This is a genomic window from Pseudoxanthomonas sp. PXM02 (genome assembly GCF_014851805.1).
Lineage (GTDB): Bacteria > Pseudomonadota > Gammaproteobacteria > Xanthomonadales > Xanthomonadaceae > Pseudoxanthomonas_A.
The window spans coordinates 1-57138 of sequence record NZ_JACVAK010000004.1 but is presented as its reverse complement, the minus strand read 5'-3'; the positions used below and the strand labels follow the sequence as shown (position 1 = coordinate 57138).

Here is a 57138-nt window from a genome sequence, read left to right as displayed (position 1 = left end):
TCCACTATCCGCTGGGCGAGCGCGAGATCGATACCGTGGTCAGCCTGACCCGGCGCGACGGCCAGTGGTATCTCACCGACTACCTCAGGCACGCCGACGACGTGCTGGCCGCCGCGCTGCCCGCGCCGGACACGCTGCCGGCGCCGCCGCCCGAAGAAGAGACGCCATCGCCGCCGTGACGAACCGGCGACCCTGCGCGATCACGGTCTTCGCACTGGCAACACTGCTGGCGAGCGCCTCCACCACGCACGCGCACTCGGGCGGCCTCGACAAACACGGTTGTCATACGAACCGGAAGACCGGCGAGTACCACTGCCATCGCGGCGGCGACGCGGCCCGCACGACGCTGGCCGCACCCGGGCCCGACCAACGACCCGCATCCTCCAGGCCCTCGCGCCTCGACGGCCCGACGCCCGGCCGCGCCTTCCGCAACTGCGACGAGGCCCGCGCGCACGGCGCAGCGCCGGTACGGCGGGGCGATCCCGGCTATGGGCCGCACCTGGACCGCGACAACGACGGCGTGGGCTGCGAGCCGTATCGCGGGCGCTGAACCCTTTCGTTTCAGTCACTTGCGGCTCACCCGGCGATGTCCATCGGCACCGGGGTGCCGGCGGAAGTCCGGCATGACGCCCTGTAACCGCTTTCCAGCCAGCCATGGGCGTGGGCCATAATGCCGCCGATGCCTGAACAGAATTCCCTGCCGTTCCCCGACGGCCCCAAGCCGACGCCTCCGGAGAAGAAACCCGAGGCGACGGGTGCGCCTGCCTCCGAGACGGCGCAGGACCCGGCAGGCCGCGACGAGGCACCGGTGACGGCCGGCGTGCCGATGGCACCTCCCGCCGCCGCCCGCCAGGCCAAGCGTCCGCTGTGGGCGCGCCTGCTCGGCCGCCTGGCCGATCCGTGGCTGGCCTTGAACATCGAACCCGGCGTACCGGCCGACCTGCTGGACGGCCGCCCGGTCTGTTACGTGCTGGAAGACTACGGCCTGTCGAACGCATTGATCCTCGACCGCGCCTGCCGCGATGCCGGCCTGCCCTCGCCGCTGGTGCCGCTGCCGGTCGGTGGCAATCCGCTGGGCCGCAATCGCGCCTACGTGGCGCTGTCGCGCCGCAATGCCAGCACCCTGATCCCCGACCAGGTCAGTGCCAAGACGCATTCCGGTTCGCTCGCCAAGCTGCTGCAGGCGCATCGCGCCAGCCCCGGCCTGGACGTGCAACTGGTGCCGGTGTCGATCTTCGTCGGCCGCGCGCCGGACAAGCAGAGCGGCTGGTTCTCGGTGCTGTTCTCCGAAAACTGGGCGATCGTCGGCCGCTTCCGCCGCCTGCTGGCCATCCTGCTCAACGGCCGCGGCACCATCGTGCGCTTCGCGCCGCCGGTGTCGCTGCGCACGACGGTTGACGAGGGCCTGGAGCCCGAGCGCACCGTCCGCAAGCTGTCGCGCGTACTGCGCACGCACTTCCACCGCATCCGCGAAGCCGTCATCGGCCCCGACCTGTCGACGCGTCGCCTGCTGGTCGACCAGGTGCTGGCCGCCGAGCCGGTGAAGGAAGCGATCGCCGAACAGGCCCGGCGCGACAAGTCAAAGCCGGAAGATGCGTGGAAGAAAGCGCACGCCTACGCCTGGGAAATCGCCGCCGACTATTCCAATCCGGTGGTGCGTTCGGCCAGCTTCCTGCTGAGCCATGTATGGAACCAGATCTACGACGGCGTGCTGGTCCATCACCTGGACAAGTTCAAGGAAGCCGCACCCGGTCATGAAGTCGTCTACGTGCCCTGCCACCGCAGCCACATGGACTACCTGCTGCTGTCGTACCTGCTGTACGAACGCGGCATCGTGCCGCCGCACATCGCGGCCGGCATCAATCTCAACCTGCCGGTGGTGGGTACGCTGCTGCGCAAGGGCGGCGCGTTCTTCATGCGCCGCAGCTTCCGCGGCAACCCGCTGTACTCGGCGGTGTTCACCGAATACGTGGCGCAGCTGGTCTCCGGCGGCTACTCGCTGGAGTACTTCATCGAAGGCGGACGCTCGCGCACCGGCCGCCTGCTGCCACCGAAGGGCGGCATGATCTCGATGACGCTGCGCGCGTTCCTGCGCCAGCCGCGCAAGCCGGTGCTGTTCCAGCCGGTCTACATCGGCTACGAAAAGCTGCTGGAAGGCACCAGCTACCTGGACGAACTCAGCGGCCGGCCGAAAGAGAAGGAATCCATCTGGGCTGTGCTGTGGGGCATCCCGAAGGTGCTGCGGCAGAACTACGGCCAGGTGGTGGTGAATTTCGGCGAGCCGATTCCGCTCAACGACGCGTTGACGAAGTACGCGCCCGAGTGGGACGGCACGCCGGTCGGCGAAGAGGAAAAGCCCGCGTGGCTGTCCGACATCGTCGACGCCCTGGCGCAGCAGATCCAGGTCAACATCAACCGCGCCGCCGACGTGAACCCGATCAACCTGCTGGCGCTGGCGCTGCTGTCCACGCCCAAGCACGCGATGGGCGAAGCCGACCTGATCGCGCAGATCGAACTGTCGAAGACGCTGCTGGCCGAACTGCCCTACTCCGACCGCGTCACCGTCACCCCACATTCGCCGGACCGCATCATCTCCCACGCCGAGGAGATCAACATGCTGCAGCGGATCAAGCATCCGCTGGGCGACGTGCTGAGCGTGGACGACGACACCGCGGTGCTGCTGAGCTACTACCGCAACAACGTGCTGCACTTGTTCACGGCATCGTCGTGGATCGCGTGCTGCTTCCAGAACAACCGCCGCATGAGCCGCGCCGGCGTGCTGCGCCTGGGCCGCACGCTGTACCCGTTCCTGCAGGCCGAGCTGTTCCTGCCGTGGAGCGAGGACGAGTTCGCCGAACGCATGGAACGCACCATCGAGGTGTTCGTCCGCGAAGGCCTGCTGCAACAGGTCAACGACGACGACGGCGGCATCCTGGCGCGCAGCGCCGGACAGACCGACGAGGTGTTCCGTCTGCGCGCGATCGGCCACTCGCTGCAGCAGGCGTTCGAGCGCTACTACATCGCCATCTCGGTGCTGGTGAAGAACGGCCCGGGCACGCTGGGCGCCGCCGAACTGGAAAGCCTGTGCCAGCAGGCCGCGCAGCGCCTGAGCCTGCTGTACGCGCCGGCCGCGCCGGAGTTCTTCGACAAGACGCTGTTCCGCGGCTTCATCCAGAAGCTGCGCGAACTGAAGCTGGTCTGGCCGGACGAGAACAGCAAGCTGCTGTTCGACGAACGCCTGGATGCGTGGGCGCGCGACGCCAAGGCCATCCTCGGCCGCGAACTGCGCCACACCATCGAGAAGGTCAGCCCCGAAGCCGCTCGGCCAGCCGAGCCAGCGGTCGCGCCGCAGGACTGATCCTGCGGCATCCGGCCTCAGAAGATCGCGCGCGGCAGCTCCGGCTCTTTTCCGACTGAGCACGCGCCGCGGAATGTCTCGTTCAGTTCGGGATGGAGCTTGTAGGTCGTGCTGATCACCACGCTTCCGTCTGACCGGTCGATGCGGATGTTCGTGATGACATCTCCCCACACTTGGAGCCACTGGAAGTACAGCGGCAGATAATCACAGCTGTCGCTGCGATCGCCGCGTACCAAGGGCTGCCGATCGCAGACCTTGCCGCCCCAACCGTACTTGTCGCGCCATTCGTGCCAGGTTCCCGCGACCGGATCGATCTTGAACACCTGTGGATCGCGATCTCCCGCTTTGCAGTGCAGGACTATCGGCTCGGCATGCACCAGGCCGGAGAATGCGATGCCGATGCAGACCGCAATGGCCCGCGCCCCCCGGAGCGCATGAGCAGGTGATCGCATGAAAGGACGCGTCTTCGTCAGCAGACCACGCATCGCTCAGTATCCCGGCTCGCTTCTCGGCAGGTAGCTGACCTGCATGGCCGGCATGCCCTCCCTCGCGTTGACGACCATCACCCGCTGGCGGTAGTTGTACGCTTCCTCATAAATCCTGCGCCTGCTGCAGCTCGTGTACAGGGCTTCCTTCGGAATAGTGGACATCGAACTCACCATCTCGCGGAACTTGTCACTGTTCCAGTTCTCCACGTGCGTCGTCACGTAGCGGACCTCGGCGATATCCGACACGAACGACTTGCCGGCCGGGCGGTTCTGCGAGACGCAGACCATGTAGCCGGTGTCGACCGTCTGCGAGCGTGCCGCGGGCGCTGCGGCCAGCATGGAAGTCGCCAGCGCGAAGGCCATGGCCAATGTCAGGCTCAAATGCTTCATGGATCACTCCTTGTAAGGACGCTTCGTCGAGGGGAGCGCCGGCGCGCGACGTCAGAAGCCATACTTGCTGGTGGTATCGCACGCGTCCTTCAGTACCTTCATGGCATTCAGCACACGATCGGAGAGCGTCTTCGACTCGAGATGGAGGTTGATGCTGCTGCCGGTTCCCTGGTACTGCGGCTCGCAACCCATCTGCGCGTTGGTGGAGCAGGTACCTTGATAGGGCATGGCGCCCTTGATGGTGATCGAGGATCCGTTCTGCGCGAACTCAGTCACCTTGCTCCAGTCGATGTCGAGGGTATAGGCCACGCTCCAGTACGCCTTGCCGCGTTCGGTCGGGAAATGCGCCCTTCCCCCGGTGAACTTGCTGGCGCAGGCGCTGCTCTGCAACGAGGCGATCTTGCCCGTGAGCACATGGTTGATCTCGAACGACGAGGACCCCTTCGTCAGCACCTCGCGCAGGAAGCCGTGCGCGTTCTCGGGAGTCGGCTGCGCTGTCTGGGCTGCGACGGGAGCGACCAGCGCAAGCGCGATGAAGCCGATGGCAAGCGGAACACTTTTTTGCACGGTGATGACTCCGGTGAGGATTTCTGTACGGGTAAAGCGTCGGGCGAGCAGCGGGATACCGGGCTCTGCCTTCATGATCGTTTCGACCAGGTACGAATGCCGAACTCCCCGGAGCACTCGACTTCGGTCGGTGTCTTCAGGGTGCAGATCGCCGTCTTGCCATTGAACTCCGCATTGCCGCATCCCTCTGTGCGGAACAGGATCTTGCCGCCATCCTTCGACAGCGTGCTCCTGGTGCACTGGTCGCCCAAGAGCCATGCATAGTTCACGGATGGCCCCTTCCATGCGAACTTCGCACCCGCGCCGGTGAAGACCAGCGTGCCGTCAAAGTCATCGATCGAGAAATCGGCACCCTCTTCGCCTTTCCACGTCCCGAGCCAGTCCGCGCGCGCGTAGGCATGAGCAGCGGTCGAGGCGACGGTCGCCGCGGACAGCATGAGCGCGCAAGTGAATGTCTTCACTGTCGGGCTCTCCTTAGAAGCGCGCTTTGGGCGCGGCGGGTTCGACTCCCTGGCGACAGGTGCCCTGCCTCGGCGGGCCATCGATGTGGCCCTGCTTCTCCGAGTAGGTCCGCATGCTTTCCTCATAGTTCCCGCTGACGCGGTTGATCTTCGGCAGCCAGCGCAGAATCACGACGCCGGGCTTGAGGGCCGACGTCACTTCGATGTCCCTTGCGTACCATACGGGTGAAAAGCGGCAGGTGTTGACGAAGGTGTAGTCCGTGCCTTCGCTGATACCGCAGATATTGGGGCCCCAGCGCATTTCCTGGTGCAACCAGTACTGCCACGAAGGCTTCTCGTCCGTGCCGGAGATCCGGAAGAGCGACGTCTTGCCGGTCTGGGGAACGTTGCACTCCAGGATCGCCGAGTACGTCTGTGCATCGACGCGCGGTGCGCAGGCGACACTCAGGAACAGCAGCGCGGCAGTGAAGATGGGATGTCTCATGTGCTGTGGTCTCTTGAGCGGGAATGACTGCGTTCCATGAAGCGGGCTCGGCATGGGCATGGCTTAGTCGCCGTGATAGGCCCAGCGCACGGTGTGGACACTCCAGCCGTCGCGGCGGTAGTCGGCGATCGCGTCGTTGCGGTCGTCCTCCGCTTCCTGCCAGCTGCCGATGGTCGTCTGGCAGATCGGCGTATCCGAGCGCCGGCTGAAGTTGGCATCCACGTACGAACGGAAGCTGTTCTGCACGCCGACGGAGTACACGTTGCCGTTGATGCGGTACGTCGTGGACACGACGACCTCGAGGTTGCCCGCCTGTCCCAGGCGGGCCACGCAGTAGCCGTACGACGCGTCGTCGGCGACCGCCTCCATCGGCGTGCCGATCTGCAGGGCACCGAACAAGACCAGTGCCGCCAGTGGAATGCTCTTCTTCATATAGTTCTCTCTCGGGTGGGGAGGCAGACGCAGATCGGGCGGATCGCACCCGGTCGGCGTCAACTCAGAACAGGTCTTCGCTGACCAGCGTGGCGCCCTTGAGCTGCGCCATGTGGCGTATCGCGCGGATGTACTTCTTGCGCAGGGCTTCATCCCCAATCCAGAGATGGATGTAGCCGCTCTTGCCTTCGTACTGCTTGTTGAAGACGATCTTCGCCGAGGCATAGCAACCCCTCGCGCCCATGCCGTCGGTGACATCTGCAACCTGGCTCCAGTCGTAGCGGGTCCAGTTGCCGTCTTCGGTGTATGCCTTGATCTGCTGGTCCGTGATCTCGACCTTGCCAAGGTTGACCGTGTTGGAGCACGCGCCGGAGATCTCGTTCTTCTTGGCCAGCATCCAGTCCACTGTTTCCTGCGCGGACTGCGCCTGCGCCTGGAGACAGGCCGAGGCGAGTAGGCAGGCGAGAAGTGTCGCGATGCGCGGACGGAGGCGACGAAGATCGGCGCTGCGGGTGCATGTATGTTTCATTGGGCTCTCGGATCGACGCGTCATGGGATTCAGGGCTCGGCCGGATCGGGTACGGCATCGAGCGGGAACCTGTTGGTGTTGTTCCAGGTGCCACAGATGTAGCTGGTGGTCTTCGCGCGCGCGGCGGCCTGGTTGGCCTGCGCACGGGATTCGGTGATCGCGTCGGCCGACGTGGCACGCCCCTCGACCACGAAGAACTCGGTGGCCGGGGCGTTCTTCGGCCGAATGCAGAACATCGCGCCATGGCCCGGCAGCGTGCTGCGCAACAGCGGCGTCCACCCGCCGGCAGGCTGCTTCCTCCGTGCCTCCTGCAGGGCCCAGCGCATCGGCTCCTTGCGGCTGCTCGACACGACATAGGCGCCGGACTCGGGATGCGCCAGCACCACCACCTGCGCATGCGCCGAGGGCAGTCCCATGACCAGGCATGCAGGAAGGATGAAGAAGCGAAGCAGCGACATGTTCGAATTCCGGAGTTGACCGATGGGATGCCAGCGCGCGACGCGGTGCCAAAGCGCGCTCCTTCGCGGCTCTGCCGGCACCTCGTGGTCGTCCTTGAGCCTGCGCCTCCCCGGCCGCCATCTCCCCATGGCCCCGAGCGGCCCGCTGCATACGGCGGATCGCACCCCTGCACGGACGATAACGACGTGCGGCAGATGCGCGCACTCCCGCCCGGGACTTGACGCGACCGATGAAATTCGGCTTGTGCGCGAGCGCGTTTCGTAATTAACTGCGATCAGGATGGCGCCGGACGCGCTCCGCGCATCGCCACAGGGGAAAACCGATGAACGACGACCACGCTCTCGCGCGCGTGCTCGAACCGCTGTACGAGTCGATCCTGGACCCGGACCGGCTGGACGACTTCAACGTCCTGCTCGGCCAGGCCACGCACAGCCACATCACCGGCATCCTGGGCCACGACGTGCACTGCGGCCGCGGCAGCGTGGCGCGCGTGAGCGGCGCCGATCCGCAGCGCGTCGCAGTGGAAATACAGTCGCTCGACCTGCACGTGGATCCATGGATCAGCCGCGCGACACCGCTCCTGGCCACGGGCAGGGTATTCAACACGGAAGACCTGCTGCCGAACGCGCAGATGCGCCGCACCGATGTCTACAACGCCTATTACCGCCAGTTCGGCGTGGAACAGCAGGTCGCGGCCGTGGGCCACTACGACGGGATGAATTCGATCACCCTGTCGATCTGCCGCGACGATCGCCATCGCCTGTTCGACGAGGACGAGCTCGGCCTGTTCCAGCGCGTGGTGCCGCACTGGGTGAACGCCTACGCCATCATGCGCCGGCTCGATCTGTTGCAGCAGCGCGTCGATTCGCTGCAGACGGCGCTGGACCAGGCGCCGATGGCGATGTTCACCCTGTCCGCCAACCGGCAGCTGCTGCGCGCCAACGCAGCGGGCGAACACCTGCTGGGTCAGGGCGTGCTGCAGCGCGCGTCAGGCCGGCTGTCGGTGCCGGGCCGGCAGGATGTCGCCCTTCAGCAGTTGCTCGCGCGCGCCACGCTCGCGCGGCCGGACGGACGCGTGGGCGATGTGGAGAAACTTGTCGTGCGCGCCTCCGGCGTCGGCGCCGTGGCGATCACCGCGCATCCACTGGCTTCGCCGCTGCTGGCGGGCGACGCGGCGTTGCTGGTGTTCGCGCAGCCCGTCGCAACGGCAGCGCCTGCACGCTTGGAGCACGCCCTGCAGCAGCTGTTCGGCCTGACCGATGCCGAAGGCCGCCTCGCGGTGGCCCTGCTGCAGCACGCCGACCTCGCACTGGCAGCGCAAGCCAGCAGCGTGGCGCTGTCCACCGCGCAGACGCGGTTGAAAGTGGTGTTCGACAAGACCGGCGAGCGCAGCCAGCCGGCGTTGATCCGCTTGCTCGGCGCACTCAACGCCGTCTGCTGAGCGCGAAGCGGGTCAGGACATCGCGTGGAAGGAGCGCGTCAGCCACGCCTTCGCGGGCAGCGCGCGCGCGGGTTCCCGGATCAGTCGATGCAACGGTGAGCCGCATTCGGACAGATACGGCTCGTCTTCCATCACCAGCACCATCCGCAACAGGTCCACGCCGCCGGGCAGGATCGCCGGCGGCAGGTATTCGCGGAATCCGTAGTGCTCGAACACGCCGTGCAGGAACGGTTCGCAGGCCAGCAGGCAGAACTGGACGCGCGTCTCCTGCGCCCAGCGGTAGGCCTCTTCCATCAGGCGGTCGACCACGGGCTTGCTGCGCTGGTCCGCCTGGACCGCGAAGCGCGTACCCACGGCCACCTGCGACAGCGGCCACGTGCGCGCGAACTCGTCGATCCGGAACAGGCTGCCGTATTCCACCTGCACCGCCAGCGGCGAGAAATCGTGCAGGCGCATCGTGGCGATCGCCTGCGAGCCCTTCTCCACCGCCAGCGTGGTGCCGCAATCGTCCAGGCCGTCGGTGACCCGCTTGCTGCGGTCGCCGAACTGGCCCTGCTCGTGGAAGTACACCTCGCGGCGCAGGCGCGGCACGTCGCCGAGGGATTCCCCCGGCAGGACGCGGTGCATCCGCAACCCGATGCCGGCCAGCGCGGCCTCGGCCGAGGCCGACGCGATCCGCGCCTCGCGGGCGGATGACGGCATGCGGTGGTTGAACGGTTTGTCCTGCTCCATGCCACTCCCTCGCCACGGCGCGACAGCGCACGGGGCCTGATCATCGGGAACCGCGGCGCCGGCAGGACGGCAGACGGTCAATCGGTAGGGGAAATCCCCACGCCGGGCTATCAAGCAAGCATCGGGCCAACTGGGCGCATGTTTCGCCCGGACCCGCCAACAGTGCGCCGCGGGCCGCCTGTCGCCTCCATCCGCCGGGAAATGACCTGCGCTGGAGTGACGCACCGCGTCAGATTGCGTCGCCGGTGAAGGGCGCGGGGCGCCCGCGAGTCAGCCGCATGATCATGGCTATACTCGCCAGCGGCGTCCGGTGGGGACCGGTCGCCACAAGGAACGTCACACCACACGGGGATCTCAATGCACGTACGTCATCTCGCCCGCATGGCCGCATGCGCAGTCGCGCTCGCCCTGCTCGCAGGCTGCGCTCCCAAGTCGTATTCCGTCCGCCATCCGGCGCCCTCCGACAATCTGGTCTTCGGCACCGCCGTGCCCGCCACCACGCTCACCCTGGTCGATGCGCGACCCGGTGCGGGCCGCGCCTTCTCCAGCGGCGTGCTGCCGGCGGCGCTGACAGTGGACGGTGCACCCCTCGATGCCGCCGGCTACCTGGCGAAGAACCTGCAGGCGGAGCTGGTGGCCCGCGGCCTGCCGGCCCAGGTCGTCACCAGCGGCGATGCGCTGCCCAAACTCGAGCTGACGGCGTTCCGCATGCAGAACCACCGCGCCAACGGCTTCAGTCCGTTCGTCACGCTGACCTTCCTCGGTGGCGACCTGGTGACGCCGGAAGGCAAACAGCGCCTCGGCGTGTTCGTGAAGCGCGGCAAGGTGCCCGTGTGGAGCTTCGACGAGGTCGTCGAGCCCACCTTCAACCAGCCGCTGTCGCTGGCGATCAAGGAACTGGCGGCGAAGATCGCAGCGCGCCTGCATGGCGCGCGCAGCAGCGATGCCGATGTCGATCGCCTGGTGAAGGCGATCGCCACGCGGAGCGACGACAGTTACCTGGACGTCTACGCACTCGGCTTCACCAACAACCCGAAGGCGATCGGCCCCATCGCCGGTCTGGCACGCGATCCGGACGAATACGTCCGACTGGCCGCCATCTCGTCGCTGGGCACGCTGGGTGCCACCGACCAGCTTGGCCTGCTGACCTCGATCTACCGCGAAGGCAATCTCTGGCAGGACCGCGCCATGGCACTCAAGGCCATCGGCGATCTGGAATCGCCCGACGCCGATGCCTTCCTGCAGGCCGAACACGCCGCGCTGGAAGCCAAGGCGGGCGACAAGGAAGTCGACTGGACGCTGCAGGTCATTCGCCTCTACCGGTAAGCAGGCGGCATGACGGACGATGGCCCGCCTTGCGGGCCATCGTCGTTCAGGGAATCACGATCAGGCCGGCTCGTCGGGGATCAGCGCGCTTTCCAGCCGCGCGATGCAGTCTTTCAGCCACAGCTTGCGCTTCTTCAGTCGCTTGATCGCGACCTCGTCGGCGTCGGCGTCATCGACCAGGCGTGCGATGGCCTCGTCCAGGTCACGATGCTCGGTCCGGAGCGCGGCGATCTTCTCAGGGATGTCGGCGGGGTTGTCGGTTTCCACGCGACGAGCGTACACCGGCGACAGCGAGGGCGTCACCGCGCCCCGGTACAATGGCGCCATGAGTACCGTCCTACCCCTGCCCGACCCCGTCCTGCGCCGCCCGGCCGCCGATCCACGCCGCGCCGCGCACGAGCAGGGCAAGCTGGCCAAGCGCCTGCGCCGCCAGGTGGGCCAGGCGATCGCCGATTTCGGCATGATCGAGGAAGGCGACAAGGTGATGGTGTGCCTGTCCGGCGGCAAGGACAGCTACACGATGCTGGACATCCTGCTGCAGCTGCAGAAGAAGGCGCCGGTACGCTTCGAGCTGGTGGCGGTGAACCTGGACCAGAAACAGCCCGGTTTCCCCGAACACGTGCTGCCCGAATACCTGGAGCGCATGGGCGTGCCGTTCCACATCATCGAGCAGGACACCTATTCGGTGGTCAGCCGGGTGATTCCGGAAGGCAAGACCATGTGCTCGCTGTGCTCGCGCCTGCGCCGCGGCTCGCTGTACAGCTACGCCGAGGAGAACGGCTTCACCAAGATCGCGCTGGGCCACCACCGCGACGACCTCGTGGCGACGTTCTTCCTGAACATGTTCTTCCACGCCAAGCTCTCGGGCATGCCGCCCAAGCTGCTGTCGGACAACGGCAAGCACGTGGTGATCCGCCCGCTGGCCTATGTGCGCGAGGACGATATCGCCGAGTACGCCGACGCCAAGGCGTTCCCGATCATCCCGTGCAACCTGTGCGGCAGCCAGGAGAACCTGCAGCGCAAGCAGGTCAAGAAGATGATGGATGCCTGGGAACGCGAAACGCCCGGCCGCATCGAGACCATCTCGCGCGCGCTGGGCGATATCCGCCCCTCCCAGCTGAGTGACCCGAACCTGTTCGATTTCCTTTCACTGGGCCACCGCGACGGCGCCACACTGCCGGATGCCCGCGCCTGGCTGGCGGGCGAACCGCACGCCGACGGCGAAACGCAGCAGTAACCCCCACCCGTTCCGATCCCTTCGCCCCGCGTGGGCGGAGCGCTCTTTCTTCCTCCTGGATGGTCGATGTTCTTCCGCAACCTCACGCTGTTCCGCTTCCCCACCTCCCTCGATTTCTCCCAGCTCGATGAGCTGCTTCCGGAAGCCGCACTCAAGCCGGTCGGCCCGCTGGAGCTGTCCTCGCGCGGCTTCATCTCGCCGTTCGGCCGCGGTGAGGAAGCGCTGTCCCATCGCATCAACGACGCCATCTGGCTGAGCGTCGGCGGTGAGGACAAGATCCTCCCCGGCGCGGTGGTCAACGACCTGCTGCAGAAGAAGCTGCTGGAGATCGAAGCGAAGGAAGGCCGCAAGCCCGGCGGCAAGACTCGCAAGCGGCTGAAGGACGACCTGCTGCACGAACTGCTGCCGCGCGCGTTTGTGAAGCCCTCTCGCACCGATGCGCTGATCGACCTGGAGCTCGGCTTCATCGCCGTCGATGCGTCCTCGCGCAAGACCGGCGAGAACGTGGTCTCGGAAGTGCGCCGCGCGTTGGGCAGCTTTCCCGCCCTGCCGCTCAACGCCGAAGTGGCGCCGCGCAACGTGCTGACCGGCTGGATCGCAGGCGAGCCGCTGCCGGAAGGCCTGTCGCTGGGCGAGGAGTGCGAACTCAAGGACGCGATGGAAGGCGGCGCGGTGGTGAAGTGCCAGAACCAGGAGCTGCAGAGCGACGAGATCGCCAAGCACCTGGAAGCCGGCAAGCAGGTCACCAAGCTGGCGCTGGTACTCGACGACCACGTGTCGTTCGTCCTCGGCGAAGACCTGATCGTGCGCAAGCTGAAGTTCCTCGATGGTGCGGTCGACCAGCTGGAAAACACCGAGCACGACGACCTTCGCGCCGAACTCGATGCCCGCTTCGCCTTGATGGCGGGCGAACTGAAGCGGTTGTTCCTGGTGCTGGAGCACGCGCTGAAACTCAGCAAGGCAGAGTGAGCACACGCGACTGCGGCGGCCCATCCGCTAACATCGCCCCATGCCGTCCCTGCTCCAGCGCCTGACCACCCGCATGCCCCGCAGCGTGGAGCGCGACACGGTCACGCTGCAGCTGGAAGACGGGCGCGACCTGGAAGTGCAGCGCGTCCGCGACCCGCGCGCAAAACGTCTGAAGCTGAGCGTGGACGAACGCGGCGCCCGTCTGACGCTGCCGTGGCGCGCCAGCCTGGTCTCCGGCGAACGCTTCCTGCTCCAGCATCGCGACTGGCTGGCCGAGCAGCTCGCGCGCCACGCGCCGGACGACGAGGCGCCTGCATTCGTCCCCGGCGCGACGACGCACCTGCCGCTGCGCGGCGAAGACATTCCCCTGCATTGGCACGAAGGACGCTTCGCCCGCATCGAGCGGCAGGACGACGGCATCCACGTCCATCTGCCCGCGCGCGCCAGCGATGCCACCCTTCGACGCACCCTGCGTGCGTTCTACGAAGCCGAGGCACGTGCCGACGTCGGCCGCTGGCTGCCGGCCTACCTCTCCGGCCTGCCTCGCGCGCCCCGGCAGATCCGCCTGAAAGTGATGTCCTCGCAATGGGGTTCGCTGGCGCCCGACGGCACGCTGACGCTCGACCTGGCCCTGGTACTGGGCCGGCCGTCGGCCTTCGAATACGTGCTCGTCCACGAGCTGTGCCACCTGCTGCAGGCCAACCACTCGCCCGCCTTCTGGCGGGAGGTCGAAGCGCGCTTCCCCTCCTGGCGGGACGAGCGGACGTGGTTCCACGCCGAAGGGCGCCGCCTCAAGGCCCGCCTGCACCGCCTGTTGGCGACGGACTGATATCTAGCGGCGGCGGTGCCGCCACGCTGATTCGTGTCCGGAATGAGACTTTCGTCACGATTTTAGAGGCAAGCCGGAGTCGGCGGGCCGGCAAGCAGTGCGGGACCGTCCTCCGGTCCCGTCCCCTTCGCGATGCCCCCCATGGTTCCCCCGAACGTTCCCCCAGTCGCCCTCTCGTCCGCTACGCGCCCACCTCAACAGGCGGGGCGAAGTGCCCCGGGACGCGCGTTTGCGCCCAATGCCGTTCTGCCGCCGAAAAGCGCGGCCAGCCTCAATGCCCACCGCGCGCTGATGAGCCGCAAGAGCCTTTCGGTGGAGGAAGCCACCGCGCGCGCCCGGCAGCGGCGGCGTGCCGCCGGCAAGATCCAGCGGTTCGATCGCCTCGCGCGCCTGCTGGTCGTGTTGATAGCCGCAGCTGGCGGGATCGCCTGGATGGGCAGCAGCCAATCATCGATCCCGACCCTGCTCACCGGCTATCTCGTGATGGGACTGGCGACTGCCGCGCTCATCGCACGCCTGACGCGCATCCCGGCCGCGGCACGCCTGCCGCTGGAGCGCTATTACCTGCCCGACGAGCAACTCGCCAGCGCGGAAGACATCAGGCAACTGCGTTGCCTGGCGCAGGAAAACCAAGAACTGGAAGGGGTCACCAGCGCCTGGTGGCGAAGCAGCGCGCCGATCCGCAAGGGCGACGTGCGCCTGGCCGTGGAGTTCTCCCACGCCATGCGCAGGGACTCAGTCGCCGCGCAGGAACGCTGAGACGAGCGCCGCCACGGCGGCGGGCTCTTCCATGTGCAGATGGTGCGTACCGGCCACGACGTGCAGGCGCCCGTCGGGCAGCAGCGCGGCACGTCGGGAACGCAGCGGTTCTGGGAAGTAGGGTTGCGGCGGATCCGCGTAGACCACGCGCGTCGGACAGGCGATGCCGGCGACCAGCGCCGCCAGCTGTGCTTCGTCGAGGCGCTGCGGCGTGGGCAGGGTCAGTCGCGGGTCGCTGCTCCAGACAAAACCGCCTTCCACTGGCCGCACGCCACGCTCGACCAGCAGGCGCGCCGCAGGTTCGCTCAACTGGTTGGCCAGCATGCGCGCCCGTACCGGCGCCACGAGATCGGCGAACACGCGCAGCTGCTTGCCTGGTAGCGCGCGCGCTGCCGCGATCGCCTCGCGCCAGCGATCGGCGGTGCGCTCGACCGTTTCGGCCAGACCACCCAGGGCTTCGATCACCACCAGCCGCTGTATGCGCTGCGGTACCGCGGCCGCCATCAGGCTGGCGATGCCGGCCCCCATCGAATGGCCAAGCAGCGAAAACGTCTCCCAGCCCAGCGCGTCGGCGATGTCGAGCACGGCATTGACCGCCACGCCACTGGTGTACTCCGCACCGGGCGCGAGGTGTGCGCTGCGGCCATGACCCGGCAGGTCGGGCGCCACGACTTGCACGCCCGGCAGATGGGCGGACAACGGGACGAAGCTGGCGGCGTTGTCCAGCCAGCCGTGCAACGCCAACACGCGGGGTCCTTCGTCGCCGACACGCAATCCGGTGATGCGCCCCAGCGGAATGTCGACGGCGAACTCGCGCAGCGTCATGCGTCCGTACCGGCGGCACGCCGCGCCAGCGCGACCAGCGCATCGGCATGCAGCGCGTCATCGTTGAGGCAGGGCAGATAGCGCAGTTCACCGCCGCCTGACGCGTGGAAGAGCTCGGCGTTCTGCATCGCGATCTCTTCCAGCGTCTCCAGGCAGTCCACCGCGAAGCCGGGGCAGACCACATCGACCCGGCGCACGCCACGGGCGGCGAGAGCCTGCAGCGTGACGTCGGTGGCGGGCTCCAGCCAGCGCTCCTTGCCGAAGCGGGACTGGTAGGTCAGCGTCCATTCGTCATCGCGCAGGCCCAGCGCCTGCACGATGGCGCGCGTGCTCGCTTCGCACTGCTGCGGATAGGGATCGCCATTGCGCGCCAGCCGTTGCGGCAGGCCGTGGTACGAAAACAGCAGGTGTTCGCCCGCACCCTGGGTTTTCCGCCATTGCCGGACCGACGCCACCACGGCCGCCACCCAGCCTGGATCGACCGAATAGTCGTCAATGAACCGGATATCGAGATCCCCGGCCTCACGCAGCACCACATCGCGTACCGACTCCGTGGTCGTCGTGGAGTACTGCGGATACAGCGGCAGCACCACCACGCGGCGGATGCCTTCGGCCCGCAACGCGCGCAGGCGCTCGGCCAGCGCCGGGCGCCCATAACGCATCGCATCGAACACGCGCCATGCCGGCAATCGCGCCTGCACGGCCTCCGCCAAGCGACGCGTGTACACGGCGAGCGGGGAGCCTTCCGGCAGCCAGATGCTGGCGTACTTCTCCGCCGCCTTCGGGCCGCGCAGCGGCAAAATGACGCCCCTCAGCAGCGGTTGCCACAGTAGCCAGGGGATCTGCACCACGCGGCGATCGCTGAGGAACTCGGCCAGATAGCGGCGGACCGCGGGCGCCGTGGGCGCCTCGGGCGTTCCGAGATTGACGAGGAGCAGTGCGGTGGCGGGCGTGGTCGCTGGCATCCGCGTATTGTGTCAGAGCGTCGCAGTCGCGCCGACGCCGTGCGACCTTTGGCCGCAGCGAAGACGGGACGGCACGCGTCAGCACCGATTCATCACGGCCCGCCTACTTTCAGGCAGTTGCAGCATCCTGCTGCGAAACCCCCTTATGGAGCCGCCATGAACCGCACCTCCCGCCGCCTGCTGCCGCCCACTGCGCTCGCACTGGCCGCCGCCCTGTTCGCCGGGCACGCCATCGCGGGACCGAAGGAAGACGAGCGCGCCACCAATGCGGTACGCGTGCTCAACGAAATCCAGCGCATCCCCGAGAACGGCATCCCCGACAAGCTGCTCGACGAAGGCCGGGCGATTGTCGTCATCCCCGACACGTTGAAGGCCGGCCTGGTGATCGGCGGTCGTCGCGGCCACGGCCTGATGTCGGTGAAGAATCCCGACGGCAGCTGGTCGCAGCCGGTCTTCATCAAGCTCACCGGCGGCAGCATCGGCTTCCAGGCCGGCGTGCAGTCGTCGGACGTGGTGCTGGTGTTCCGCAACGACCGCTCGCTGGACTCGATCGTCAACGGCAAGTTCACCCTCGGCGCCGATGCGGGCGTGGCCGCCGGCCCGGTCGGTCGCAATGCCAGCGCGTCCACCGATGGCCAGCTAAAGGCCGAGATCTGGTCCTGGTCGCGCGCACGCGGCCTGTTCGCCGGTGTGGCGCTTGATGGCGCCGTGCTGCAGATCGACGACGAAGCCAACACCTCGGTCTACGGCAGCGCCGCCACGCCGCGCGCCATCTTCGAGAGTCGCGCGGGCCAGCCGTCGGATGCCGTGGTCGGCTTCCGCGATGAACTGGAAGAAGTCACCGAGCTTGCCCGTGGCAACCGCGGTACGAGCGGTACCCCCGCGCAGACGACGGCGCGCGCGCCTGCACCGGCCGTTGCGCCGGTGGTCGTCGAAGCGCCGGTCCAGACGCAGGGCTTCGAGCCCGTGCAGGAAGGTGAAGTGCGCACCGAGCCGCTGGACGGCACCCCGTAACGGAAGTAATGGGCGATGGGTCGCCATCCCGGCGGCCCGCCTGCGCTATCCTGAGCGCCCCAACTTTCCTGCGAGCACACCATGGGCGGTTTGAGCATCTGGCATTGGATCATCGTGCTGGTGGTCGTATTGCTCGTCTTCGGCACCAAGCGCCTGCGCAACGCGGGCCAGGACCTGGGCGAAGCGGTCAAGGGCTTCAAGAAGGGCATGAAGGACGACGACAAGCCGGCCGGTCAGCTCAACGACCAGTCGCGCACCGACGAGTCCAGCGCCGCCAAAGAGCGCGACCGCGACGCCACCTGATCCGGCGGGACGTCCGCCGCGACCATGTTCGATATCGGTTTCAGTGAGCTGCTGGTCATCGCGGTCGTCGCGTTGATCGTGCTGGGTCCCGAACGCCTGCCCAAGGCGGCGCGCTTCGCCGGCCTGTGGGTACGCCGTGCACGCGCGCAGTGGTATTCGGTGAAGGACGAACTGGAGCGCGAACTCGCCTCCGAGGAACTGAAGCGCAACCTCAAGGACGCGCAGGATGCGTTGCGCGATACCGAGCAGCGCATCCGCGACAGCGCAAAAGAGACCGAACAGCAATTCGAGGAACTCCGCCAGGCCGCACGCGATGACGCGAAGGCGCTGCACGATGACGTCGAATCGGCCATTACGCCGCCGGCGCTGGCAAAGCCGCCCATCACGGCGCCCGATGCCGAACCGGTGATCGAAGAGGAAGGACGACTCGCCTCGACGACCGACACGCACGAAGACGCCGCGCCGGATCGCACGCATGAAGCCGAGGCCGGCACCACGGCCGATCTGTTTCCGCCGAAGGACGCGCGATGAACCGCGAATCGTCGGAACAGGAAGCCGAAAGCAGCCTGATGGAACACCTGCTGGAACTGCGCACACGACTGATGCGCGGGCTGGCGGGTACCGGCATCATCCTGCTGGCGCTGCTGCCATTCGTACGCCAGCTCTACGACCGCCTCGCACAGCCGCTGATTTCGCAGCTGCCCGCGGGACAAGCCACCCAGATGATCGCCAGTGACCCGACCTCCGGGTTCTTCGCGCCGATCAAGCTGGCGTTCTTCCTCGCCCTGTTCCTGTCGTCACCGTGGTTGCTGTTCCAGGCCTGGAGCTTTGTCGCGCCCGGCCTGTACAAGCACGAGAAGCGGCTGGCGATGCCGCTGCTGGTCTCGGCCATCCTGCTGTTCTATGCCGGCTGCGCGTTCGCGTATTTCCTGGTGCTGCCCAGCGTGTTCCATGCGCTGACGGTGTTCACGCCCGATATCGTGACGCTGGCACCGGACCCGGCGAAGTATCTGGATTTCGTGATGGTGATCTTTCTGGCCTTCGGGGTCAGCTTCGAGCTGCCGGTGGCGCTGGTGATCATGGTGCTGCTGGGCTGGGTAACGCCGCAGCAGCTGCGCGAAGGACGCGGCTACGCGATTGTCGGTGTGTTCGTCATCGCCGCGCTGATCACGCCGCCCGACGTGGTGTCGCAGCTGATGCTCGCCATCCCGATGTGCCTGCTGTACGAGCTGGGCATCATCGCGGCCGGTTGGTTGAAGCCGAAGGAAGCGCCGACCGCGTGATCCCCCGCTTCGGGCGGGATCACACTTCGATGTGGGTCCGCGCGTCGACGGCGATGTCATCGCCGTTGTCAGGCGTCGCGAGCACCATCTGGCGCCACGCGTAATAGGTTGAAGCCACGTAGATCGGCAGCAGGAAAGCCATCACCAGTTGAACGAGCGGCCCCGCAAGGACGCCTGCGCCGATCAACTGCACCGTCGCGATCAGGAGCGTCGCACAGATCGCCACCACCATGCCCCCGATGATGGCCAACAGGTAGAACACCAGCATCGCCGTCCAGTTGCGCGCGCACGCAAGAAAGCTGTTCCGCAGTGCGTCCACCGTGCGTCGCCCGGAGAACACGATCTCGGGCACCACCAGGAAGATCAGCCACAGCATGGCCACGAACAACGCGGGCAACACGACCAGCGTCCAGAACGTCAGTCGGAACACAGGCAGTCCTTGGAGCAGGGTCGGATCGGCCTGCTGGCCCGCTTGCGCGAGCACCGACATCTTCTGTGTCACCGCCATCAGCTCTTCGAGTCCCGAAGGTCCGATCAACAGCGCCAGCGAAAGAAACATGGCGGCGAAAGCACCCAACTGGGGGGCAAGGCTGCTCAGCAGCAGCGCCGGGCCACGACCGTCACGAGCGGGCTGAAGCAGCATCGAGGGCGTCACCGCCCGTCCCTCGTCCAGCTCCCGGATCACCCACATCAGTCCACCCAGGAACAAAGGCTGCGCGACGATCAACACCACCTGCAGAGCAACGCCCAAGGATGGGGCGGCCATGGCGACGAGCCCGGCGATCAGCGCGAGGAACTGCCAGAGCAGCGCCATGCCAATCAGCGGCACCGGCGCCCGCTTCAGCAGCGCAAAGCCCGCCAGCAGCCATTCCGCGCCGGCACTTGCCGGCACCTTGTTGATCGTCGACATCAGGGGTCTCTAGAGGTGTATCGCGGGGGATCAGCGCGCGTGCAGGCCACGCGCATGGCGGACGAACCGCCGCAACAGTTTGCGGGCTTGCGGCGCCGCCGTCACGCTGCGGGCGATGGTGCCCGGGCAGCGGCCTTCGCTGCGCAGGTGGTCGGCGCGGGCATGCACGTAGCCGCGCATGTGGTGGGTGGCGAATTCGGGATGGAACTGGACGCCCCAGGCCCGGTCGCGCCAGCGGAACGCGTGGCAGTCGTCCTGCTCGGAACGCGCCAGCACGGTGGCGCCTTCGGGGGGGCGCGCCACGGTCTGCACGTGGGTGGCGTGCGCGGTGAACTTCAGCGGCAACGCGGAGAACAACGGATCGTCCTGCGCATGCGGATGCAGATCGATGTGGACGGTGCCGGATTCGCGCCCGGCCGGGTTGTAGGCAACTTCGCCCCCCAGGGCGTGCGCCAGCAACTGGTGGCCGTAACAGATGCCCAGCAGCGGCAGCCCTTCGTGGGCGGCGTCGCGCAGCCAGTCGGCGCTGCGCTCGCTCCAGTCGGCGCGGTCAGTGACCATCGCGGCGGAGCCGCTGACGATGACGCCGGCGAAACCTTCGCGCGGCGGCAGCGCATCGCCGCGCTCGACATTGGCCACCACGGTCTCGTCCGCTTCCAGTCCGGCGGCCACGCGGATCCAGTGCGGGAAGCCGCCATAGCGCCGCATCGAGCGCACCGGCTGGCCGGTTTCGACGATGAGGAAAGGGGCTTTCACGGACATATCCACGACGGCGGCGAACGGGCGAAAAGCGGCGGAAGGACAAGGGCTTGCCCGTATACTAGCCCGCTTTTCCGCAGTGCACGATAACGCGATGGCCGGACAAACCATTTCATCGGCAACCACCTTCCAGGGCCTCAGTTTCCAGGCCCTGATCCAGACCCTGAACCAGTACTGGGCCGAACAGGGCTGCGTACTGATCCAGCCGCTGGACCTGGAAGTCGGCGCCGGCACCTTCCACCCGGCCACCTTCCTGCGCGCGCTAGGGCCGGAGCCGTGGAATGCCGCCTACGTGCAGCCCAGCCGCCGTCCCACCGACGGCCGCTACGGCGAAAACCCCAACCGCCTGCAGCGTTACTACCAGTACCAGGTGGTGATGAAGCCCAACCCCGACAACCTGCAGGAGCTGTATCTGGGCTCGCTGAAGGCGCTGGGCATCGATCCGCGCGTGCACGACCTGCGCTTCGTCGAGGACAACTGGGAATCGCCGACCCTCGGCGCCTGGGGCCTGGGCTGGGAAGTCTGGTTGAACGGCATGGAAGTCACCCAGTTCACCTACTTCCAGCAGGCCGGCGGCCTGGAATGCCGCCCGGTGCTGGGCGAGATCACCTATGGCCTCGAGCGCCTCTGCATGTACCTGCAGAACGTCGACAACGTCTACGACCTGGTGTGGACCGTCGGTCCGCAGGGCGTCGTGACCTACGGCGACGTCTACCACCAGAACGAAGTCGAACAGAGCACGTACAACTTCGAACACGCGGACGTCGCCGAGCTGTTCCACCGCTTCGACGCCTGCGAGAAGGAAGCGCTGAAGCTGGTCGAAGCCGGCCTGCCACTGCCCGCTTACGAGCAGGTGACCAAGGCCAGCCACAGTTTCAACCTGCTGGACGCGCGCCGCGCGATCTCTGTCACCGAGCGCCAGCGCTACATCCTGCGCGTGCGCAAGTTGGCGCAGGCCGTCGCCGAGGCGTACCACGCGCAGCGCGAGAAGCTGGGCTTCCCGGGCCTGAAGCGGGACAGCGCCGCGTGATCCTGATCGGCATGTTCGATTCGCCGTTCGTACGGCGCGTCGCCGTGGCGATGGAGCTGCACGGCGTGCCGTTCGAACACCGCGACTGGTCCGTGGGCCGCGACTTCGACCGCATCCGCGAGTACAGCCCGCTAGGTCGCGTGCCGGTGCTGGTGCTGGACGATGGCGAGGCGCTGACCGAATCGGCGGTGATCCTCGACTGGCTGGATGGCCAGGCAACCGATGGTTCGTCACTGCTCCCGCCGCACGGCGCTCAGCGCCGGCAGGCGCTGAAGCTGGTCGGCTATGCGACCGGCGCGGTCGAGAAGGCTTTGCTGCAGGTCATGGAACGCGTGTTCCGCCCCGCCGAAAAAAGCCACCAGCCGTGGCTGGACCGTTGCAACACGCAGATGCGTGGCGCATTGCAGGTACTCGAAGCCGCTTGCGTGGATGCCGGTGACGCCGAATGGCTGATCGGTGATCGCATCGGGCTGGCCGACATCACCCTGGCCTGCTACTGCACGTATGTGCGGGACGCGGTGCCGTTCGAACTCGATGAATTCCCGGCATTGTCCGCGCGCCTGGCGCGCTACGAGACGCTGCCGGTGCTGAAGAAATACTACGTGCCGTTCGATGCGCCGGTGACCGGTGCCGCGGCCCCCGCGAAGGATTGAAGATGAGCCAGACCTCCTCCCTGCTGATCGAACTCGGCACCGAAGAATTGCCGGTCAAGGCGCTGCCCGGCCTGGCACAGGCCTTCTTCGACGGCGTGACCAGCGCGCTGGAAAAGCGCGGCATCGGCTTCGAGCGTGGCGACGCCAAGCCGCTGTACACGCCGCGCCGCCTGGCGGTGCTGCTGCCGGCGGTGGACGTGGAGCAGCCGGAACAGAAGTCCGAAGTGCTGGGCCCGTACCTCAACATCGCGCTGGACGCGAACGGCGCGCCGACCAAGGCGCTGGAAGGCTTCGCCGCCAAGGCCGGCATCGACTGGACGCAGTTGGAGCGCACCACCGACGGCAAGGGCGAGCGCTTCGTCCACCGCGCGGTAAAGCCGGGCGCGAAGACGGCCGACCTGCTGGCCGACATCGTGCGCGAGGCGCTCGCCGGCATGCCGATTCCCAAGCCGATGCGCTGGGGCGACCACGACTATGCGTTCGCGCGTCCGGTGCACTGGCTGGTGCTGTTGCTCGGCAAGGACGTGGTGCCGGCCGAGGTGCTGGGCGTGAGCTCTGACCGCATGAGCCGCGGCCATCGTTTCGAACACGACAAGCCGGTGTGGATCAACAATCCCGACGAGTACGTCATCGCGCTGGAAGGCGCGAAGGTGCTGGTCGATCCCGATGCCCGCCGCGCGCGCATCGTCGATGAAGTGCAGAAGGCCGCAGCGCAGGCCGGCGGCAGCGCGCGCGTCACCGACGACAACCTGGAACAGGTGGTCTGCCTGACCGAATGGCCGGCCGCGGTGCTGTGCAGTTTCGAGTCCGCGTTCCTGGCCGTGCCGCAGGAAGCGCTGATCGAGACCATGGAGATCAATCAGAAGTTCTTCCCGGTGCTGAGCGACGGCGGCAAGCTGACCGAGCACTTCATCGGCATCGCCAACATCCAGTCGCAAGATGTGGCGGAAGTGCGCAAGGGCTACGAGCGCGTGATCCGTCCGCGCTTCGCCGATGCGAAGTTCTTCTTCGACGAGGACCTGAAGCAGGGTCTCGCCTCGATGGGCGACGGTCTGAAGACCGTCACCTACCAGGCCAAGCTGGGCAGCGTGGCCGACAAGGTCGCGCGCGTGGCCGCGCTAGCCGAGACCATCGCCACGCAGGTCGGCGCCGATCCGGCACAGGCGCGCCGCGCCGCGGAACTGGCGAAGAACGACCTGCAGTCGCGCATGGTCAACGAGTTCCCGGAACTGCAGGGCATCGCCGGCCGTCACTACGCCATCGCGGCGGGCGAGCCGAAAGAGATCGCGCTGGCCATCGACGAGGCCTACCAGCCGCGCTTCGCCGGCGACGACATCGCGCTGTCGCCACTGGGCAAGGTGCTCGCGATCGCCGAACGCCTCGATACGCTTGCTGGCGGTTTCGCCGCAGGGCTGAAGCCGACGGGCAACAAGGATCCGTTCGCGTTGCGTCGCAATGCGCTGGGGTTGGCCAGGACGGTGATCGAGAGTGGCTTTAACCTTAGTTTGAAGAGTCTGCTCGATCAGGCATATGAGGCTGTCGCATTTGCCAAGACTCTGGAGAAGAACAAGCAAGCAGAGAAGGCGTCAGAAGACGCTCGTGCGGCAGGTGCCAGCGTGGCCGTCTCGCCGATTGCTGGCAGCACTTCTCACGCCGACGCTCTGGAGATCTACGACTTCATCCTCGACCGCCTGCGCAGCTACTATGCCGACAAGGGTGTGCCGGCCGCACATTTCAACGCGGTCGCGGAACTGAAGCCTGCATCGCTGTACGACTTCGACACGCGCCTGGATGCCATCGGCACGTTCGCGACGCTGCCTGAAGCCGAAGCGCTGGCCGCGGCCAACAAGCGCATCGGCAACATCCTGAAGAAGGCCGACATCGCCATTCCGCATGCGATCGATCGATCGCTGCTGAACGACCCCGCCGAAAGCGCGCTGGCCGAAGCGGTGGAGGCGGTGCTCGGCGAGACCGACGAAGCCCTGCATCACCACGACTACGTGACCGTGCTGAACCACCTCGCGCGCCTGCGCCCGCAGGTCGACGCGTTCTTCGACAGCGTGATGGTCAATGCGGAAGATCCGGCCGTGCGCGCCAACCGACTGGCCCTGCTGAAGCGCCTGGCCGACCGCTTCCGCGCGGTGGCGGCGATCGAGCACCTGTCGAGCTGAGTGAACTGCGTTCCCTTCTTCCCGCGAGCGGGGAGAAGGCGCCCGGAGGGCGGATGAGGGACCGCGCGCTGCACGCCACAGCACGCGGAAATGCCCTGTCTTCGTTCGCCCGTCACCCGCCTTCGGCACCCTCTCCCCGCACGCGGGGCGAGGGACCTTGCTCGCTGCAGTGATCGCTCGTTCTCGTGAACCATCACTCGCTCGAACGGCGCATCCCTTCACCCTGCTTAACCTGCACCGGGTATCCTGCGCGCATGCGTCGAATCCCCCGCCTCGCCACCGCTGTCGTCCTGTTCGCTGCCACCGGCACTGCCTGGGCTGCGGCCATCGTCGACAAGGTGCAGATCGAAGGGCTGGACGACGAGTTGATGGTCGAGAACATCAACGCCGCCCTGTCGTTGAACGACTCGCTGGGCAAGCGGTTGGGCGAATCGCGGCTGGAGTACCTGCTCGGCGAAGCCGTCGCCGAGACGCGCGAAGCGCTGGAACCGTTCGGCTACTACTCACCCACCGTCACCCTGGACGCGCCCCGCAGCGAAGGCGCCGAGGATGAACGGCTGACGGTGACCGTACGCGTCGATCTCGGCGAGCCGGTGCGCGTGCGCCGGCGCGACCTCTCGATCGACGGCGAGGGCGGCGAGGACCGCTACCTGAAGGAAGACCTGGACGCCTTCGCGCCCAAGGTCGGCGACGTGTTCGACCACACCACCTACGAAGCGAGCAAGCTGGCCATCGTGCGGCGCCTCGCGGACCGTGGCTACTTCGACGCCGACTTCACCCATCGCCGCGTCGAGGTCACGCGCGCCGACCACGCCGCCGACATCGCGCTGGGCTGGGTCAGCGGCATCCGCTACGACATGGGGCCGACCACGTTCCACCAGGACAAGTTCGACGCGGGCCTGCTGGACAAGCTGGTGTACTGGGAAGAAGGCAGCTATTTCCACCAGGGCAAGCTGGATCGCCTGCGCGAATCGCTGGTGGGCCTGGACTACTTCTCGAGCATCGACATCCAGGCCAACCCGGACAAGGCCGAGGAAGGCCGTGTGCCGATCGACGTGAAGCTGGAACTGGCCAAGCGCGACATCTACACCGCCGGCCTCAGCTACGGCACCGAGAGCGGCCCGGGTATCCGTTTGGGACTGGACCGCCGCTACGTCAATTCGCGCGGACACAAGCTGTCCACGCACCTGGACTACGCGCAGAAGCGCAAGACGCTGCTGACGCAATACCGCATCCCCGCGTTCAAGTGGCTGGATGGCTGGTTCACCGTCGGCCTGCAGGCCAGCGACGAACAGACCGACTACATCGACCTGCGCCATGTCGAGTTCACCGGCAGCCGCAGCGGCCAGGTCAGCGAGGACTGGACCGCCATCGCGTCGATCCACACGCTGCGCGAGCGCTGGCGCTACGTGGAGAACGACCCGCTGACCGGCCTGCCCGATACCACCGTGCAGTACGCCACCTTCACCTACCCGTCGTTGCGCGCGGACTACACCAACTCGCCGGTCGGCTCGAACCGCCCCGACCAGCTGGCCGGGTCCATCCTGCTGCGTGGCGGCGTGGAAGGCGCGGGCTCGGATGCCAACTTCATGCAGTTCCACATGCGCGCGCGGTGGTCGCAGCAGTACAAGACCAACAGTGCGCTGATCGTGCGCGGCGAGTACGGCCATACGTTCACCAGTTCGCTGGTCGCGATGCCGCCGTCGCTGCGCTTCTTCGCCGGTGGCGACCGCAGCATCCGCGGCTACGCATGGCGCGAAGTCGGCCCGCGTCGCGGCGACTACGCATTGGGCGCGAAGAACGTGCTGACCGGCAGCGTCGAGTACGAGTTCTATCCGAAAGGCGGGCCTTACGGTGGCGCGGTGTTCGTCGACACCGGCAGCGCGTTCGATAGCAGGACGCCTGACCTGAGCACGGGTATCGGCATCGGCCTGCGCTGGCGCTCGCCGGTCGGTCCGGTGCGCCTGGACGTGGCGCACGGCCTGAACGATCCGGATTCCAGTTTCCAGATCTACCTCAACATCGGGACGGATCTGTGAGAAAGCAGAAACTGCCCGACAACCTGACGCCCGAAGAGCGCGACGCCCGCATCGCCGAGTTGCGCGCGCGTCGCAAGGCGCGCATGCGCACGCTGGCGATCCGCAGCGCGATCGGCACCGGTGTGCTGACGGTGCTGTTGTGCATCGGCCTGTACTGGCTGCTGCAGACCGTCGCGGGTCGCGACGTGCTCCTCGCGCAGATCAAGGCACGCCTGCCGGCGGATGCCTCGTTGAGTTACCGCGAGGCGGAAGGTCCCATCGCCGGCCCGCTGACGTTGCGTGGCGTGGACTTCCGCTGGGACAAGATCCACTTCACCGCCGACGAGGTCTACCTGGAGCCGGACCTGCGGCCGCTGCTCGGCAAGCGCCTGCGGCTGGACGTGCTGAAGCTGCGCGGCGCGATGCTCGACGTGCCCGAGAGCGACGAACCGTTCGAACTGCCGCACTGGCCCGACCTGTTGCCACAGATCGAGATGCCGCTCGCCATCCAGGCCGACAAGCTGGAAATCGATCGCTTCCTGGTCCGCCAGAGCGGCCAACCGGTGATCGACATCGCTCGCGCCAGCGGCGGCATCGACATCGGCAATGGCTACGTGATCGCCGAGAAGCTGGCCATCGCCAGCGATCGCGGCGCATTCGGCGTGCACGGCACCTATACGCCCAGCGACAACTACAAGACCGACCTCAGCATCACGGCCGTGTTCCCGGCCGCGGCGGGCCGCACGCCGGCACGCCTGGGGCTGGTCGCGCGCGGCAACCGCGCGCGCATGGCCGTGGGCCTGGCGGGTGCCGCGCCGGCACCGGTGCGCGCCACGCTCGATCTGCGTGGCGAGACCAAGCCGACGTGGAACCTGGCGGCGAAAACCGAAGCGCTGGACCTGTCGCTGCTGGGCGTGATGGAAAGCAGCACGCCGGTGGCGTTCGACCTGGTCGCCAAGGGCGCCGGCGGTGCCGCCGATCTGCAGGGCACGGTGCAGCAGGGCGATATCGCGATCGTCATCGAGCCTTCGCATGCGCGCATCGATGGCGAAGTGCTGACGGTGGAGCCGCTGGCGATCCGCGCGTTCGACGGCTATGCGTCGCTGCGCGGCCGTGCGGACTTCACCGTGCCCGAGAATCCCGAGTTTCGTTTCGCAGTGAACGCGCGCAACCTGCGCTGGGGCACCGAGGCCGACAGCATGATCGGCGCCGAGGGCGACTTCGGCGTGGCGGGCAAGCTGGAAGCCTGGGCCGCGATCGGCAAGGCGACGCTGACGCGCGGCGACGACAGCGCCGTGCTGGAGTTCGATGGCCGCGGCAACGGCGAACGCGTGCAGCTGGAGAAGCTGCAGGCCAGCATGCCCACCGGCACGCTCAACGCCACCGGCACCGTCGGCTGGTCGCCGGTGCTCGACTGGGACATCACCGCCACGCTGGCCGGCTTCGATCCGGGCTATTTCGCCGCAGGATGGAAAGGCAATATCTCCGGCGAGCTGGCTTCGAAGGGACAGCAGCGCGAGGACGGCCTATTCAAGGGCACACTGGACATACCAAAACTCAGCGGTCGCCTGCGTGATCGCCCGCTGGACGCGCGCGGTACGTTCGCACTGGACGGCAACAACGGCGAAGGCGACCTCGCCCTGTCGCTCGGCGGCAGCCGCGTCACCGCGAAGGGCAAGGTCGGCGACACGCTCGACGTGGATGCCGCCTTCCGTCCGCTCAACCTGGCGGACCTGCTGCCCGAAGCCAGCGGCACGCTCGCCGGCACGGTCAACCTCACCGGCGCACGCAATGCGCCGAACATCGACGCCGATCTCGGCGGCGAGAACCTGCGCTGGAACGACTGGAGCGCCGGCGCGCTCAGCCTGCGCGGGCGGCTGCCGTGGCGTGGCGGCAATGGCGACCTCGCGCTGCAGGGCAGCGCCGTGGATGTCGGCACCGTGCTGGACAGCGTGACCGTCAACGCGCGCGGCGCCGTGGAAGACCTGCGCTTCGACGGCGATGCGCGCAACGCGATGGGCGCGGTCGCGCTGTCGGGCACGGCGGAGAAGCGCGGTGCCAACTGGCAGGGCACGCTGGACGCGCTGCGCATCGCGCCGTCGAAGGGCAATCCGTGGACGCTGCGGCAGCCCGCGCGCTTCGCGCAGAACGGTGCCAACTGGACGCTGTCGGAGAGCTGCCTAGCGTCGGACATCGGTGGCGCCCTGTGCGCGAATGCCAACTGGCCACGCGAAGGACTGGAAGTCCGCGGCGACGCCTTGTCGCTGGCGCTGGTGCAGCCGTGGCTGCCGCCCAGCGATGGCCGCCCGCTGACGCTGCGCGGCGAGTTCACGCTGGACGCCAGACTGCGCCCCGCCGGCAACGCCTGGCAGGGCGAAGTGCACCTGGCCTCGCTCGATGGCGGCCTGAAGATGGGCACGACCGCGCGCGGCGAGATCATCCGCTACGACAACTTCACCCTCGACGTGGACTTCACCCCGCAGCGCATCCAGGGCCGCCTGGGCACCGGCTTCAAGGGCGACGGTTACGTCGACGCCACCTTCAACACCGGCTGGGATGCGTTCGCGCCACTGAAGGGCGACCTGTACTTCCACAACTCGCGCCTGTTCTGGCTGGAACTGTTCTCGCCCGACCTGGTGCGTCCGCAAGGCAAGCTGGCCGGCCACATCGGCGTTGCCGGCACGCGTGGCCATCCGCTGCTGAGCGGCGAGGCCACGCTGACCGAATTCACCGGCGAACTGCCGGCCCTGGGCGTGTCGCTGACCGATGGCGGCGCGGAACTGGTTGCCCTGTCCGACGGCAGCGCGCGTATCGATGGCAGCATGAAGACCGTGTCGTCCACGGGCGGCACCGGCACCGGCGGCGTGCTCAACGTGGCCGGCACGCTGGGCTGGAACAACGACACCACGCCGCTGCAGTTCCAGGTGCGCGGCGACAACGTGCTGGTCTCCGACACCACCGACCTGCGCGCGGTCGCCTCGCCGAACATCCAGGTGGGCTTCGCCGACAACACCATTCAGGTGCGCGGCGAAGTCGGCATCCCGTCCGCCACGATCGACGTGGAGAAACTCGACGACGGCGTCTCCGCCTCGGAAGACGTGGTCGTCCTCGATCCTGTCGATCCCGAGCGTGCGCCGAGTTCGCGCCTGGACCTGGACCTCGCGCTCAAGGTCGGCGACCAGGTCAACCTGAAGGGCTACGGTCTGGAAGGCACGCTGGCCGGCACCCTGCACGTGCGCTCGCAGCCCGGCCGCGAAATGCTGGGCACCGGCCGGCTGGACGTGGACGGCCGTTACGAGGCCTACGGCCAGAAGCTGCGCATCACCCGCGGCGAGCTGACGTGGAGCAACAACGCCGTGTCCGATCCGCGCATCAACATCCGCGCCGAACGCGAAGTGGTCAGCGCCAGCGTCACGGCCGGCATCGACGTCACCGGCCGTGCCAGCCAGCCGCGCGCACGCGTGTGGTCGAACCCGGCGATGTCCGAGTCCGAAGCGCTCGCCTACCTGGTGCTGGGCCGCTCGCTCAACACGGCCAGCAGCGACGAAAGCCAACGCATCAATGCGGCCTCGTCGGCGCTCGGCGCCGGTGCCGGCCTGCTGGCGTCGCAGCTCGGCGCGAAGATCGGCCTGGATGACGCCGGCGTGCTGGAATCGCGCACGCTGGGCGGCTCGGTGTTTGGCGTGGGCAAGTACCTGTCGCCGAAGCTTTACGTCAGCTACGGCGTGTCGATGGTCGGTTCGGGTTCGGCGGTCACGCTGAAGTACCTGCTGCGCAAGGGCTTCGACATGGAAATCGAATCGAGCACCACCGAGACGCGCGGCTCGATCAACTGGCGCAAGGAAAAATAGGCGTGCTGCCGTCGCTGACGGCACGACGCCTGGCCTGCCAGGGCATCGCCGCGCCACTGGCAACCGATCCCGCCGCCGCAGTGCGGCACATGGCGGCGATGCAGGCGCAGGACTACCACGCCGCGTTGTGGGCCGTCGGCCTGCGCAGCGACGGCGCGACGCTGGCCACGGTCGAGGACGCGATCGCTCGCGGCGAAATCGTGCGCACCTGGCCGATGCGCGGCACGCTGCACTTGGTCGCCCGCGATGACGTGCGCTGGATGGTGGCGCTGCTGGCGCCGCGCGTGCAGGCCGCGAATGCCGCGCGCCTGGCGCGCGACCTGGACCTGGATGCCGCGACACTGGCACGCGGCCAGCGCGTGATCGAGCAGGCGCTGGACGCCGGTGTGCCGGTCACGCGATCCGAACTGTACCTGCGCATGGAAGCCGCCGGTATCGCCAGCGCCAACCAGCGCGGCCTGCACCTGCTCAACTGGCTGGCACACGAAAGCGTGATCTGCCAGGGGCCCCGACAGGGCAAGCAACCGACCTTCGTGCTGATGGACGCCTGGGTGCCGGCAAGCGCAGCGCTCGCACGCGACGAAGCGCTGCATCGGCTGGCGCTGCGCTATCTGCAAGGCCACGGACCCGCGACCGCCGCCGATCTCGCGTGGTGGTCGGGACTGACGCAGAAGGATGCGCAACGGGCACTGGCGTCCGCATCCTCGATGCTTGAGCAGGAAACGCACGACGGCACGACATGGTGGTGGCGTGCCGATGCGCCTGCACCCACACGATCGCGCGCCATGCACCTGCTGCCCGCGTTCGACGAGTACGTGATCGGCTATCGCGACCGCGCGCCGGTGCTGGATCCCGCGCAGACGCGACGCGTGATCGGCGCGAACGGCCTGGTCGCGGCGACCGCGGTCATCGGCGGTCGCATCGCAGCGACATGGAAGCGCGATGCCGCCAGCGGGAGCGGCATCGTCCTGGTGCCGCTGCGACCGCTCGGCGACGCCGAGGACGCGGGTCTCCATCGCGCGGCACAGCGCCTGCAGCGCTTCCTGGGTGACGCGCGCTGACGACGCAGCAGATGCAGTCATTGCCGTGCATGGACGGGGCCGATATCGTCGCAGTCTGTTCTGCCGGATCCCGATCATGCGCCGCCGACTGTCGACCCCTGCCCTCGCCCTGGGCGTTGCCCTGTCCCTGCCCGCCCACGCCGATGAAGGCATGTGGATGCCGTCGCAACTGCCGCAGCTGGCCAAGACGCTGCGCGATGCCGGCTTCAAGGGCGACCCGAAAACGCTGGCCGACGTCACCGCCGCACCGCTGAGCGCCGTGGTCCGCGCCGGCGGCGGCACCGGCGCCTTCGTCTCGCCGGACGGGCTGATCCTGACCAATCACCACGTCGCCTACGGCGTGATCCAGTACAACAGCAAGCCCGCGCACAACCTGATCGACGACGGTTTCATCGCCGCCGATCGCGCCGGCGAACTGTCGGCGAATCCGGATTTCCGCGTCCTGGTGACGGTCGGCTACGACAAGGTCACCGATACCGTGCTGAAAGAAACCGCCGGCAAGACCGGACGCGACTATTTCGATGCGGTCGATCGCGCCAGCAAGGCCATCGTCGCCGACTGCGAAGCCAAGGGTGGCGTGCGTTGCAGCGTCGCCAACATGTACTACGGCACCGACTTCTACCGCATCACCCAACTGGAGCTGCGCGACATCCGTCTCGTCTATGCACCGCCGCGCGCGATCGGCAACTACGGCGACGAAATCGACAACTTCATGTGGCCGCGCCATACCGGCGACTTCACCCTGCTGCGCGCCTACGTCGGCAAGGACGGCAAGCCGGCCCCCTACAGTCCGGACAACGTGCCGTACGCCGCCCCGTCCCATCTCGCGTTCGCAAAGGACGGCCCCAAGGCGGGCGACTACGCGATGCTCGCCGGTTATCCGGGCGTGACCTACCGTCACCGCACTGCCGCCGAGTTCGACGAGCAGGTCAACTGGACGCTGCCGACGCGCGTGGCGGTGTTCGATCAGCTGATCGACGTCGTCGAAGCCGCGGGCGAAAAGAACGCTGATGCGAAGACCCGTTACGCCGCGCAGCTGCAGTCGCTGAAGAACCAGCGCAAGCGCGCCGCCGGTGAACTGGAGGGGCTTCGCCGCAGTGACGCGGTGCGTGTCCGCGCCGATGACGAGCGTGGGATGCTGGCGACACCCGGCGCGGCGAAGGAGCGTGGTGACATTGATGCGCTGATGGCGGTCATCGCACGCGGTTCGGCAGTGCGCGAACGCGAGGTGCTGCTGAACCTGTTCGGCGCGCAATCGCAACTGATGCGCACGGCGATCACGCTGGAACGCTTGCGCGTGGAGTCCGCCAAGCCCGACGCCGAGCGCGAGAGCGGCTTCCAGGCACGCGACCACGCCATGATCGAAGGCATCCTCAAGCAGGTGCAGCGCCGCTACGCGCCTGATGTGGAAAAAGCGCTGCTCACGGTCCTGCTGACCCGCTACCAGCAGTTGCCGGACGGGCAGCGCCTGCCCGCGTTCGACGCGGCGTTCGGCCGCACACCCGCTGCGCTGAAGCAGGCCCTCGATACGCTGTACGCGGGCACGAAACTCGGCGATGAAGCCGAGCGTCTGTCGCGCTTCGCGGCGGCGCGCGAAGGCAAAGCGCTCGCTGCCGACCCGTTGATCGACCTGGCCGCGAAGCTCGTTCCCACGCAGCTGACGCTTGAGCAGGAGCGCAAGACGCGCGAGGGCGAACAGCTGCGCCTGCGCCCCGCCTACATGCGCGCCCTGTTCGCCTGGCGCACGCAGCAGGGCCGCGCCCTGTACCCGGACGCCAACGGCACGTTGCGCGTGAGCTTCGGCAAGGTCGACGGCTTCTCACCGCGCGACGGCGTGCAGTACACGCCGGTGACGACCGTGGCCGGCATCGTCGAGAAGAACACCGGCACGGTACCGTTCGATGCACCGAAGCCTCTGCTCGACGCCATCGCGAAAGGCGACTTCGCCGGCACCGAGGACCCCGCGCTGAAGACGCAGACGGTCAACTTCCTGACCAACCTGGACACCACCGGCGGCAACTCCGGTTCGCCGGTGCTCAACGCACGCGGCGAACTGATTGGCCTGAACTTCGACAGCAACTGGGAATCCGTCAGCGCCAGCTGGATGTTCGATCCGCGCTACAAGCGCGCCGTCCACGTGGACATGCGCTACCTGCGCTGGCTGATGGGCAAGGTCTATCCGGCGCCGCATCTGCTGGAAGAGATGGGCGTCGCCCGCTGAGCATGTTCGTCACCGTCGCCAGCTTCCTCGATCCGCTCGAAGCCCGCATCGTGCACGGACGCCTGACGGCCGAAGGCATTGACGCCTACTTGGCCGACGAACAGCAGGCGATCAACGACTGGTACATGCGCCAGGCGCTCGGCGGCGTGAAAATCCGCGTCCTGCGCGAGCAGACGGAAGAGGCGTGCACGTTGATCGTGCAACTGGCCCAAGGTGCGTTGGCGCTGGAGGACGAAACCGCCGACCCATCGGCCGTGATGGCTGCGCCTGCTGATTCGTTGTCGCAGCGGATGGCCTTCCTGGGTTTCTTCGCGCTGGGTCTTCCCCTGCCATTGCGTCGGCGACGCCCGAAAGCCGACTGACCGTCCGCAGGCAACGACGTGAATACCCTGTCCATCCCTGACAACGATCCGCGTCCGATCGCACCCGAGCCGCCGCTGCCCAGCGACTGCTGCAACAGCGGCTGCCCGATCTGCGTGCACGACCTGTACGCGGAACAGTTGCAGCACTATCGCGAGCAGCTGGCGGCGTGGGAGATGCGGCATCCCGTCATCGAGTGACCGCTCGTCGTAGGAGCGACCGCATCCTGCCGCCCTAAGCCACCCGCGTGCGCCGCGCGCGCTCCAGGTGCACCAGCAGCAGCGAGATGGCAGCCGGCGTCATGCCGGGGATGCGCTGGGCCTGGCCGATGGTTTCGGGCTGCACGCGGTCGAGCTTCTGCTGCACTTCGGCCGACAGGCCGCGCACGCTGGCGAAATCGAAGCCGGCCGGGATCGGCGTGGATTCGTTACGCTGCTGGCGTTCGATCTCGTCGCGCTGGCGATCGAGATAACCGGCGTATTTCACCCCGATCTCGACCTGCTCCGCTACTTGCGCATCGTCCACACCGGGACCGATCGACGGCACGGCGACCAGCTTCGCGTAATCCAGCTCCGGGCGCTTGATCAGGTCGAGCACGTTGGTCTCGCGGCTGACGTGCACGCCGAGCGTGTCGGCGACCTCGCGGCCCAGCGCGTTCGCGGGCGTGGCCCACAGCGCGCGCAGGCGGCCGGTCTCGCGCGCGATCGCTTCACGCTTGGCCTCGAAGCGCTGCCAGCGCGTGTCATCGACCAGGCCCAGCGTACGGCCGGTTTCGGTCAGGCGTAGATCCGCATTGTCCTCGCGCAGCTGCAGGCGGTATTCGGCGCGGCTGGTGAACATGCGGTACGGCTCCTTGGTGCCATGCGTGATCAGGTCGTCGACCAGCACGCCGAGATAGGCCTCGTCGCGACGCGGCGACCATGCCTCCTTCTGCTGCACGAAACGCGCGGCATTCAGGCCGGCGAGCAGACCCTGCGCCGCGGCCTCTTCGTAACCCGTGGTGCCGTTGATCTGGCCAGCGAAGAACAGGCCGGCGACCGCCTTCGTTTCCAGCGACGCCTTCAGCCCGCGCGGATCGAAGAAGTCGTACTCGATGGCATAACCGGGGCGCGTGATGTGCGCGTGCTCCATGCCGCGGATGCTGCGCACCAACGCCAGCTGCACGTCGAACGGCAGCGAGGTGGAAATGCCGTTCGGATAGATCTCGGCGACGTCGAGGCCTTCCGGTTCGACGAAGATCTGATGGCTGGCCTTCTCGGCGAAACGCACCACCTTGTCCTCGATGGACGGGCAGTAGCGCGGGCCGATGCCTTCGATCTGGCCGGAGTACATCGGCGAGCGGTGCAGCGCGCCGCGGATGATCTCGTGCGTCTGCTCGCTGGTGTGGGTGATCCAGCACGACACCTGGCGCGGATGGTCGGCCACGCTGCCCATGAACGACATCACCGGCAACGGATCGTCGCCGGGCTGCTCTTCCATCACCAAATAATCGAGCGAACGTCCGTCGATGCGCGGCGGCGTGCCGGTCTTCAGGCGATCGACGACGAAGGCGCCCTCGCGCAACCGCTGCGCGAGCGCGGTCGCCGGCGGGTCGCCGGCGCGACCGGCGGCGTACTGCGTCTCGCCGACATGGATCTTGCCGGCGAGGAACGTACCCGCCGTCAGTACGACGGCGGGCGCATGGAACGTCAGGCCGGTCTGGGTGACCGCACCACGAACAGTGTTGTTCTCGATGACCAGGTCATCGACGGCGGCCTGGAACAGGGTGAGGTTCGACTGCGCTTCAACGGCACGACGGATCGCGCTGCGGTACAGCGCGCGGTCGGCCTGGCAACGCGTGGCGCGTACGGCCGGCCCCTTCGATGCATTGAGCGTGCGCCACTGGATGCCGGCACGATCGGCCGCCCAGGCCATCACGCCACCCAGCGCATCGATCTCCTTCACCAGGTGACCCTTGCCGATGCCGCCGATGGCCGGGTTGCAGCTCATCGCGCCCACCGTCTCCACGTTGTGCGTCAACAGCAGCGTGCGGGCGCCCGCACGCGCGGAGGCGAGCGCGGCCTCGGTGCCGGCATGGCCGCCGCCGATGATGATGACGTCGTAGTGGTGGAAGCTGGAGCTCATGGTCTGGGTTCGGTAACGAAGGCCGGTGGGCGTCGGGGCCGGTGCGGAACGTCGCGATCCGCACGGCGACCCGGCAAAGTTGGCACGCTTCCTGCTCTATTCCCATGCACCCGTCGTGGCAAGCGACCAGGGGCGCCGGGTTGGTAATTGGAACAGGGGCCAGCCATGCGCACGCCGGGGATGCCGGGGGCCGGTAGTCGGGGGACTACCGGCCCCTTTTTTATGCGCGCAGGATACCAGAGCAAGAAAAAAGCCCGGCAAAGCCGGGCTTTTTGTTAGGCGCCGACGCCCGATGGGGCCGGAACAGGGGGGATCCAGATTTCCCCACCGGACGTCGACATTGAACCTTTAATTGCCGCTTACGTCAGAAAGCGACGCAACCGGTCAACCAAGGTTCGCAGCCGTGTCAGCGGCAGGGGACGGGCGACGGACGGTCCATCGGCCGGATCACCGTTCCTGCTGGCGCGTCCCGCGGTCGTCACGCGGCGCGGGACGCGGCGGGGGTGCCGAGCGCTCTGCGCGGGGTGTCGGGGCCTGACGCTCCATGCGCGGCGGCGGCGGGGCCTGACGCTCCATGGTGCGGGGCCGCTCGACCGACCGCGGCATCGACGGCGACTGCGTCACGCGTGGCGGACGGTAACCGCCCTCACCCACGCGGGGCTGGCTGGGCGACGGCGTGGCCTGACCAGGCCGGCCTGGCACCATGGGTTGTGAGCCCCCCTCGTGCCAGCGACCGGTCGAGTCGCGCCACGTGGGGGGCCGATTGCCACCCCCGGTCGGCGGCGGCTTGGGCGGGGGGTTGTGGTCGTCCGGGCGCGGGGGACGCGGTGGGCGCGGCGGGTAATAGGGGTAGTGCGGGCCGTAATAGCCGTAGTACGGGTAGCTGTAATAGCCGCCGTAACCGCTGCCGTAGTAGCCGCCATACCCGCCACCGCCGTAGTAGCCGCCGTAGGGATCGTAGTACTGCGTGCTGGGCCGGCCATGGTAGTAGCCGCCTGGCGCGGTATCGCCGACGTAGTCGTAGGTCGCGCAGCCCCCCAAGGTGAGGCTGGCGAAGGCGATGGTCAAAAGAGATGAGCGCTTCATGGCGGAACCCCCGTTACTCTGCCATCGCAGCATCGGCCCGAGGCTTTGAATCCGTGCTTAACCCTGCCGGTATCACGAACAAGGCGAAGCGCCCGCTGGCTGAGGTTCAGCGCCGGACGATGCGCTAACCTTTCCGCATGCCGATGCCCCTGCCCACCTTCGACGACGTTCTCGCCGCCGCCGCCCGTATCGCCCCCCACGCTCATGCCACCCCCGTCCTGCGCTCCCGCGCACTGGACGCGCTGGCCGGCTGCCAGCTCCATTTCAAGGCGGAACCCCTGCAGAGGACCGGCGCGTTCAAGTTCCGGGGGGCCTGCAATGCGGTCTGGGCACTGGAGGACGCCATGGCCGCCCGGGGCGTGGTGACGCATTCATCGGGCAACCACGGCGCCGCGCTGGCCCTGGCGGCACGCACGCGCCGCATTGCCTGCCACGTGGTGGTGCCGGAAGGCGCTAACGCCGCCAAACTCGCCAACATCGTCCGCTATGGCGCGCAATTGCATACGTGCGCGGCGACCATCGCGGCCCGCGAGACGACCGCCGCCCAAGTGCAGGCCGACACCGGCGCCACCCTGATCCACCCCTACACCCATCCGCACGTGATCGCGGGCCAGGGTACGGCCGCCCTGGAGCTGCTGAACGCGCAAGGTCCGCTGGATGTCGTGGTCGCCCCGGTCGGCGGCGGCGGGCTGCTGGCGGGCACCGCGATTGCGGCAGCCGCGACGGCGCCCGGCTGTCGCATCGTCGGCGCGGAGCCCGAGGGGGCGGATGACACTGCCCGCTCACTGGCCGCCGGCGAACGCCGCATCGACTTCGTGCCCGATACGGTCTGCGATGGACTGCGCGGCACGCTGGGCGAACCGAACTTCGAACTGTTGCGCGCGCACCGGGTGGAGGTGGTCACCGTCCCCGACGCCGGCACGCTCGACGCGATGCGCCTGCTCTGGCAGTGCCTGAAACTGCTGGTCGAACCCTCCTCCGCGGTCGCGCTGGCGGCGATCCTGCAACAACGCGAACGCTTCGCGGGGCAACGCATCGGCGTAGTGCTGTCCGGCGGCAATGTCGATCTCGACGCGCTGCCGTGGGAGCGCGCGGCATGAACACGCGCAGGAAGAAATCCAGGCGTGGCATCGCGGGTTGGGCGTGGCGGTTGCTGCTGCTCGTGCTGCTGTGGCTGACCGGCGTGGCGGCCTACATCATCTGGGTGGGCCAACGCGATGACGCCGTGCCGTCCGACGCCATCATCGTGCTCGGTGCCGCCGCCTATGACGCCAAACCGTCGCCCGTGTTCGAAGAGCGCATCCGCCATGGCATCGACCTGTACAAGCGCGGCCTGGCACCCACGCTGATCTTCACCGGTGGCTACGGCGGCACCGGCGCGCGGTTCTCCGAGTCGCAGGTCGCGCGTCGCTACGCGCTGCGCCAGGGCGTGCCGGACAAGGCCATCCTGATCGAATCGCTGTCGCGCAACACGCACGACAACCTGCGGCAGGCACGGACGCTGATGCAGCAGCACAAGCTGGACAGCGTCATCATCGTCAGCGATCCGCTGCACATGGCGCGCGCGCTGCGGATCAGTCGCGATCTCGGTATCCGTTCGGTCGGTTCGCCCACGCCGACCAGCCGCTTCCGCAGCTTCGCCACGCGCTGGCGCTTCCTGTTGCAGGAAGTCTATTTCTTCCACCGCGACCGGCTGCCGCGCTGATGGCGTGGCGTATGATCGCGGCGTCCCCCACCCCACGGGAATCCGCATGAAGATCGACGGCACGCGCCGGCAGGACCGCGCCACCGAGCTCGTCCTCAACTATTACGCCGCGTTCAACCGGGGCGACTGGGAAGGCATGCTGGCCATGCTGACCGACGACGTGGTGCACGACCTCAACCAGGGCGCGCGCGAGACCGGCCGCGAAGCCTTCGCGACCTTCCTCGGACGCATGAACGCGAGTTACCGCGAGCAGCTGCGCGACATCGTGGTGCTGGTCACGCAGGACGGCCAGCACGCGGCGGCCGAATACGTGGTGCATGGCGAGTACCACCACACCGACGAGGGGCTGCCACCGGCGAACGGACAGACCTATGTCCTCCCGGGCGGCGCCTTCTTCGACATCCGCGACGACCGCATCGCACGCGTCACGAATTACTACAACCTGCAGGACTGGATCCGCCAGGTCAGCGGCGAGAGCCCCTGAGCCGTCGCCACGCATCACGGGCCGCAGCGAGTGCGGCGAATCGCCGGCGTTGGGTCAGGGGGTGACCCGTCATGTCGTCAATCTCGGATTCAATCATCGGCGAGTACCCCACGGAAGGCTATGTGGAGGCGCTTCTGACGGTCCGCGAAGGTCCGGGCCTTCGTGTCTGTGTCGCCATTGCGGATCAAGGTCGCGCCGTCACGATACAGGCCGCCGAACGAATCCTGCCGGTCATTCTCCAGAGCATTCCCGACGTCGAGACGATGGCCGCCGCGACCACTGGCAGCACCAGCCCGGCAACCGTGTTCGATGTCTGGATCTACCCCGATGGAACCACCTCATACACCTGCGGCTTCCTTGAGGGAGAGTCGGAAGGCGAACTGACGTTCGTGAAAAGAAACACGAACGGTCACCTTGAGCCGTCCCACACCTAACAGATCGCATAGGCGGACGCTGCCTCGTTGGACGACTTGATTCCGGCGCTATTCGCCTTTCCGGCGGATCGGAATCTTCGACAGCGGCATGGCGGCGATGTCTTCGCCCTGTCCACGGATCGGTGCGCCCGGCGGCGGTGCCCACGCGTGGGCGTAGATGACATCCCATGTACTGGGCAATTTGCCGTCCTCGCGGCGCAGCGGCTCATAGGCCGCCGCCGCCGCCGCGAAGCGGGCGCGGCCGGTCAGCGTGTGGCGGCGACGTTGCAGCGCATTGGTGGCGCCCATCGCACGCAGCTCGCGCATCAGCGCAGGCAGGTCGTCGTAGGTCAGCGTGAAGCGGTCACGATCGAGCACCGGATCGCGGAATCCGGCCAGCATCAACGCGTCGCCGAACTGGGCGATCGGCGGGAACGGACTGACATGGGGCGTGTCGTCCGCATGCGCGAACGCGTCGCGCAACTCCTGCAGGGTTTCGGGACCGAACGTCGAACACACCAGCAGACCGCCCGGCTTCAGCACGCGGCGGAATCCGTTGAAGGCGGCAGGCAGGTCGTCGACCCATTGCAGGCTGAGATTGCAGAACAGCACGTCGACGCTGCCCTCGGCCAGCGGCAGCGCACGCAGGTCGGCGCAGACGCGCTGGAACGGTTTCCACCAGCCGGCCTGCTTTTTCGCTTCGCGCAGCATGGGCAGCGCGAGGTCCAGTGCGATGACCTGCGCCTTCGGCCAGCGCTTGCGCATCGCGGCGGCGGCGTGCGCGGGACCGCAGCCCACGTCCAGCACCACCTTCGGATCCTTGGCGTCCGATCCCTGACGTAGCGTCAGATAGTCCAGCGACTCCATCAGGCGCTTTTCGACTTCGTGCTGCAGCGCCGCTGCGGCGTCGTAGCCGGCGGCGGAACGCGAGAACGCGCGGCGGATATGACGCTGGTCGAACGTACTCATGCTGCGTCGTCCTGCGACAGCGACTGCAGGAAGCGGTCGACCTCGCCGGCCACGACATCGGCATGACCGAGGAACGGCGCGTGGCCGCCGCCTGCGATCTCGACGAACTGCGCCTCCGGCGCTGCCTGTGCCGCCGCCTGCATCGCCTTCGACGGCACCAGCAGGTCGCGGCGACCGGCCAGCCACAGGCTGGGCACCGTCAGCGTGGGCAACGTCGTCCGCAGGTCGGATTGCTCCAGCAGTTGCAGGCCGCGCTGCAGCGCGGCGGGCGCGGGTTCGCCGCGCGCGTACAGATCCTGCTTCAGCGTACGCAGTTCCGCGCGGGCATGTTCGGAACCCAAGGTGTCCAGCGCGAGGAAGCGTTCCAGGGTACCGGCGTAGTCATTGCGCAGGTCATCGCCGAACTGCGCGAACACGCTGGCCTCCACCGCATGCGGCCAGCCCTCGCCTTTCACGAAGCGCGGCGTCGCGGCGATCATCGCCAGCCCGCGCACCTGCCGCGAAGCGGCGGCCGCATGCAGCGCGAACAGGCCGCCCAGCGACCAGGCCAGCCAGACGGCAGGCGGTGTCCGCGCGAGCACGGCATCGACGGTGGCCTCCAGCGTCAGCGCCACGTCGGTGTCGCGGCTGTGGCCATGTCCGGGCAGGTCGACGAGATGGAGCGTGTAGCGGTCGGACAGTCGCTGCACCAGCGGCGCGAACACGCCGCCGTGCAGCGCCCAGCCATGCAGCAGCACCAGGGAAGGGCCGCTGCCCAGGGTTTCGATATGCATGCCGCGTATTGTCGCCGATCCCGCCCATTGCGGGACCGCACGGAGGGGCGATTCCGTCAGGCGACAGCGCCGTGCACGCGCTGCACGGCATCCCACGAACGCGCCAAGGCCGCCACCAGCCCATCCACGTCCTGCAGCGAATGCAGGGCCGACAGCGTCACGCGCAACCGCGCCTTGCCATCCGGCACGGTCGGCGGACGGATCGCCGGCACCAGGTAGCCGGCACTGTCCAGCGCGGCGGAAAGGCCCAGCGCATTGGCATCGCTGCCGCACAGCACCGGCTGGATCGGCGAATCGGAGGCCATCAGTTCCAGGCCGGCACGCTGCGCGCCGGTGCGGAACCGGTCCACCAGCGACTGCAGCTTGTCGCGGCGCCACTGGTCGCGACGCGCATGCTTCACCGCGACGCGCGTCGCCGCCGCCAGCGCGGGCGGCATCGCCGTGGTGTAGATGTAGGGCCGCGCGGTTTCGGCCAGGTGCTGGATCAGGGTTTCCTCGCCCACGACCACGGCACCGTAGCCACCCAGCGCCTTGCCGAGCGTGACCAGTTGCAACGGCACGTCGGCCACGCCCATGCGCGCCTCCGCCACGCTGCCGCGCCCCTCGGGCCCGCGCACGCCGACGCCGTGCGCGTCGTCGACGAAGAACAGCGCCTGCTGCATGCGCGCGACGAGGCTGAGCGACCGCAGCGGCGCGCAGTCGCCATCCATGCTGAAGACGCCATCGGTGACCAGCATGGCCGCGCCTTCGGGCTGCAGCTTCAACTGGCGCAACGCGCCTTCGGGATCGAGGTGCGGGTAGCGGCGCAGCTTCGCACCGGCCAGGCGGGTGGCGTCGAGCAGGCTGGCGTGGTTGAGCCGGTCCTGCACGCAGACGTCGCCGTCTTCCAGCAGGGCCTGCTGCACGGCGAGATTGGCCAGGAAGCCGCTACCGAACAGCAGCGCACGCGGGTAACCCAGCCAGTCCGCGATGTCGCGCTCCAGCCCTTCGTGCGCGGTGTGGTGACCGCTGACCAGGTGCGAAGCGCATGCGCCGGCTCCCTCGCGAGCGGCCGCGTCCTGCAGCGCGTTGCTCACTTCGAACTGCTGCGCCAGCCCCAGATAGTCATTGCTGCTGAACTCGGTCAGCCAGCGGCCGTTGATCTCGACCTTGACGCCGTCGCGCCGCGTCACGGTGCGGCGCGTGCGTTGCCTGCCCAGCGCGATGCGCTGCTGGCGCTGGGCGAGGATGCGGTCGTGCAGGTCGGTGCGGGTCATGTCGGCGGGCCTGGCATGGGAGAGCGCCGGAGCGCATGCGGGCATCGACGACGACACGCCGGCCCGCGTTTCCGCGCCAGCGTCCTTACGTCAGGTACTGCCCCCTGTTGCCCCGACTTACGCCGCCCGACCGCAGGACGGCTCGGAACGGGTGATGTCGGCGTGCACCGTACCGCTGCCCGGGGCATCGGTTCTGTGATGGTCGTGCACGTTTTCCACCTGCACCTCCATCGGCCGCAGTCCCAGGCGGGCGAACAGGGCCTGGTCGCGCGCGGTGTCCGGGTTGCCGGTGGTCAGCAGCTTCTCGCCATAGAAGATCGAGTTGGCGCCGGCCAGGAAGCACAGCGCCTGCAGTTCGTCGCTCATCGCCTCGCGGCCGGCCGACAGCCGCACCATCGACGCCGGCATGACAAGGCGGGCGACGGCGATCGTGCGGACGAACTCGAACGGGTCCAGTTCCGTCGTGCCGTGCAGCGGGGTGCCTGCCACCTGCACCAGCCGATTGATCGGCACCGAGTCCGGGTGCGACGGCAGGTTGGCCAGCGCCTGCAGCAGGCCGGCGCGCTGGTCGCGCGATTCGCCCATGCCGACGATGCCGCCACAGCAGGTCTTCATGCCGGCGTCGCGGACGTGCTCCAGCGTGTCCAGACGGTCCTGGTACTGGCGCGTGTGGATGATGTCGCCATAGAAGTCGGGCGCGGTGTCCAGGTTGTGGTTGTAGTAGTCCAGCCCGGCGTCCTTCAGCGCGTGCGCCTGTTCGCCGCTCAGCATGCCGAGCGTGGCGCAGGTCTCCAGGCCCAGCGCCTTCACGCCGCGGATCATCTCGGCGACCTTCGGGATATCGCGATCCTTGGGCGAGCGCCACGCGGCGCCCATGCAGAAGCGCGACGCGCCGGCCGCCTTGGCCTGCGCCGCCTTCGCCAGCACTTCGTCGGCGCTCATCAGCTTCTGCGCGGACACGCCGGTGTCGTAGCGTTGCGCCTGCGGGCAGTAGGCGCAGTCTTCGGGACAGCCGCCCGTTTTCACCGACAGCAGCGTCGAGACCTGCACTTCCGCCGGGTCGAAATGGGCGCGGTGCACGGCCGATGCCCGGTGCAGCAACTCCGGGAACGGCAGGTCGAACAGGGCCAGCAGCTCGTCTCGCTGCCAGTCATGGCGCAGGACCGGCGCGGCGGAAGAAATGTGAGCGGACATGGCAGCCTCGGCGGAATACAGTCGGGAAGTCTGGAAACCGGGCTTCGCCCTGTCAACCGCATGGATGCACACGAAGTTGACGGCGGCTGGCGTCGCGCCACCCGCCTGCTGTTCGCTCCCCGATGCCTTGTCTGCCGCGAACGTGGCCACAAGGGCGTCGATCTGTGCGCATCGTGCGCCGAACAGCCCCCCTGGAACCTTGTCTGCTGCGAGCGCTGCGGGCTACCGATGCCGGTGGCTGGCGCGTGTGGCGACTGCCTGCGGAAGCCACCGGCGCTGACGCACACGCGGGCGGTATTCGTCTACGGATTTCCGCTGGACCGGCTGGTCCCGCGCTTCAAGTTCCACCGCGACCTGGCGGCCGGGCGCCTGATGGCGGGACTGATGGCCGGGTCGCTGGCGTCGGCGCCGCGGCCGGACGCGATCGTGCCGGTGCCTTTGCATGTCCATCGGATGCGACAGCGCGGCTACGACCAGGCGCTGGAACTCGCGCGCCCGCTGGCCGCCTCGCTGGGCCTGCCCTTGCGGACAGACCTGCTGCAGCGCGTCCGCGCCACGGCGCCGCAATCCGAGCTGGATGCGGACCAGCGACAGCGGAACGTTGCCCGGGCCTTCGTCGTGCCGCCAGCCGTGCTTCCTCCGCCTCACGTGGCGCTGGTCGATGACGTGATGACGACGGGCGCCACCCTGCAGGCCGCCGCCCGCACCCTGCTCAAGGCAGGCGTCATGCGCGTGGATGCCTGGGTCTGCGCGCGCGTGCCGTGAAGGCACGCCATCGGGCGATCAGGGCGTGAGGCCCGTGGCGGTCACCCGGCACTGCAGCGTCAGCACGATCTGCCCCCCCACGGGAAACACGGGAATCGTCACGCCCGTGCCCGTCAGGCTGGCGACCGGCACCGTCGCCCCTGGACAGCTGGCTCCTCCGGACGCCGCGCAGACCGCAGTGGCCACGGGATCCGTGCAATCCAAGCCCACCCCGGGAGTGTCGCGGATCACCGTGCCATTCGCGGCACTGGGACCCGGATTGCTGGCAGTCACCGTGTACGTCACCACGCTGCCGGACAGCGCCGTGGTCGGATTGGCGGCCTTGACGATCGACAGGTCGCTGCGCGGGCGCGCCGTATTGGTGACGGCGCAGACGATCTGGTCGTTCGCGACCGGCGTGACGTTCCAGGTCGGTGATGCCCCGGCCGGGGAGAACGCCGTGCCGTTACGCGTGCAGCTGATCGACGCGGTGTACGCACCGGCGAGCGTGGACGCACTGCCCGCTGCCATGGTGTCGCGCAGGTAGTAGGTCGTGCCCGTGGTCACGGCCAGCGCACCCGTGCTGGCCTGCTGGCCCACGCCGATGCCGGACGTGGTGGCTTCGCGCACGGTGCCGGCCGTCGACGTTGTGCCGATCTGCACGGTGAACTGGTCGGTGGCATCGGCACGTAGCGCACCGAGCACCTTGTTCAAGGTGATGGTGGTGCCGTTGCCGGTGATCGAGCCATTGCAGCCGGTCGCACTTGCGGCGGCGGCGGGATCGCGGAAGGCCGTGGACGGAATGATCACCGGGCTGCCGCTGCCGGGCAGTGTCCAGCGCAAGCGCGCATGGTTGATACCGCCATGGTTGAGCCAGTACATGCGCACCAGCGCGCAGCTGTTCGCGTTGGCGGCGGTGAAACTGCCAAGACTGACGTAGGTGTCTTCGTTCGCCGTCCAGTCGTTGACCGTGCCGACGGGTACGTCATACGACGCAGTGCGGTAGGACGTGTTGGCGTAGTCGCTGGAGAATCCCAGTTCCACGTTGTCGTCGTGCGCGATGCTGACGGTATAGGTGCCCGCCGCCGGGAACTGGACCAGCGCATACGACACGCGCCCCATCGCCTGCAGGTTGCAGGAGGCGACGCTGGTGGCCGCGGAATCCAGGTTGCAGAGATGGTTGGCCGCCTGCCGGTAGTTGATGTCGGCCGCCGTGCCGGTACGCACGGCGTTGGCGGGATTGGCGGCGATCGCACGCAATGCATTCAAGCGATCGGCGCCGGTGCCGGTGTTGTTGGCGAACGTGGGTGCGCCCGCCGGACCGGTGTAGGTCGTACCGACGCGCGAGTTGCCGCGGTAGTCCTCCCAGCGGACGGTCTGCGCTGCTGCATTACCCAGACAGGCGGCCAGCAATGCACCCACGATCCAGCGCCCGTACTTCAACGAAAGGAATTCTGCGATTCCCGTGCCCCTGTCTTGTTTCTCCATCTCACATTTATCGCTGTCACATCGAATAATGTGAAACGTATCACGCTACTTCGACGTCATCGCACGCGCGCTATGCCGTTCGGCGGGCCAGATCCAACGCCAGTCCGGCGAAGATCACCGCACCTACCCAGTTGTTGTGCAGGAACGCGCGAAAACAGGCCGCGCGTTCGCGATGACGCGCCATCACGAACTGTGAGATGACGAACAGGATCGCAACGCCCACGCTCGCCCAGTAGTACATGCCAAGGCCTGCCTGACGCCCCACGAGATACAGCGCGATGAACACCAGCGCATACAGCACGCCCTGGATGACCAGATCCAGATCACCGAACAGGATGGCGGTGGATTTCGATCCGGCACGGAGGTCGTCCTCACGATCCACCATCGCGTACCACGTGTCGTAGGCCGTGGCCCACAGGATGTTGGCGCCGTAGAGCACCCACGCCACGGGCGGCACGTCGCCCTGCACCGCAGCGAACGCCATCGGGATGCCCCAGCCGAACGCCAGTCCCAGATAGACCTGCGGCAGATAGGTGTACCGCTTGAGGTAGGGATAGCTGGCCGCCAGGAACAGGCCCACGACACTCAGCCAGATGGTCAGGCGGTTCATCGTCAGCACTAGCGCGAACGCCACCAGCATCAGCACCGCGAACACCACCAGCGCCTCGCGGCCAGAGACCGCGCCGGTCGCCAGCGGGCGTCCACGCGTGCGTTCGACCTGCGGATCCAGCCAGCGGTCCGCGTAATCGTTGATCACGCACCCCGCCGATCGCGTCAGCCACACACCGGCGGTGAATACGAACAAGGTCCACCACGACGGCACGCCGCCCGCCGCCAGCCACAGCGCCCACCACGTCGGCCACAGCAGCAACAGCACGCCGATCGGCCGATCCCCGCGGACCAGTTTCCAGTACTGGCCCAGCCGTTCACGCCAGCGCGGCCCTTCGGCTTCTTCAAAACGCTCGTATCCCATGCGCGAAAGGGTATCAGGCCCGCCCACACGTCCGGATTTCCGGGCGCGCGCGCCGAACTGGGCCACCGCGCCGGTTTGCGGCTAGAATGCATGCCCCGTGCGCCCGTAGCTCAGCCGGATAGAGTAGTGGCTTCCGAAGCCATTGGTCGGGGGTTCGAATCCCTCCGGGCGCGCCATCCTTTCTTCTTTTCCACGCGCACAGCCGCGAAGCGCGATACCCTCGCGCCAATGGGCCCATGGTCGCCACGCATCCGACATGCGCGACAGCCTGCCCCCACCGACTGTCGCTGATGTCCGATCTGCAAGCCCGCGCGCTGGAGCTGTTCGACGAATACGTCGAACTGGCTCGCCCGCAACGCGCGGCCGCGCTCGCCCGACTGAAGGCCCGCGATGCGCCGCTCCACGACGCCCTGGCCAGACTGCTGGCCGCGGACACCTCCCCTAGCCAACTGGAAGGCATCGCCTTCGACGCGCTGCTGGACGCGCAGGCGGGCGACGATGACGATGCCTCGTCGGTCCGCATCGGCAACCGGCTGGGCCCCTGGCGTATCGATCGCGTCCTCGAGTCCGGGGGCATGGGCACCGTGTACGAAGCCAGCCGCGCCGACGGCCAGTACGAAAAACAGGTCGCACTGAAATGCATGCGCGCCGGGATGTCGTCGCCGGCGCTGATCGACGCGTTCATGCGCGAACGCAACCATCTGGCGCAGCTCGACCATCCTCACATCGCGCCACTGCTGGATGGCGGTATCGAAGCGGATGGCAGGCCCTGGTTCGCGATGCGCCTGGTGCGCGGCACGTCCATGGACCTGTGGGCAGACCAGCAACGGCTGTCACTCGCCGACCGCGTCCGCCTGTTGCTCCAGGTCTGCCAGGCGCTGCGCTACGCGCATGGTCGCGGCGTACTGCACCAGGACATCAAGCCAGGCAACCTGCCGGTGTCCGCCGACGGGCGGGTACATCTGGTCGATTTCGGGTTGTCGGCGATGATCGATGGGCTGGAAGCCTCCATGTCGCCCCAGATCGCCGTCTCCAACGGCTACACCGCGCCGGAAGTGCTCGCCGGCGGCACGGCGTCCACCACAAGCGATCTCTATTCCGTTGGCGTGATGCTCTACCGGCTGCTGGTCGACGACTGGCCACGACCGCTTCCGCCCCTGCACGCCAGCCTCATCGGCCTACCCGCCACCGCGCCCGTGCAACCTCCGTCGGAACTGGCCGTGACGGCATCGGCGGACATCGCATGGAAGCGCAGGTACCGCAATCCTCGACAGCTGCAGCGCCATCTCCGCGGCGATCTGGATGCCATCGCCCTGACCGCGGTCGCGTCGTCGCCCGCGGATCGCTACGCCACCATCGATGCCCTGATCGAAGATCTGGAACGCTGGCTTGCGCGCCGCCCCGTACTGGCCCGCGGCGGCGGACACGCCTACGCGACCCAACGCTTCCTGCAGCGTCATGCACTCGCCAGCGCCCTTGCCGGCGCCGTGATGGTGGTGGGTGCCGGCGGTGCAAGCGTTCTGGGCTGGTTGCATCTCCAGGATCGCCAGGAACTGCTCGATGCGCAGGCGGTGTCCGCCGTGTTCGAACGCACCCTGGGATCGGTGACGCTGTCAGGACTCACTGAAACCCGCCCCTCATCGACGCGCATGCTCGAGCGGACCGAGCGCGAACTGCGCGCGCTGCCGGTGCGATCCGATCCGGCCATCAAGGCTAGGGCGTTCGCCTCGTTGGCGCGCAGCTATGCGGCCCTGGGCGAATACCCCCATGCCCTTGCGCTGGCCAGCGAAGCGAACGGACTGCTGGCGGACGACAAGGCCGATCCATCCGACACCCAGGCCATGCTCGCCACGCTGCTCAACCTGGAAGCCCGGCATGCCGACGCACGCGACATCGCCACGCAGGGACTGCAACGCGCTTCCTCCACGCGGCCTGCCGGCGATCCTGCCACGCTGGCGCTGCTGGTGGAGCTCGCGCGCGCGCACTGGGGCCTGTCGGAGTACGACGACGCCTTCAATGCGCTCGCCTTTGCACAGGAGACCGCTTCCGCCGCCTCCACGCCCGCTGCTCTCGATGCACGCATCGAGTTGCTCGTGCTGCGAGCACAATGGCACCTGCAACTGCTGGAACTACAGGAGGCGGACAGCGACCTGCAACGTGCGGCGACCCTCGCACGCGACAGCACACCCTCCGTGGTCGATAACGTCGACGAGACCCGGCTCGCATTGCGGCTCCTGCAACGGCGACACGCCGAAGCCGGACAGTTGGCTGACACGCTGCTGGCTTCACGCCGTCAGCGACTGGGTCCGGACCATCCGGAGACTGCACGGAGCAGGCGGCTGCAACTCGACGTCGCCGAACAAGCGGGCGATGCTTCGACGCTCACGCCGGACGCACTGCAGTCGGCGCACAAGGCCATCGTGGCCGCCTACGGAACCCGGCACCCCGAGTACGCTCGCCAGCTGCTGCTGGAGGCGCGTGCGACCGCAGGCGGTGACGCGCGCAAGCAACTGGACCTGGCACGACAGGCAACGCAATTGCTCGAAGCCACACTGGGTCCGCGCCACCCGACCACGTTGCTCGCCAAGGAAGAACAGGCCCGTGCACTGCTTGCGGTCGCTGCGTTGCCGTCCGACTCAACCCGCGATCCGCTGCTGGACGAAGCAAAGGGACTGCTGCAGGAAGTCATCCACGCCAACGGCCAACGCCATTGGCCCTCGCCTACCGCCAGGTATTGGCTGGCACGGGCACTGACGCAACGCCACGATCCCGCCGCCCCCTTGCCGGTCGCCGAACGGCAGCAGGCAGAGACCCTGCTCCAGGATGCGCTGGTGGAAGCCAGCCGCCACTACGGCACGACTCACGCGACAACGACGATGATCCGCGACGCGCTCGTCCACGACTTTCAGCCGTCCGCGACTCCACCTGCCTCGTCATCGATTGAGGCAGGACCTTCCATGCAATAAGCGTTCGACAGGCGGACGACACATCGTCCGCCGCCGGGTCAGTAGGTGCCGACCAGGTTCAGGAACCAGCCCTTGTGGTCGTAGTCGAAGTCGGTCAGGTCGTCGCTGAACTCGGTGAAGTTGTAGCCCACGCCGATCCGGAAGTTCTTGCTGAGGTCGCGATCGACACCCAACAGGAAGCCCTGCTTCGAGCCACCGTCGTCCACGTCGAGCCAGCGGTACTCCGCCAGCGCGTGCCACTGCGTGCGCAGGTCGTAACGCACCTGCGCCGCCGCGAACGTAGTGGCCGAATCCAGCCACACACCCGTGCCGCGCCCCATGCGCACCTCGCCTTCACGACGCGCCAGCTTGCCGGCGAACTCCCAGTGCTGGTCCAGCTTGTACACGCCTTCGAACGACAGTACCTGCGACTTCTGGTCGTAATCCGCCCCGCCGACCTGGCCCAGCGTGGCCAAGTCATACAGGTAGGTGTAACGACCAAACAGGCCCCAGCGCTGGTTGTTCCACGGGCGGTAGGCAAAGCCCACGTTGCCCTCGATGAAGCGCGCGCTGGCCAGCGGATCCAGTTCGTCATCGGTATCGGCGTAATTCAAACGCGCCGCGATGCGCCAGCTCTCGTTGAACTTGTGTGTCAGACGGTTGGTGCTGACCCATTGTTCGCGCTGTTCGGCACCGTTGTCTTCGCGCCACTCCAGCTTGCTCTGCCAATCGGTATCCGGCGACGTGCGGCCGCCCGAGATACTGACAGCGCGGCGATCGACATCTCCACCCGTCGCGTTGGTCAGTTCGCCATCGGACAGGGTGAAGCCCAGGTTCCAGCCCTGCGCCGGATAGAAATCCATGCCGAAGGTGTGCGCGAGCCCGGAGGCATTGCGCTCTTTCAGGAACTGGCTTTCGTTGTACAGGTTGACTTGGTTGGACAGGCGCCAGCGCTGGCCGAGCGTCCAGCCGTTCTGCGAGCCGCGATTGAACAGCGAGTCGTAGTCGGTGGTGTCGGTGGAGTAGGTGTAGGCGCCGTAAACCGAATGCTCCGCGGTCAGGCGATGCTCGGCGTTGACCGTGGCCGCTTCGCCACGATCACCCGTGGTCGCTTCCGCACCGACCGACGACTGGTTGCCGTACAGATACTTGCCGCCCAGCGTCAGCGCGTTGTTATCGGCGTACTGCCCGCCATCGTCATCCAGCGTCACCTGCCCGATACCGTACAGCTCAAGCGTGCTGCCGAAGCGGTGCAGGTACTTCAGCGCGCCCAGCGTGCCGGCGGCGTCGGCCGCGGTGCCCTCCTGATCCACGCGACGTACTTCCGCACTGAAGGTGCTGGCGTCGTCGACGCGCCATTCCAGCGTGGCCTGCGCCTGGGTCAACGACTCCGCGCCGCTTTCGGCACGCGTGTAACGCGTGTACAGCCCCAGGTTGGGGGTGAACTGGCCCAGCAGCTCGGCACCGTATTCGGTGATCGGGCGACCGGTGTCGTAGCGCGAGATGGAATAGCCGGCACTGGTATTGCGCCACCACGCGCCGATGCTCCAGTCCTGCTCGGTCCAGCCCAGCTCCTTGAAGTTGGCGCGCGCCTCCAACGACTTGGCATCGCCCTCGCGGAACAGCGCGGTGTCGTTCTGCTGGATGAAGCTCAGACCACCGTTGTCCGAGAAGAACACGGGCGCACCGAACGATTCGGTCTGCGCGTACTCGGCCTTGATGTAGGTGCCCTTGCCCGCCTGCAGCGTCAGGTCGCCGCCCGCCAGCGTGTAGTCCTCACCCGCGCGGTTTTCCTGCACATAGGTGGCACCGACACCGACATGGTTGCCGAACCAGTGCTTGCCGCGGAATCCGGCGGTGACATCATCGGCGTCGAAGCCGGACGGCACCCATTCGTAGTCCACGATCAGGCGTTGTTCGAAACCATCCAGCGGCAGGTCGCGTGTCAGCGTGGGAATGTTCTCGCGGGTGATCTGCGCCAACGGTCGCGTCAGCAGGACGCGGCCCTGCAGTTCGTCGATCTCGTAGTCGGTACCGCGCTGCAGAACCACACGGTTCTCGGTGCGGCCCGTGGTCAGGTCACGGATCTCCAGCGTCACCACGTCCGAGCCCGGCAGCAGGTCGGTATGGCGCAGGTAGTACAGGCTGCCGCCAGTACCGATGAACTCGTTGTGGCCGGGTGCGGTTTCAGCCTGCGAGCCGAACACGCGCAGTTCGCTGCCCGGGTCGCCCCACCGGTTCGTCGCGTTGGAACGCCAGTTCAGCGCCGCGCCGTACAGCGAGCGCTGGTACTGCGCGTACTCCGTGCCGGTGATGCCGGTGCTGTAGTTGCCCCACAGTGCCTGGTTCTTGTCCCAGTCCACGCGCAGATAGAAGCGGCCCATCGTGTCCACGTCGCGGTACGTCGTGGAGTCGTCGCCGTAAACCGGATAGTAGAGGTCCGGATCGAGGCGGCGGAACACGTCCTGCGGATCGGCCTCGGTAAAACCGTTGAACAGGCGGTCGAGATCGCGCTGGGTGGTGTCGGCCTGCGCAGTGACGAGGTACTTGCCTGCGTACTTGGCCTTGCCGTAAAACGCCAGGCGGCCGTCGCTGATCACGTCGTCCTGATAGCGCGTGTCGTTGGCGAACGCGGCACCCGAACCACTGACCTTGTTCTGCGCGATGGTGACGTCGGCCAGGCCGACGCCGAAGAAGTAGCGCCCGGTGACGTCGACGTCCAGCGTATAGGTCGACTTCGCCTCTTGCGCGTCCGTCCCGCTGCCCACGCCGATGTCGAAGCGATGCCGCCCCACGGGCACGAGGTACTCGGCGACGAATTTGCGTTCGAGGTCGATTGGGTAGCTTTCGCCGTTGATCGTCAGCTGGCCGCGCTCGGGGACGTTGCGGCCCTGGATGCGGATGCGCGAACCGTAAAGTGCGATGTTCTGCTGGCGCAGACCGTTGTCGGCGAACACGGTGTCGAGCAGGCTCTGCGTCTGCGCCTGTTCGCCGCTCATCGCGCTGCCCAGCGAGCGCTCCACGCTGTTGCGCAGCAGGTCGGTACCGCGTTCGGCCTCTTCCGGCGACACCAGCTGCAGGGTGCGCGGATAGGTCTCGTCGAAGCTGTCGCCCTCGCCGTACGCCCGCAACACGTAGACCAGCTCATCGCCCTTGCGGAAGGGATACTTCGAAGGCAGTGCGCCGTTCCACTCGGTATGGCTCACCGCCGCGACATCCAGCGGCACGGTAGCGATCGGCTCGATCAGATCGGCGTCGCTGCTGCGATACAGCGAAATCTCAAGGCGCTTGATGAACGCCGGATAGTTGCCGCGTACGTAGAACTGCACCGGCTTGGTAACGCGCTGCCCATCGAACGCCACCATCGTCGGCGCGGACACCGACAGCTCGGGCTGGCCCAGTGTGGGATCTTCCGTTGCCCAGATCACGCCGCCGCCCGGCAGGTCGATGGAGAACTTGCCCATCGCCGTCGCCTTGCCCGGCTGCTCCGTCGCCACGCTGACGCGGCGATCGGGCTGCAGCGCGCTGGACGAGGAGTGCGCATCCGTGCCGTGCGTGACCGGCATGTCGTAGCTGCGCGTGCGCAGGCGGAACAGCAGGCCCTCGTCGTTGCTGCAGGCATCGCCGGTGCAGTCGACCGGCTTCTCCACAGCCTCACCCCTCTGTTCGGGCGAGGCCGTCGTCTGCGCGGCCGCCATCGGCGTGGCGCCCGCGAGCAGGCCGATCAGCGTGTAGTCCAGCAGCTTCATCTTCATACGCTTCTTCATGATCCGCCCCCTCACTTCCGCACGCCGACAGGGGCTGTCGGATCGTTACTGGCTTCCACGCGAACCTTGGCACGCACCTCCGGGCTCAGACGCTTGGCGATGGCCTCGTAGACGGCCTTGGCACGCCGCATGCCCAAGGCCGTGTTGTAGGCATGGGAACCGCGCAGGTCGGTATGGCCGACGATGGCGATGCTGCCGCCGCCGCGCTTCTCCAGCGAGGTGGCGATCTTGTCGAGCAGGGTTTCGAACTCCGGCCGGATGGCCGACTTGTCGGTATCGAACAGGACCGTGCCGAGCAGCGCACCGCCTTCGTCGACGCCCACGACGAGCGAACCCGGGTCGTCGACACTGCCACGCGCACTGACCACCAGCGCCTTCGCGGCCGGACCGTCCAGCTGGGCCAGCAGCGCGCCCTTGACCGCCTCGGCGCGCTGGAAGGCAAGGCCTTCACTGTCGCCATTGGCATTGATCACCACTTCGCCACCCTGGTGCTTGCGAACCTGCGCGGCCATCGCTTCGATGACCGGCTGGTACTGCTCGCGTACCTCGGCACTGCCCGGGGCGAAGAACACGTCGCCCAATTCCAGCTCGACCAGCTCCTCGCCACCTTCGATCACCTGCTCCGGCAGCTTCACGCCAAAGTCGAAGCGGACCGGTACACCCGGGGTGATGCGACGCAGCAGCGGGTTGTCGGTGGTGAATTCCGCGCCGGTGGGCAGCGTGGACGGATCGACCTTCAGGATGAAGTTGCGACCGCGCTCCCACGCGCCGCCCGACACGCCAGCCAGGTGGTAGCGGCCGAACTGGTCGGTTTCGATCAGCAGGCCTTCCACCGACGCGATACGCACGCCCGGGATACCGCGCTCATCGATACCTGCATTGCGGATGACGTAATCGACCACATAGCCGCCTTCGCCCTGCGACACACGACGTTCCACCGTCGGCGCCGCAGCATTCAGGCCCTTGGCCGCGTCACCGGACTGCTCGGTGCGGGTATTGCCTGCCGCGTCCATGCGCACCGTGACGCCCTGGTCGTTGGTCAGCACGAAGTCGTCGGTGAAGCTGACGTCACTCAGGCGCTGGCGGATGACCACTTCGTGCGCATCGATCGGCTCGGCCACCGACTGGCGACCAGCGACCTTGCCGACCGCGATGCCGTGCAGCATCGGCGAGCTGGCATCCGGCTCCGGCTGCGGGCCGGCACCGCGATCCACGGTGGTGGAGTTGGCGATGTAGGCAGCCGGCGCAAAGCCGCCCTGCACCTTGACGCCACTCAGCGCGGCACTGTCCTGCCAGCCGTCACCATCGCGGTCGTTGAAGACCGTACCCATCAGCAGGCTGTCGTCGATCAGCGCATCCGCCGTCAGCGTCACCTCAGCGGTGGCCACGTTCGACACCGGCTCGTCAGTGATCGAGCGTACTTGCGCCTGGTTCACGTGCGTGCCCGGGCGAACACCGGCACCGACGCGCATCACGTAGACCAATGTGGCGGTCTCACCCGCGCGCACGTCCACACCTTCGATGCGGATCGGCTGGTTACCCGACACCGTCGCCATCTGGTCGGCGTCACCGGCCACCAGCGAACCTTCGACATAGCTGAAGCCGGCCGGCGGCGTGTCGATGATGCGACCGTTCACCAGATCGCTGCTGCCCACGTTCTCCACGGTCAGTGTGTAGCGGACCAGGTCACCCACCTTCACCTCGCGCGCACCCGCCGATTTGCTGAGACGGATCTCAGGCAGGTTGACCTGATGCTCGGTGCTGCAGCTCTGGCAGGTCGGCGGGTCGCCGGTCGGATCCCCGTTGTTGGCCACGACCACGTTCGACACGCGGCCGTTTGCCGAGGCGGCAACGGTGGCGGTGTAGGTGAACGTGTGCGTGCCCACCGCCGTACCGGCCGGCAAGGTGCAGGTCATCGTGGTGCCGTTGTACGCGCAACCTGCCGGCGTGGCGCCCAGCGTCAGTCCCTGGCCGGGAGTATCGACCAGCGTCATTGCCGCACGCGTTGCCGCCTGACCCACCTCGACCGACAGCACGTAGGTGATCACTTGGCCCGGCTGTACGACGGTGCCGCTGGCCGGGTTCGCGCTCTTGTTCACCAGGATCGTCGGCGACGCCACCGGGGTTTCGACATCGCAGTCCGTCGCACAGACCGGGTTGTCATCGCTGGTGCCGACCACGGCGTTGCGAACCACGCCCGATGCCTGGGCATTGACCGTGGCGGTATAGCTCACTTCATACACGCCCGGCGTCGTGCCAGTCGGCAGGGTGCAGACCAGAGGCTGGGTGCCCGTGCAGGTGTATGCGCCCGCGCTGGTCACCGTACCGAACGTCAGGCCGGCGCCCAGCGTATCGGTCAGCGTCAGCACGCCGGACGTCGGCGCCGCGGCGACCGTGGTGGTGAGCGTGTAGGTGATCACATCGCCTGCCACGACCTGGGTCCGGCCGACCGGCAGCACAGCCGTCTTGCCGTAGCTGATGATGGCCGGCAGCGGCTCGGTCACGATCGTTTCGGTCTGGCAGCTGCCCTGGCATGTCGGGGCATCGTCGCCCGTCGCGACCACGGTGTTGCGCACGAAGCCCGAGGCGAGGTCGTTGACGATCGCGGTGTAGGTCACGACGTACGTGCCCGGCACCGTGCCGGACGGCAGCGTGCACACCAGCGGATTGCCATTGCCGCAGCTGTAGGGACCTGCGATCACGTTGGCCAGCGTCAGACCGGTTCCCAAGGTGTCGGTCAGCGTGACCGGCGCGGTGGTTGCCGTGTCCGACACCTGGACCTGCAGCGTATAGGTCAGCGTGTCGCCAACCGACACTTCGGTCTGGCCGACCGGCAGGATGACCGACTTGCTGTAGTTCACCTGCGGGACTTCAACCGGAGTATCGATCGTGGTCGTGCAGGTCGGATCCGTGCTGCCCGCCGGGCAGGCCGGACCGGTGACGAAGGCCGTATTGCGGATGTTGCCCGCGGCGGCGTCCGCCTGGGTGACCGTGTAGGTACCCACCAGCTGGCAGATCGCACCGGGGGCCACGCTGGCGCATGCGACGCTAGCCGGCGTGGTCATCGGGTCGTTCACCACCACGTTCGCCAGCGTCGTGTTACCTGTGTTGGTCAGTGTCACCGTGTAGGTCAACACGTCGCCCACGGCGGCCAGGCCACCCGTGCTGTCATTGGTCAGCACCTTGGTCAGGGTCTGCGACGGCGTCTGCGTGATCGGCGTGGTCGTCGTGCCGGTCTCCGGATCGGTCTCATTCGAGTCCGCCGTCGCCGTGTTCACCACCTGGCCCGCGTCAACGTCCGTCTGCTGCACGGCATAGCTGCCCGTCAGCGT

Annotated in this window: 52 protein-coding genes and 1 tRNA gene (1 of these 53 only partly in view); 29 read left to right on the top strand and 24 right to left on the bottom strand. The window is 67.6% G+C overall.

What is annotated here, in order from left to right; all coding sequences use genetic code 11:
* The 3 genes from IB225_RS17325 to plsB form a co-directional block, all read left to right on the top strand.
* On the top strand, positions 1–179 hold the final stretch of the coding sequence (locus tag IB225_RS17325) for a hypothetical protein (RefSeq protein WP_192313098.1). It extends 754 nt beyond the left edge of the window; only the last 179 of its 933 coding nucleotides appear in the window; its start codon lies beyond the left edge, outside the window; its stop codon occupies positions 177–179.
* Entirely contained in the window at positions 176–550 is a 375-nt protein-coding gene (locus IB225_RS17320) for an excalibur calcium-binding domain-containing protein (protein WP_345776642.1), read from the top strand. Before IB225_RS17325 ends, IB225_RS17320 begins: the two co-directional genes overlap by 4 nt.
* 120 nt (positions 551–670) lie before the next feature.
* Positions 671–3358, top strand: a complete 2688-nt coding sequence (gene plsB / locus IB225_RS17315; RefSeq protein ID WP_192313095.1) for a glycerol-3-phosphate 1-O-acyltransferase PlsB — start codon at positions 671–673, stop codon at positions 3356–3358.
* Between the two features lie 17 nt (positions 3359–3375).
* Here the strand turns inward: plsB and IB225_RS17310 are convergent, their stop codons facing one another.
* The 8 genes from IB225_RS17310 to IB225_RS17275 form a co-directional block, all read right to left on the bottom strand.
* Positions 3376–3843, bottom strand: a complete 468-nt coding sequence (locus IB225_RS17310; RefSeq protein WP_192313079.1) for a hypothetical protein — start codon at positions 3841–3843, stop codon at positions 3376–3378.
* Positions 3844–3846: 3 nt separating this feature from the next.
* Positions 3847–4236 carry a hypothetical protein gene (locus IB225_RS17305; RefSeq protein ID WP_192313076.1) on the bottom strand — a complete coding sequence of 130 codons (390 nt, stop codon included), beginning with the start codon at positions 4234–4236 and terminating at the stop codon, positions 3847–3849.
* 51 nt (positions 4237–4287) lie between these two features.
* Positions 4288–4878, bottom strand: a complete 591-nt coding sequence (locus IB225_RS17300; RefSeq protein WP_192313073.1) for a hypothetical protein — start codon at positions 4876–4878, stop codon at positions 4288–4290.
* Positions 4875–5240 carry a hypothetical protein gene (locus IB225_RS17295; protein ID WP_192313070.1) on the bottom strand — a complete coding sequence of 122 codons (366 nt, stop codon included), beginning with the start codon at positions 5238–5240 and terminating at the stop codon, positions 4875–4877. The genes IB225_RS17300 and IB225_RS17295 overlap by 4 nt, the downstream gene beginning before the upstream one ends.
* Before the next feature lie 37 nt (positions 5241–5277).
* Positions 5278–5748, bottom strand: a complete 471-nt coding sequence (locus IB225_RS17290; RefSeq protein ID WP_192313068.1) for a hypothetical protein — start codon at positions 5746–5748, stop codon at positions 5278–5280.
* Between the two features lie 63 nt (positions 5749–5811).
* Positions 5812–6180, bottom strand: a complete 369-nt coding sequence (locus IB225_RS17285) for a hypothetical protein (protein ID WP_192313065.1) — start codon at positions 6178–6180, stop codon at positions 5812–5814.
* A 64-nt stretch (positions 6181–6244) separates the two neighbouring features.
* Entirely contained in the window at positions 6245–6709 is a 465-nt protein-coding gene (locus IB225_RS17280; protein WP_192313063.1) for a hypothetical protein, read from the bottom strand.
* Positions 6710–6738: 29 nt separating this feature from the next.
* Positions 6739–7167, bottom strand: coding sequence for a hypothetical protein (locus IB225_RS17275; RefSeq protein WP_192313060.1), 429 nt, complete (start codon positions 7165–7167; stop codon positions 6739–6741).
* 323 nt (positions 7168–7490) lie between these two features.
* Between IB225_RS17275 and IB225_RS17270 the strand changes: the two genes are divergently transcribed.
* Complete coding sequence (locus tag IB225_RS17270) at positions 7491–8609, top strand: PAS domain-containing protein (protein ID WP_192313057.1); 1119 nt, start codon at positions 7491–7493, stop codon at positions 8607–8609.
* A 12-nt stretch (positions 8610–8621) separates the two neighbouring features.
* Here the strand turns inward: IB225_RS17270 and IB225_RS17265 are convergent, their stop codons facing one another.
* Positions 8622–9341, bottom strand: coding sequence for a GNAT family N-acyltransferase (locus IB225_RS17265; RefSeq protein ID WP_192313053.1), 720 nt, complete (start codon positions 9339–9341; stop codon positions 8622–8624).
* A 357-nt stretch (positions 9342–9698) separates the two neighbouring features.
* Here IB225_RS17265 and IB225_RS17260 point away from each other — a divergent pair, with 357 nt between their 5' ends.
* Entirely contained in the window at positions 9699–10667 is a 969-nt protein-coding gene (locus IB225_RS17260) for a HEAT repeat domain-containing protein (RefSeq protein ID WP_192313050.1), read from the top strand.
* Positions 10668–10727: 60 nt separating this feature from the next.
* Here IB225_RS17260 and IB225_RS17255 read toward each other — a convergent pair whose 3' ends face one another.
* Positions 10728–10934, bottom strand: a complete 207-nt coding sequence (locus tag IB225_RS17255; protein WP_345776649.1) for a YdcH family protein — start codon at positions 10932–10934, stop codon at positions 10728–10730.
* A gap of 58 nt (positions 10935–10992) precedes the next feature.
* On the opposite strand from IB225_RS17255, the gene ttcA reads away from it, so the two are divergent.
* From ttcA to IB225_RS17235, 4 genes are all read left to right on the top strand, one after another.
* A complete protein-coding gene (gene ttcA / locus IB225_RS17250; RefSeq protein WP_192313044.1) occupies positions 10993–11904 on the top strand; it encodes a tRNA 2-thiocytidine(32) synthetase TtcA in 912 nt (303 codons plus the stop codon).
* A gap of 66 nt (positions 11905–11970) precedes the next feature.
* Entirely contained in the window at positions 11971–12873 is a 903-nt protein-coding gene (locus IB225_RS17245) for a recombination-associated protein RdgC (protein ID WP_192313041.1), read from the top strand.
* A gap of 40 nt (positions 12874–12913) precedes the next feature.
* Positions 12914–13702 (top strand): SprT family zinc-dependent metalloprotease, encoded by a 789-nt coding sequence (locus tag IB225_RS17240; RefSeq protein WP_192313038.1) that lies wholly within the window; start codon positions 12914–12916, stop codon positions 13700–13702.
* Positions 13703–13993: 291 nt separating this feature from the next.
* Positions 13994–14461 (top strand): hypothetical protein, encoded by a 468-nt coding sequence (locus IB225_RS17235; RefSeq protein WP_192313035.1) that lies wholly within the window; start codon positions 13994–13996, stop codon positions 14459–14461.
* On the opposite strand, the gene IB225_RS17230 is transcribed toward IB225_RS17235, so the two are convergent.
* The gene (locus IB225_RS17230; RefSeq protein ID WP_192313032.1) at positions 14438–15286 is read right to left on the bottom strand and encodes an alpha/beta hydrolase; all 849 of its coding nucleotides are present in this window, start codon (positions 15284–15286) and stop codon (positions 14438–14440) included. The genes IB225_RS17235 and IB225_RS17230 overlap by 24 nt on opposite strands.
* Positions 15283–16251: a ferrochelatase gene (gene hemH / locus IB225_RS17225; RefSeq protein ID WP_192313029.1), complete on the bottom strand. Its 969-nt coding sequence runs from the start codon at positions 16249–16251 to the stop codon at positions 15283–15285. The genes IB225_RS17230 and hemH overlap by 4 nt, the downstream gene beginning before the upstream one ends.
* Positions 16252–16407: 156 nt before the next feature.
* Between hemH and IB225_RS17220 the strand changes: the two genes are divergently transcribed.
* From IB225_RS17220 to tatC, 4 genes are all read left to right on the top strand, one after another.
* Positions 16408–17265: a lipid-binding SYLF domain-containing protein gene (locus tag IB225_RS17220; protein WP_192313026.1), complete on the top strand. Its 858-nt coding sequence runs from the start codon at positions 16408–16410 to the stop codon at positions 17263–17265.
* Positions 17266–17346: 81 nt separating this feature from the next.
* Positions 17347–17568 (top strand): Sec-independent protein translocase subunit TatA, encoded by a 222-nt coding sequence (gene tatA, locus IB225_RS17215; protein ID WP_192313023.1) that lies wholly within the window; start codon positions 17347–17349, stop codon positions 17566–17568.
* Positions 17569–17592: 24 nt separating this feature from the next.
* Positions 17593–18099 (top strand): Sec-independent protein translocase protein TatB, encoded by a 507-nt coding sequence (gene tatB, locus IB225_RS20440; RefSeq protein WP_225584020.1) that lies wholly within the window; start codon positions 17593–17595, stop codon positions 18097–18099.
* Complete coding sequence (gene tatC, locus IB225_RS17205; protein WP_192313020.1) at positions 18096–18851, top strand: twin-arginine translocase subunit TatC; 756 nt, start codon at positions 18096–18098, stop codon at positions 18849–18851. Before tatB ends, tatC begins: the two co-directional genes overlap by 4 nt.
* Before the next feature lie 19 nt (positions 18852–18870).
* Here the strand turns inward: tatC and IB225_RS17200 are convergent, their stop codons facing one another.
* The gene (locus tag IB225_RS17200; RefSeq protein WP_192313017.1) at positions 18871–19761 is read right to left on the bottom strand and encodes a BPSS1780 family membrane protein; all 891 of its coding nucleotides are present in this window, start codon (positions 19759–19761) and stop codon (positions 18871–18873) included.
* A gap of 30 nt (positions 19762–19791) precedes the next feature.
* Complete coding sequence (locus IB225_RS17195; protein WP_192313014.1) at positions 19792–20523, bottom strand: glutamine amidotransferase; 732 nt, start codon at positions 20521–20523, stop codon at positions 19792–19794.
* A gap of 91 nt (positions 20524–20614) precedes the next feature.
* On the opposite strand from IB225_RS17195, the gene glyQ reads away from it, so the two are divergent.
* The 9 genes from glyQ (at position 20615) to IB225_RS17150 (ending at position 34085) form a co-directional block, all read left to right on the top strand.
* Entirely contained in the window at positions 20615–21550 is a 936-nt protein-coding gene (gene glyQ, locus IB225_RS17190) for a glycine--tRNA ligase subunit alpha (protein WP_192313011.1), read from the top strand.
* A complete protein-coding gene (locus tag IB225_RS17185) occupies positions 21547–22203 on the top strand; it encodes a glutathione S-transferase family protein (protein WP_192313008.1) in 657 nt (218 codons plus the stop codon). The genes glyQ and IB225_RS17185 overlap by 4 nt, the downstream gene beginning before the upstream one ends.
* Positions 22204–22205: 2 nt before the next feature.
* A complete protein-coding gene (glyS, locus tag IB225_RS17180; RefSeq protein ID WP_192313005.1) occupies positions 22206–24374 on the top strand; it encodes a glycine--tRNA ligase subunit beta in 2169 nt (722 codons plus the stop codon).
* Positions 24375–24628: 254 nt separating this feature from the next.
* Positions 24629–26413, top strand: a complete 1785-nt coding sequence (locus tag IB225_RS17175; RefSeq protein WP_192313003.1) for an autotransporter assembly complex family protein — start codon at positions 24629–24631, stop codon at positions 26411–26413.
* Positions 26410–30243 carry a translocation/assembly module TamB domain-containing protein gene (locus tag IB225_RS17170; protein WP_345776641.1) on the top strand — a complete coding sequence of 1278 codons (3834 nt, stop codon included), beginning with the start codon at positions 26410–26412 and terminating at the stop codon, positions 30241–30243. Before IB225_RS17175 ends, IB225_RS17170 begins: the two co-directional genes overlap by 4 nt.
* Positions 30244–30245: 2 nt before the next feature.
* The gene (locus tag IB225_RS17165; RefSeq protein WP_192313000.1) at positions 30246–31304 is read left to right on the top strand and encodes a winged helix DNA-binding domain-containing protein; all 1059 of its coding nucleotides are present in this window, start codon (positions 30246–30248) and stop codon (positions 31302–31304) included.
* A 76-nt stretch (positions 31305–31380) separates the two neighbouring features.
* Positions 31381–33525: a S46 family peptidase gene (locus IB225_RS17160; RefSeq protein ID WP_192312997.1), complete on the top strand. Its 2145-nt coding sequence runs from the start codon at positions 31381–31383 to the stop codon at positions 33523–33525.
* A 2-nt stretch (positions 33526–33527) separates the two neighbouring features.
* The gene (locus IB225_RS17155) at positions 33528–33887 is read left to right on the top strand and encodes a DUF2007 domain-containing protein (RefSeq protein WP_192312994.1); all 360 of its coding nucleotides are present in this window, start codon (positions 33528–33530) and stop codon (positions 33885–33887) included.
* A 27-nt stretch (positions 33888–33914) separates the two neighbouring features.
* Positions 33915–34085 carry an oxidoreductase-like domain-containing protein gene (locus tag IB225_RS17150; protein ID WP_192313663.1) on the top strand — a complete coding sequence of 57 codons (171 nt, stop codon included), beginning with the start codon at positions 33915–33917 and terminating at the stop codon, positions 34083–34085.
* Between the two features lie 34 nt (positions 34086–34119).
* Here IB225_RS17150 and mnmG read toward each other — a convergent pair whose 3' ends face one another.
* Together mnmG and IB225_RS20655 are read right to left on the bottom strand one after the other, a co-directional pair.
* A complete protein-coding gene (gene mnmG / locus IB225_RS17145) occupies positions 34120–36009 on the bottom strand; it encodes a tRNA uridine-5-carboxymethylaminomethyl(34) synthesis enzyme MnmG (protein ID WP_192312992.1) in 1890 nt (629 codons plus the stop codon).
* Positions 36010–36456: 447 nt separating this feature from the next.
* Positions 36457–37095: a hypothetical protein gene (locus tag IB225_RS20655; RefSeq protein WP_192312989.1), complete on the bottom strand. Its 639-nt coding sequence runs from the start codon at positions 37093–37095 to the stop codon at positions 36457–36459.
* Positions 37096–37232: 137 nt separating this feature from the next.
* On the opposite strand from IB225_RS20655, the gene IB225_RS17135 reads away from it, so the two are divergent.
* From IB225_RS17135 to IB225_RS17120, 4 genes are all read left to right on the top strand, one after another.
* On the top strand, positions 37233–38195 hold the full coding sequence (locus tag IB225_RS17135; protein ID WP_192312986.1) for a pyridoxal-phosphate dependent enzyme: 963 nt from the start codon (positions 37233–37235) through the stop codon (positions 38193–38195).
* Positions 38192–38800, top strand: coding sequence for a YdcF family protein (locus IB225_RS17130; protein ID WP_192312983.1), 609 nt, complete (start codon positions 38192–38194; stop codon positions 38798–38800). Before IB225_RS17135 ends, IB225_RS17130 begins: the two co-directional genes overlap by 4 nt.
* 46 nt (positions 38801–38846) lie before the next feature.
* A complete protein-coding gene (locus IB225_RS17125) occupies positions 38847–39284 on the top strand; it encodes a ketosteroid isomerase-related protein (RefSeq protein ID WP_192312980.1) in 438 nt (145 codons plus the stop codon).
* A 71-nt stretch (positions 39285–39355) separates the two neighbouring features.
* A complete protein-coding gene (locus IB225_RS17120) occupies positions 39356–39718 on the top strand; it encodes a hypothetical protein (RefSeq protein ID WP_192312978.1) in 363 nt (120 codons plus the stop codon).
* Between the two features lie 48 nt (positions 39719–39766).
* Here IB225_RS17120 and bioC read toward each other — a convergent pair whose 3' ends face one another.
* The 4 genes from bioC to bioB form a co-directional block, all read right to left on the bottom strand.
* The gene (gene bioC / locus IB225_RS17115; protein WP_192312975.1) at positions 39767–40666 is read right to left on the bottom strand and encodes a malonyl-ACP O-methyltransferase BioC; all 900 of its coding nucleotides are present in this window, start codon (positions 40664–40666) and stop codon (positions 39767–39769) included.
* A complete protein-coding gene (gene bioH / locus IB225_RS17110; RefSeq protein WP_192312972.1) occupies positions 40663–41439 on the bottom strand; it encodes a pimeloyl-ACP methyl ester esterase BioH in 777 nt (258 codons plus the stop codon). The genes bioC and bioH overlap by 4 nt, the downstream gene beginning before the upstream one ends.
* 56 nt (positions 41440–41495) lie before the next feature.
* Positions 41496–42695 (bottom strand): 8-amino-7-oxononanoate synthase, encoded by a 1200-nt coding sequence (gene bioF / locus IB225_RS17105; RefSeq protein WP_192312969.1) that lies wholly within the window; start codon positions 42693–42695, stop codon positions 41496–41498.
* A gap of 117 nt (positions 42696–42812) precedes the next feature.
* On the bottom strand, positions 42813–43889 hold the full coding sequence (gene bioB, locus IB225_RS17100; protein ID WP_192312967.1) for a biotin synthase BioB: 1077 nt from the start codon (positions 43887–43889) through the stop codon (positions 42813–42815).
* A 60-nt stretch (positions 43890–43949) separates the two neighbouring features.
* On the opposite strand from bioB, the gene IB225_RS17095 reads away from it, so the two are divergent.
* Entirely contained in the window at positions 43950–44654 is a 705-nt protein-coding gene (locus IB225_RS17095; RefSeq protein WP_192312964.1) for a ComF family protein, read from the top strand.
* An 18-nt stretch (positions 44655–44672) separates the two neighbouring features.
* On the opposite strand, the gene IB225_RS17090 is transcribed toward IB225_RS17095, so the two are convergent.
* On the bottom strand, positions 44673–46076 hold the full coding sequence (locus IB225_RS17090; protein ID WP_192312961.1) for a DUF11 domain-containing protein: 1404 nt from the start codon (positions 46074–46076) through the stop codon (positions 44673–44675).
* A gap of 115 nt (positions 46077–46191) precedes the next feature.
* On the bottom strand, positions 46192–47094 hold the full coding sequence (gene ubiA, locus IB225_RS17085; protein WP_192312959.1) for a 4-hydroxybenzoate octaprenyltransferase: 903 nt from the start codon (positions 47092–47094) through the stop codon (positions 46192–46194).
* A 99-nt stretch (positions 47095–47193) separates the two neighbouring features.
* On the opposite strand from ubiA, the gene IB225_RS17080 reads away from it, so the two are divergent.
* Together IB225_RS17080 and IB225_RS17075 are read left to right on the top strand one after the other, a co-directional pair.
* Positions 47194–47270: transfer RNA gene (locus IB225_RS17080), tRNA-Arg, on the top strand.
* Positions 47271–47384: 114 nt separating this feature from the next.
* Positions 47385–50060, top strand: coding sequence for a serine/threonine-protein kinase (locus IB225_RS17075; protein ID WP_192312957.1), 2676 nt, complete (start codon positions 47385–47387; stop codon positions 50058–50060).
* 38 nt (positions 50061–50098) lie between these two features.
* On the opposite strand, the gene IB225_RS17070 is transcribed toward IB225_RS17075, so the two are convergent.
* Together IB225_RS17070 and IB225_RS17065 are read right to left on the bottom strand one after the other, a co-directional pair.
* Positions 50099–53806: a hypothetical protein gene (locus IB225_RS17070; protein WP_225584011.1), complete on the bottom strand. Its 3708-nt coding sequence runs from the start codon at positions 53804–53806 to the stop codon at positions 50099–50101.
* 11 nt (positions 53807–53817) lie between these two features.
* Positions 53818–57138 (bottom strand): OmpA family protein (locus tag IB225_RS17065; RefSeq protein WP_192312955.1); only part of this gene is annotated, 3321 nt, incomplete at its 5' end.

What these genes read in the sequence shown, in the direction of transcription:
- bioH (WP_192312972.1), bottom strand. Translation starts at nt 41,439, where the DNA reads ATGCATATCGAAACCCTGGGCAGCGGCCCTTCCCTGGTGCTGCTGCAT.
- IB225_RS17245 (WP_192313041.1), top strand. Translation starts at nt 11,971, where the DNA reads ATGTTCTTCCGCAACCTCACGCTGTTCCGCTTCCCCACCTCCCTCGAT.
- IB225_RS17075 (WP_192312957.1), top strand. Translation starts at nt 47,385, where the DNA reads ATGTCCGATCTGCAAGCCCGCGCGCTGGAGCTGTTCGACGAATACGTC.
- IB225_RS17300 (WP_192313073.1), bottom strand. Translation starts at nt 4,878, where the DNA reads ATGAAGGCAGAGCCCGGTATCCCGCTGCTCGCCCGACGCTTTACCCGT.
- tatC (WP_192313020.1), top strand. Translation starts at nt 18,096, where the DNA reads ATGAACCGCGAATCGTCGGAACAGGAAGCCGAAAGCAGCCTGATGGAA.
- IB225_RS17195 (WP_192313014.1), bottom strand. Translation starts at nt 20,523, where the DNA reads ATGTCCGTGAAAGCCCCTTTCCTCATCGTCGAAACCGGCCAGCCGGTG.
- IB225_RS17260 (WP_192313050.1), top strand. Translation starts at nt 9,699, where the DNA reads ATGCACGTACGTCATCTCGCCCGCATGGCCGCATGCGCAGTCGCGCTC.
- IB225_RS17235 (WP_192313035.1), top strand. Translation starts at nt 13,994, where the DNA reads ATGAGCCGCAAGAGCCTTTCGGTGGAGGAAGCCACCGCGCGCGCCCGG.
- IB225_RS17240 (WP_192313038.1), top strand. Translation starts at nt 12,914, where the DNA reads ATGCCGTCCCTGCTCCAGCGCCTGACCACCCGCATGCCCCGCAGCGTG.
- IB225_RS17125 (WP_192312980.1), top strand. Translation starts at nt 38,847, where the DNA reads ATGAAGATCGACGGCACGCGCCGGCAGGACCGCGCCACCGAGCTCGTC.
- IB225_RS17310 (WP_192313079.1), bottom strand. Translation starts at nt 3,843, where the DNA reads ATGCGTGGTCTGCTGACGAAGACGCGTCCTTTCATGCGATCACCTGCT.
- IB225_RS17095 (WP_192312964.1), top strand. Translation starts at nt 43,950, where the DNA reads ATGGATGCACACGAAGTTGACGGCGGCTGGCGTCGCGCCACCCGCCTG.
- IB225_RS20655 (WP_192312989.1), bottom strand. Translation starts at nt 37,095, where the DNA reads ATGAAGCGCTCATCTCTTTTGACCATCGCCTTCGCCAGCCTCACCTTG.
- plsB (WP_192313095.1), top strand. Translation starts at nt 671, where the DNA reads ATGCCGCCGATGCCTGAACAGAATTCCCTGCCGTTCCCCGACGGCCCC.
- IB225_RS17280 (WP_192313063.1), bottom strand. Translation starts at nt 6,709, where the DNA reads ATGAAACATACATGCACCCGCAGCGCCGATCTTCGTCGCCTCCGTCCG.
- bioF (WP_192312969.1), bottom strand. Translation starts at nt 42,695, where the DNA reads ATGACCCGCACCGACCTGCACGACCGCATCCTCGCCCAGCGCCAGCAG.
- ttcA (WP_192313044.1), top strand. Translation starts at nt 10,993, where the DNA reads ATGAGTACCGTCCTACCCCTGCCCGACCCCGTCCTGCGCCGCCCGGCC.
- IB225_RS17135 (WP_192312986.1), top strand. Translation starts at nt 37,233, where the DNA reads ATGCCGATGCCCCTGCCCACCTTCGACGACGTTCTCGCCGCCGCCGCC.
- IB225_RS17175 (WP_192313003.1), top strand. Translation starts at nt 24,629, where the DNA reads ATGCGTCGAATCCCCCGCCTCGCCACCGCTGTCGTCCTGTTCGCTGCC.
- ubiA (WP_192312959.1), bottom strand. Translation starts at nt 47,094, where the DNA reads ATGGGATACGAGCGTTTTGAAGAAGCCGAAGGGCCGCGCTGGCGTGAA.
- IB225_RS17230 (WP_192313032.1), bottom strand. Translation starts at nt 15,286, where the DNA reads ATGACGCTGCGCGAGTTCGCCGTCGACATTCCGCTGGGGCGCATCACC.
- IB225_RS17160 (WP_192312997.1), top strand. Translation starts at nt 31,381, where the DNA reads ATGCGCCGCCGACTGTCGACCCCTGCCCTCGCCCTGGGCGTTGCCCTG.
- glyS (WP_192313005.1), top strand. Translation starts at nt 22,206, where the DNA reads ATGAGCCAGACCTCCTCCCTGCTGATCGAACTCGGCACCGAAGAATTG.
- bioC (WP_192312975.1), bottom strand. Translation starts at nt 40,666, where the DNA reads ATGAGTACGTTCGACCAGCGTCATATCCGCCGCGCGTTCTCGCGTTCC.
- IB225_RS17305 (WP_192313076.1), bottom strand. Translation starts at nt 4,236, where the DNA reads ATGAAGCATTTGAGCCTGACATTGGCCATGGCCTTCGCGCTGGCGACT.
- IB225_RS17270 (WP_192313057.1), top strand. Translation starts at nt 7,491, where the DNA reads ATGAACGACGACCACGCTCTCGCGCGCGTGCTCGAACCGCTGTACGAG.
- glyQ (WP_192313011.1), top strand. Translation starts at nt 20,615, where the DNA reads ATGGCCGGACAAACCATTTCATCGGCAACCACCTTCCAGGGCCTCAGT.
- tatB (WP_225584020.1), top strand. Translation starts at nt 17,593, where the DNA reads ATGTTCGATATCGGTTTCAGTGAGCTGCTGGTCATCGCGGTCGTCGCG.
- IB225_RS17130 (WP_192312983.1), top strand. Translation starts at nt 38,192, where the DNA reads ATGAACACGCGCAGGAAGAAATCCAGGCGTGGCATCGCGGGTTGGGCG.
- IB225_RS17155 (WP_192312994.1), top strand. Translation starts at nt 33,528, where the DNA reads ATGTTCGTCACCGTCGCCAGCTTCCTCGATCCGCTCGAAGCCCGCATC.
- IB225_RS17290 (WP_192313068.1), bottom strand. Translation starts at nt 5,748, where the DNA reads ATGAGACATCCCATCTTCACTGCCGCGCTGCTGTTCCTGAGTGTCGCC.
- IB225_RS17275 (WP_192313060.1), bottom strand. Translation starts at nt 7,167, where the DNA reads ATGTCGCTGCTTCGCTTCTTCATCCTTCCTGCATGCCTGGTCATGGGA.
- IB225_RS17265 (WP_192313053.1), bottom strand. Translation starts at nt 9,341, where the DNA reads ATGGAGCAGGACAAACCGTTCAACCACCGCATGCCGTCATCCGCCCGC.
- IB225_RS17120 (WP_192312978.1), top strand. Translation starts at nt 39,356, where the DNA reads ATGTCGTCAATCTCGGATTCAATCATCGGCGAGTACCCCACGGAAGGC.
- IB225_RS17220 (WP_192313026.1), top strand. Translation starts at nt 16,408, where the DNA reads ATGAACCGCACCTCCCGCCGCCTGCTGCCGCCCACTGCGCTCGCACTG.
- IB225_RS17070 (WP_225584011.1), bottom strand. Translation starts at nt 53,806, where the DNA reads ATGAAGAAGCGTATGAAGATGAAGCTGCTGGACTACACGCTGATCGGC.
- hemH (WP_192313029.1), bottom strand. Translation starts at nt 16,251, where the DNA reads ATGCCAGCGACCACGCCCGCCACCGCACTGCTCCTCGTCAATCTCGGA.
- mnmG (WP_192312992.1), bottom strand. Translation starts at nt 36,009, where the DNA reads ATGAGCTCCAGCTTCCACCACTACGACGTCATCATCATCGGCGGCGGC.
- bioB (WP_192312967.1), bottom strand. Translation starts at nt 43,889, where the DNA reads ATGTCCGCTCACATTTCTTCCGCCGCGCCGGTCCTGCGCCATGACTGG.
- IB225_RS17285 (WP_192313065.1), bottom strand. Translation starts at nt 6,180, where the DNA reads ATGAAGAAGAGCATTCCACTGGCGGCACTGGTCTTGTTCGGTGCCCTG.
- IB225_RS17200 (WP_192313017.1), bottom strand. Translation starts at nt 19,761, where the DNA reads ATGTCGACGATCAACAAGGTGCCGGCAAGTGCCGGCGCGGAATGGCTG.
- IB225_RS17295 (WP_192313070.1), bottom strand. Translation starts at nt 5,240, where the DNA reads ATGCTGTCCGCGGCGACCGTCGCCTCGACCGCTGCTCATGCCTACGCG.
- tatA (WP_192313023.1), top strand. Translation starts at nt 17,347, where the DNA reads ATGGGCGGTTTGAGCATCTGGCATTGGATCATCGTGCTGGTGGTCGTA.